The following is a 53,397-nucleotide window of genomic DNA, read 5'->3' as shown; positions in this document are numbered from 1 at the left end:
GGTCGCCTCGGTCGGCGGCAACCGCGCGGTGGAAGTTTCCGGCAACCAGAAACACGAGATCGGCGGCTCGGTAAACACCGTCGTCGGCGGCACGGGGCCGATGGCGATGATGGCCATGGCCGGCGTGCAGGCGCTCTCCGGTCAGACGGCGGGGTTACTTTCGCAGGCCGCCCAGATCGCCGGCGGCGGTGGCCCCGGTGTCGCGGCCTTCGCCACCACGCTTGCCTCATCCGCACTCGGCTTCCTCGGTGCCGGCGGTCTTTCCTCGCGTGAGGGGGTCGTTTCCGGCCCGAGCCCGCGTGCGGATGCGGGTACGGCGCTTGCTGGCTCCGGCTCGGGCGTCGGTTCCGATGCTTCGGGATTGTTTCCGCTGCCGGGCATCATGAACACGATCGTCAGTTCGTTTCAGTCTACATCTGTCGGGGTGGCGAAAACCGAGCAGGTTGGGGTCAGCAAGGTCACGAATGTCGGCCAGACGTCGCTGGAAAATGTTGGGAAATTCAAAAAAACAATCGTCGGCGAGGAGTTTGTCATCGAGTGCGGCGCTTCGAAATTCATCATGAGAAAAGACGGCACCGTCATTATTCTCGGCACGAACTTTAACTTTACCGCATCCGGCCCGACACAGATCAATGGCGTGGTCGTTGACTTGAACAAACCCGGTGGCGGTTTTTCAGACGCCGCGCCGACATCGGCGGACTCATCAGCAAAAGGTTGATCTGAAATGTCCGTCGATAACAGGACGCCATTTCCCGCCCTTGCTTTCCGACAATACAACTTGCTCGGGGAGCTGATGGGAGTCGTGGTTGCAAGGGGTACTTTCAAGCTGACAAATGGAGGGCCTCTCCAACTCTCGGACAAGCAATCGCCCCTCGTCATGTCAGATATCTATGACGGTGACCCGCATCAATCACCTCAGATGGCATGCACCGATCTTGCGCCATTCAAGCCCGGAACCGACGTGACATTTATAGGCGCGACATTTTCACCGGGTGGAGAGCCTTCATCCTCGTGGACTTGCGGTTTACGGGTAGGCTCTATCGAGAAGCGTCTCCGCGTTCACGGTCCACGTTTCTGGCGGGCAAAAACGCGCAAGACTTGGCGTGGTTTGATGGATCGGGCGCATGAGGATGCCCTGGATGGTTGGGAACTCACAGAAGGCCAACCGGTACCTCACGTCCCGTTGGACTGGCGGCTGGCATTTGGAGGACGGCTGGGCCATGAGGCTATAGAGGCAAATCCTGTCGGCATAGGCCTCGTAGACGAGTCGCGGTTCAGGGAACGATCCGAATGGCCCGCTCCGCAGATTGAAGACGAAAACCTGCCAATTCGCGCGGTAAGCGACAGGCCGACGCCTGCAGGTCTTGCTCCGATTTCACCCTTCTGGCTGGATCGCGCCGATCTCGCAGGAACCTATGATGACGAATGGTTGGAGAAGCGGCATCCCCTGCTTCCGACGGATTTCAATTTCTCGTTTTGGCAGGCTGCACCGAAAGACCAGGTTGCCGAGCCTTGGTTGACGGGGAACGAAGCATTTGAACTTCACAGACTCTTGCCGCAGTTTGAAACTCTGGAAGGGTTTTTACCTGACATCTCGCTGCGGGTGGAGCTCGACCAGGGACGGGGCGTTCAGTGGTCCCCTCTTGTTCTCGACGGTGTCCACTTCGACATGAGGCCCGGAATTGGCCGAGTATTTCTCACGTGGCGGATAGGATTTCCTTGGCCCGAACGGCGCGGTGTTCCGATACTGTCAATCGCCGACAGGCACGCGGAGACGATGGCATGAGCGATGATGTCACCGTTCTTGAGCCAATTACTGTTTACGGCTCAGATCCTTCGCCGAACATCGCCTTGGCGAAAGAACTGAACCTGCCGCAGACCACCCTCTTCCACGAACCCGACCGCGCCGCAGGGTACGTAGATTACAAAAGCAGCCTTGATGCGGAGGAGCAGCGCGCATATTTCAATGACCCCGAAGAGGGAGACGAATATCATCCGCCGCCAACGACCGCGGATCCGAGCCCGCCGGAATTTATTCCAGATGATGCTTCAGCGTTGGCTGTATGCCTGTCCCCAGATGTTTGCAAATCGCCGGACAAACCGGTTCCTTACATGTGCTGGGGCAAAGGAGATGACAAGAACAACTATTCGCCCGATGTGCGCTCAAACGGCCTCGTCATAAAGCGCCAGAATTCGCAGTTCCGTTGCTCGTATGGCGATGAGCCCGGCGTAGGCCTTGGTGTAAAGTCAGGAACCGTCGGCAATATCGTTGAACCTGTCACTTCGTCCACTATCGTAAGGGCGAACGGAATACCTGTTCAACGGCACACAGATCGCTGCACGCTCAACAACGGAAATTGCCCAGGCGAATACGTCAACGTCAAATCGACCGAGACAAGTACGCCGCCAGACGCGAATGATGCGCAGGATAAGGCGTGGTATGAACAAGCGTTGGACTGGACCGGCCAAAAGCTTGATGAAGCTGGAAAGGCGATCAGCGAATTCGATGAAAACAATGGGAGGATTGTTACTCGAACGGTAGGTGGTCTGCAGGCGGTTGGCGGTGCTGCAGAGGCAGTTGCCGGCGCTGCCCTTGCCGGGGTTGGAGGCGCGGCAACCGGCACGGGTGTCGGTGCAGCACCGGGTATCCCGGCCATGATCGGCGGTGGCCTTCTTGTTGCTAACGGCTATGACAATTTCCAGGCTGGCCTGCGTCAGGCGTGGACGGGTGAAGCGACTTCAACCGCCATTGCAAGCGCCTCCGGCGATGTCGCTAGGCTTGCCGGTGCATCCGAACAGACTGCACAACAGGTCGAAAACACCGTCGGAATGGTCCAAGGTGTTGCGGGTGGTACCGGAGCTGTTGCTGCAGGCATGAAAGTCGCAGGCAGAACTGCCGCAACGGCTGAGGCTGGTGCTCTGGCGAGAAGTCAGACACAGACAGCTGGCCGAACGGCGGTGGAGACAGGTGAGCAAGGTGCAAGAAGTACTCGGCGCATAAGCCTTCGCAGGCAGTATCTGGGCAATACTCCTTCCAAAACCTCACGCACCGGCAACGAGGTTCGTGAACGGATGCGTGAAGAAGGCCTGTTGCGGACGAACCGTAGGGGGCAGGATGAATTTCTTGACGAAAACAATGTCTGGAGACCGGTCGATTCACCTCAAACGCATATGGGGCACCACCCGGTTGACGCTGTCGACTATTGGAATTCTACGGGACGCTTCCATGGCGCCCGATCACAAGAAGTGCGAGATTGGATGTTGAACTCTGACAATTATCGGTTTGAATGGGGGCCATCAAACTCGAGTCGAGGGGGGCAAACTCGCTCCCGTTACCTGCCGCCTGCCAACTGAGGAAAAAAATGACTAGAAAGCCTGAAATAGAAGCAAGCCTGAAGGCACAGATTGACAAATTGCTGGATTTATCTGGTCAGAAATTTCAGGCCGGAGATTTGGCGGGATCTGTCGAACTGGGGCTCCAGGCTTGGGCGTTGATACCTGAACCTAAAGAAAAATGGGACTATTACCCGCAGAGCCTATCAGCAGGCTTTGTCCAAGACTATGTCGATCTGGGAGATAAGGACAACGCCTCCAATTGGATCGAAGTCATGGCGAAAATGTATGACGATCCAAATCATGAGGACCACCTTGTTCTTATGACGGAAGGGGAAGCAATGTACAAACTCGGCGATAGAGAGCGAGCGTACTACGTATTTGGTAGAATATTCGAAATATATGGGCAGAAAGGATTCGCAGGGGATCAAAAACAGTACCTGGATTTCTACCTCAAACGGAAAGAAGGCCGTGAATAATAACGAGCAGGAACTCCCCGACGATATCTACCGTGAAGTAGTCCGCCTCTCATCCATAGGTGACGAGTTCGATGAGCGCGGTTTGCCGGTGGAGGCGATAACTTCGTGGCGGCAAGCTCTCGCTCTTTTGCCAACTCCGAAGCGGATATGGGATGCATCGGTATGGTTGAACGCTTCTATTGGTGATGCATTCCTACAGGTTGGTGACTGGGAAAACGCTTGTCGTGCCTTTCGGGAGGCGGAAAATAGTGGGAACGGCTTCTCCAATGCATTTGTCCAATTCGGACTCGGAGTTTCCTTTTTCGAGCTAGGCGATACTTTTGCGGCGAAAGAACATCTTTTGCGCGCATACATGCTGGAAGGCTACGATCTATTTGCGGATGCGGACCCCAAATATTTATCGCTCTTGAAAAAAGAGAAGCTAATATAAATCCGAGTTAATTCTCGTTTTGTTCGTAGTTTTTGCCGGGGACGATCGGTTGCATGTCTTTGACTATGATCATTGTGATTTCGGTCATTTCTCATAGTCTTGACCGGAGCCATGTGGCGGTTTGGAAGAGACCGTGAAATGGCTTCGCCGGTTTGATTTAGCGGAGCCTGTTTCTGCGTTTGCCAGCGGAAGTTCCGCTTCTAGTCGCCTGGCCCGAAAGAAACGCACCGACATCCTCTTCCCGAAGCGGCGGCGCATAGATGTAGCCCTGCACCAGCGTGGCGCCGAGGCCTTCGAGTGCGGTAAGCTCAGCTGGTGTTTCCACCCCTTCCACCACGCATTCCAGTTCCATGTCGCGGCTGAGGGTGAGAAGGGATTTCACGATTTTGTAGCTGGCCGGTTTTTCGTGCAGGTCCGTGACGAAGCTGCGGTCGATCTTGATCTTGGTCAGCGGCAATGCATGCAGTCGCGTCAGGCTGGAATAGCCGGTGCCGAAATCGTCCAGCGATATGCCGCAGCCGAGGCGGCGCAGCATTTCGACCGATTGCCTCACCTGTTCGAAATCATGGGCAAAAGCCGTCTCGGTAATTTCAAGGTCCAGCCGGCATGCATCGAAGTTGCTGTTTTCGATAATGCCGAGAAGGGAAAGTACGCCCTCATGGGAATTGAGGTCCTGGGCCGAAAGGTTGAACGACAGGCGCAGGGAGGGTTCCCATGTGGCGGCGGAGGCGAGCGCCATCTTGAGAAGCGGTCGTGTCAGCGAACCGACGATGCCGGCCCGTTCCGCGATGGGGAAAAACTGGCAAGGCGGCACATGTCCGAGAACCGGGCTGTGCCAGCGCGCCAGCGCTTCAAACCCTGCCGTTCTTCCGTCGCGTATATCGACGATCGGCTGAAACACGACCGAAAGCTCGTTTTCCATATCCCTCTGTCTGAGCAAGTGCTCGACGCGGGCTTCGATATTGATCTGCTTTTCGTGCTCCGCATCGAACAGAACGGCATCGCCTCGCCGGGTTTTCTTGGCGTGGTAAAGGGCATAATCCGCCCTGTCGAATAGCTGTTCAAGCGTTGAGGCGAGGTGCGGAAACACGGCAATTCCCATGGATGCGGAAACATGCACGGTGCCCTCCGGCATATGGTAAGGCGCCCTCAACTGCTCGGAGATTGCATTGGCATTCGCGACGAGTTGCGCGTCATCGGGTATGATCGGGGCGACGATGGCGAATTCGTCCCCGCCGAGCCGAAAGGCCCTGCTGGCTTTCAGATTGGCGGTGAGGCGTTTGCTGACATTGACCAGCAGCCTGTCTCCTACGGAGTGTCCGTAAAGATCGTTGACCGGCTTGAATCCGTCCAGATCGATGACACCCAGCGCCAGCCGGGTTCCGTTGGCTCTGGCTTTTTGGAGTTCGGCTTCAAGGTGGGCGAAAAAGGCGCGACGGTTGGGCAGTTCCGTCAGGCTGTCGATATTGGCTAGCAGCAGGTTTTCGTTGCTGAGCGCTTCCGTGCGCTGTTGTGAAATGACCATGCGCTCGAAATTGCGGTAGTTGGTCAGCAAAATGGACATCATGCCGGTGCAGACCAGCAGCACATTGATGGCAATGGCAACAAAGGTCGGTTGCTGCGAGGCCAGAAAGAAGGCGATGAAGGCGCCATTGACGATGAGCGTCACCGTGAAGGCGGCCGAGCGCACATACATCAGACAGAAAATGCAGGAAATGACAGTGATCGCCATATAGAAGGCGACGTGGGATTGCATATAGGCATCCCCATAGGGCACCAGAAGGAAAGACCAGAGCGTAAATGCCATGGCGATGCCGGCAGCGAGGCGGTTCGTGCGCCGAAGGGCTGCATGCGCCACCCGCGGTTCGGGATCCAAGCCGCGCGTCCTCCACCAGAAGGCGATCCTGAGCGTGCAGCCGAGCGTGAACAGGGTGGGAACTCCAACGGTGAGCCAAAGCGGCGCCAATTGCATATGCGTTACTGCAAGCGCCCATGTGCTTGAAAGCAGGATGAAATACATCATCGGCATCTGTCGGCTGAAAGCGCGATACTGTGCTTTCAGCAGATCAGGATTGTCGGACCGGACGGACATGAAATCATGCAGTTTTTGCGTGGTGGTCAGTATTTTCATTCATGGCTCTTCAAGTACAGAACGACATTTGTAACATAATTCCTGTTACGTCATTGGAAATACACAGGGTTAACCGACAGACAATTGCATCAACCGCAAGATGCAGGCGCTTCGCTTCGCAACATTCCACTGTTTTCAGTATTTTATGTTTCCGGGTGGGGGATTTTTGATTGGAAATAAGTCCTTTGCTTCAAACTGCCTGTTTCTGCGAAGCTGTTCACTTGGCATGGGCGGCCCGCCCACTCCCAATGTTCATCAGCACCTTTTCAACGCCCCTTGAAAAGTTTGAACGCGCGTGCAATATGAACGCGTGTTCAAACTTTGAGAAATGGTTCTTGCGCATGGATTCGATCCACTATCCCGATACATTGGCAGCGCGTGCCGAATTGTGCCGCAGCGTCATTCTTTCCGCCGGGGAGCTGGTGCTGAAAGGTTTTCAGGGCGAGGCGACGCGCAGCTTTTCGATGAAGGGGCCGCAGGATTTTCTGACAGTGACGGATGCTGCCTCCGAAGCGCATATTCGCGGCGCGATCGCGGCCGCTTTCCCGGAAGACAGTTTTTTCGGGGAAGAGGGCGGGGGCGAGATCGGTGACCGCGTCTGGGTCGTGGATCCCATCGACGGCACCGCCAATTTTGCCCGTGGCATTCCGCATTTCTGCATCTCCATCGCCTATGTCGAAAACGGGCAGACCGAAATCGGGGCGATCTATAATCCCGCCCTTGGCGAGCTTTATTTCGCCCGCCGCGGCGAGGGAGCGACGCGCAACGGGCAACCGATCCGGACTGCGGAAACGGAGCGCTTCGATGCCGCTTCCATCGAGATGGGGTGGTCCACCCGTATCGCGAATGCGACCTATCTCGATGTCGTCAGGAACCTGCTCGATATGGGCGCCAATGTCCGCCGCGCCGGCTCCGGCGCGCTGGCGCTTGCCTATGTGGCTGACGGCCGTTCCGATGGCTATCTCGAATTACACATGAATTCATGGGATTGTCTTGCGGGGCTGCTACTCGTCAGCGAAGCTGGCGGCGATGTGTGCCCTTTTCTGGAGATCGGCAGTCTCAGGGATGGCGGGCCGGTGCTGGCCGCAGCAGCCGGTGTTGCCAAAGGCGTCAGCCAGGCATCGAATATAGCGCTGGCCGCCCGGCAGCTGTCGGATCGTCCGCGGGCGGTATCGGCGTGATTTAAGGCGGAGGCCCTTTCGCAGAGGGGGCCTCGTGCTTCATGCATGTGGAGGAATGAAATGGATGGACCCGTTTATGCCCGGCCCCTGCCGTGCTTCCGACTGGATCGACAGGGTCGAGGGCAGATGGTCGAGGGCAGAAAGACCGCTCAACCATGCTGACACGCGCGCTTCCCTCCGTTGCCGTCATCGCCGACGCGCATTTCCATGACACGGCAGCCGATTTCGGATTTCCCGGCATCGAAATCGATGGTCAGCGCATCACCATGCGCAGCTGGTCGGATACCCGTGAATCCACCCGGGTTTTCAACGAGAGCGCCGATGCATTGCATGCGGCGCTGGAGGAGGTGCGGCAGCGCGGCATTCGCCATGTGGTGCTGCTTGGCGACTATACCGATGATGGCCAGCGGGTGACGACTGAAACGCTGAAGAACATCCTGCAACGCCACAGCGACGCCCACGGCACAGCCTTCTACGCATTGCCCGGAAACCACGATATTTTCGGACCCCGCGGCCGGCATCATACCAAGGAGTTTCTGACGGAGAACGGCAAATGCCTTTCCGTTTCAAGCGATGCGCGGCGGGCCGGTGAGCGCGTCGTCGTAAGCGACGGGATGTATTGCGAAGGCTATCCTGCAGGCCTTGGCCCGATGGCGGCTTTCGGTTATTTCCGCCAGCCGGATTATCTGCATTGGGAAACCCCTTTCGGTGTTTCCGATGCGCCGGAGGACCGGTTGTACGCGGTGCGCTCACCCGATGGGCGCAATGTCTACCGCCTGATGGATGCCTCCTATCTGGTCGAACCGGAACCGGGCTTGTGGCTGCTGATGATCGACGCCAATATTTTCGAGCCGCTCGATGGTGCGTTCGAAGCGGGCGAGGAGGCGGCTTTCATCGACAGCACCTCCGGTGGATGGAATGCGCTTTTGCGCTGCAAGCCCTTCCTCATCGACTGGATCGCCGATGTGCGCCGCAGGGCGGAGCTGCATGGCAAGACATTGCTCGGCTTTTCCCACTATCCGGCGCTCGATCCCTTCGATGGCGCAAGCGGTGCGGAAGGCGCCCTGTTCGGCGAAACCAATGTCGTGCGCCGCACGCCGCGCAAGGCGGTGGAGGATGCGCTGTTACAGGCCGGGCTTGCCGTCCATTTCAGCGGGCACCTGCACGTGGAAGGCGTGACCCGGCGCGGGGAAGGCGAAAACTCGCTCACCAATATCGCCGTGCCGTCGCTCGTCGCCTTTCCGCCTGCCTTCAAGGTCGTCCACCCGTCGCGGCAGGAAATCCTTGTCGAGACGGTGGAGATGGCTGCCCTGCCGGTCAATGGTCGTATTTCCGATGGTTATGCACAGGAGACAGCACTGGCGGGCGAGGCGAACGACCCGGCTTTTGCCGCCGGCAATTACGGTGAATTTCTGCTGGGCCACAAGCGGGCGCTGATCAGGCACCGTTATTTCCCCAGGGAATGGCCGTCCGAGGTCGTCACGGCAATCGCCGATAAAAGCGTTCGGGAGGTTCTCGATCTGCTAGGAGGGGAAGGCCTTTCCTCGTCTGATGCTACTGTCCTGTCCTTGGACCTGCCGATGTTCGAGCTGATTGCCGACTGGTATTGCCTGCGCCAGGGCGCAGGCCTGGCGCTGCCGCACATCGCGCCGCAACGGCTTTCCCTTTACCGAACGCTGGCGGAGCGCTTCGGCCGGGAGCCGGATCGTCACGATGGTTCGGTCGAAAGCTTTCTCGAAATCTTCTTCGGAGCTCTCGGCCTGTTTCTCGAGCGTGCCGAAGGCAGTCCGCGCGATCTGAAGCTTGGGCTTGTACCGCAGCGTGAACGCGTTGCGGTTTGATGTGAAGATTTTTGCCCGGAAAGACATTTGGTCTAGCGCGCGGTGATGCGCTCGACCATGGACACGGGTACGATCTGAAGCCGGGTTTCCGGCTCATCGCTATCGAGCGCGGTCAAAACCTTCTCTGTCAATGCGTCGAAAGACTGGGCAACGGTCGTCAGCTGGTAGCTTTTCCAGCCGGCCTGCGGAATATCGTCGAAACCGACAATCGAGATATCTTCCGGCACCCGGCGGCCCATTTCCAGCCGGGCGGCGTCCATGAAACCAAGTGCCAGCAGATCAGTGACACAGAAGGCGCCATCAATGGTCCTGTCCGCGAGCAGTTCTCGACCGGCCTGATAGCCACTGTCATAGCTGGTGGGGCCGCCGCACCATGGAACCACCTGGATACCCTCCATGGTCATGCGCTCGGTGAAAGCGTTGACGCGGCGCAACTGTGCGGGCGTCCGGCTGCCGCTGGAGACAACCGCAACCTTTCTGCACCTGGCTGCCACAAGCCGCATGGCGGCCAGGTTGGCGCCGTGGGAATCGTCGCTCAGCACCATATTCGTATCGGTGCGGTCCAGATGCTGGTTGATGAGGATGAGACGCACGCCGTTGGCGATGCATTCGTCGATAATAGAGGCCGGAGGTTCACCGGAAAGAACGATGATAGCCTGCGCGCGGAATTCGAAGAGACGCTCGATGAGTGGTGCAATGTCCTTGCGCGCATCTGCGGCATTCAGAAGCAGGCATTGCAGGCCGCGACGCAGAAGGCCGATGCTGAGGAGATCGAGTTGCTTTGAAATGAAGGGAGAACCGAGGTTGGCGCCGACGACCCCGATGAGGTTGGAACGGTCATTGTTGAGGCCCTGCGCCAGCCGGTTGACGCGGTAGCCGAGTTCCTGTGCCGCTTTCAGTACCTTGCGCCGGACGGCCTTGGATACGCTGCCGCCGGGAGTGAAGGTGCGTGAAACGGCGGAGCGTGAGACACCCGCCTTTTTCGCCACTTCTTCGGCTGTCACGAACCCTCGCGCCATTCAATCCCCCGTTGCCAATCCACATGTCTGATAGCACAGGTCAGATTGCAGCGACTATTCCAATCGAAATATTTCAGCTTCTGTGGTCGCGGTCAGTTTTGCGGCCCAAGCGCGCTTGCCGAAGCCTCGGCACGCGCGGCTGCCTGTTTTGCTTCCCGCTCGGCGCGGGAGGCCGCTTCCGGGTTGCTCGAACCGTCATAACCTCCCATGGCGCGTTCCCCGATGGCGATGCGGACATCCTTGAGTTGGACGATGACAAGACCGGCGAGGATGGCCGCGCCGATAAGGAATGCTGTTTCCCGTTTATGGTCATTCGACTCCACGCTTCGTGTTTGCCGGCGGAGGAAACAGCCGGCAAAACCGCCGCTCAGCGGGTCAGGAGGCCGACGCCTGTTTCCGCATCGAACAAATGCATATCGGACGGGTCGATGTCGAGGCCGATCGTTTCACCGGCCTTGACTGCGCTGCGTCCCTGCACCGCGATGACCAGTTCGGTGGCGGTTCCTGTCGTGAGGAAGGTCGCCGAACCGGTTGTTTCCACCGCGGAAACCGGCAGCGCCAATGTCGCTCCGGCTGCTGCGACCGGCCGGATATGTTCCGGCCTGATGCCGACAATCACATCTTTGCCGGGCGGCAGAGACGCCGGATTCCCAATCGATTGCTGCGGCTCGCCTTCGCCGAAGCTGAGCTGAAGGGACGCGCCATCCGGGCTGACGGTCGCCGGAATGAAATTCATGGCCGGCGAGCCGATGAAGCCCGCAACGAAACGATTGACCGGGCGGTCGTATAGTTCCAGCGGCGTGCCCTGCTGCTCAATCACGCCATCGCGCATGACGACGACATGGTCGGCCATGGTCATCGCTTCGATCTGGTCATGGGTGACATAGACCGAGGTTGCATGCAGGCGATCGTGTAGCGCGCGAATTTCCTTGCGCATGTGGACGCGCAGCGCCGCATCGAGATTGGAAAGCGGCTCATCGAACAGAAACGCCTGCGGGTTGCGGATGATCGCCCGGCTCATGGCCACGCGCTGGCGCTGGCCGCCGGAGAGTTCGCGCGGATAGCGCTTCATCAGCTTTGAAAGTCCTGTCGTGGCGGCAACTTCTTCCGCCGCCTTGCGGGCCTCGGCCTTGGCGACGCCGCGCATCCGCAGCGAATAGGTGAGGTTCTCCTCCACGGTCATATGCGGGTAGAGCGCATAGGACTGGAACACCATGGCCACGTCGCGCTTGCGCGGCGGCACACCGTTCATGAGTGTGCCTGCAATGCGCATGTCGCCGGCCGATATGGTTTCCAGCCCGGCGAGCGAGCGCAGAAGTGTGGATTTGCCGCAGCCCGACGGGCCGACAAGCGCGACGAAAGTGCCCTTCTCGATGGAAAGGTCGATGTTCTTCAGCGCATGAAAGGCGCCGTAATATTTGTTGACGCCGGAAAGTTCGATCTGAAGAGTCATTTGAGCGCTCCTGAGGTCAGGCCGGATACGATGCGGCGCTGCAAGAGAATGAAAAGGGCAAGAATGGGCGTCACATACATGGTCGCATAGGCCATGATGTTGTTCCATTCGCTGGTGTTGGGGCCCATGAAGGAATTGAGCCCGACGCTCGCCGGCTGCAAATCGGCCGCCTGTATCATCGATTTCGAATAGACGAACTCGCCGAAGGCCTGCATGAAGATGAGGATGGCGCTGACGAGAATGCCGTTTCTGGCAAGCGGCAGCACGATGTTGAAAAAGGCGCCAACCCGGGAATTGCCATCAACAAGTGCGGCCTCTTCCAGCTCCTGCGGCACTGCCATGAAGGTGGCGCGCACAAGCACCACGAAGAAGGGCATGCTTTTCGCCGCAATGGCGAGGATGACCGACAAGCGCGGATAATCCAGAAGCCCAAATTGCGAGAAACCGACGAAGATCGGCGTGATCATCAAAGATGCCGGCAGAACCTGCAGCATAAGGATGAGGAACAGGCCGATATCCACCCAGACATTGCGATACCGCGCCAGGACATAGGCACAGCCGACGCCGAGAATGGTGATCAGCAGCACCGCGCTGGAGGCGATCAGCACCGAATTCCACAGGTAGCGCCCCATATTGCGGCTGTTCCAGACATAGGCATAGGTCTGCCATTGCGGATCACTGGGCCAGAAGGAGGGCGGATTGGCGAACATTTCCGAGCCGCTCTTGAGCGAGGTCAGATACATCCAGTAAAGCGGGAAGAGGTAGATGATGGCGAGTACGATGGCGATGGCCAGCATCAGGCGGTTGCGGGTCGTGATGCTCATCCGCGCACCTCATGCCGAGTGGAACGCACATAAACGATGGAAGCCAGCATGACGAACACGATCATGATGACGGAGATCGTGGCGCCCTTGCCGAAATCATATTGCCGGAAGGACAGATCCCAGGCCCAATATTGCGCCACGTTGGAGCTGTTATTCGGCCCGCCATCGGTAATGGCGGCGAAAAGATCGAATTGCTGCAGCGTGAAAATCAGCCCGAGCGAGACGATGGCGCCGATGGTGGAGCGCATCATCGGCAGGGTGATGGTGTAGAAGCGCTGCCAGGCGTTCGCCCCGTCCAGTTCCGCGGCCTCGTACAGGTCGCCGGGAATGGAGGCGAGGCCGACGGAAAGCAGGATCATGTTGAAGGAAGTGCCGAGCCAGATATTGGCAATGACGACGGCCCAGAGCGAAAAATTCGCATCGGAGCGCCAGAAGATATTGCCCGATATCAGGCCGCTTTCCCGCAGGAAGAAATTCAACACGCCGAAATCGCCCGAGAGGATCCAGTTCCAGATCGCGCCCACCACGAGGCCGGGCATGACCCAGGACACGAGAAAAAGGCCGCGCATCCAGGTTGCGCCGGGAAAATTGACCCAGAAGAACAGCGCCAGACCGAAGCCGATGGCGAATTGCCCGGCAATCGAGGCCACGACAAAGGTGACCGTGTTGAAAAGGATCGGCAATGTTTCCGGTTGCCGGAACAGGTCGATATAATTCTTGAAGCCGACGAAGGGGCGCACGAAGGTGCCCAGGCTGAACATGTCGACTTCCTGAAAGCTCATGACGATGTTGTAGATGAGCGGCAGCCCCGCCATGACGAACAGGAAGCCCAAAGGAAAGGCGACAAGGACGATATCGAAACCGCGACCGTCACTGAGGCTGGAAAACAGTTTTTTCATGAAACATCCTCGCAAGCTCCAGTCGGGGCCGCCGCCGCTTGTCGCGGCAGGCAGCCCCACCGGGAGGAACCCCTTGGGTGGAGGCCGGAGAAAGCCGGCCGCCCGCCCGGATCAGCCTTCGACCAGCTTTATCTTTTCAGCGGCCTGGTCGAGCGCGGCTTTCGGCGTCATCTGACCCGAAAGCGCGCCCTGAATGGCATCCTGAATAGCCTTGGAAATCTTCGGCCATTCGGGCGAGGGGCCGCGCGGCTGCGCATATTTCAGCTGTTCCACGAAGGTCTTCAGCGCCTCATCCTTCAACGCATTGCCGGTCGGCGGAACGGGAATATCCGAGCGCGCCGGCAACTGGCCGAAGTTCTTGAACATGTCCTTGTCCTTTGAGGCGAAGAACTCGATTGCCTTGAAGGCTTCTTCCGGATGTTTCGTCTTGGAGAAGATCGCCCAGTTATAGTCGCCCATGGCCGAAGACCGCGGAGCGTCGGGCGTGGGCACCGGCAGCAAAGCGACACCCCAGTCGAACTTGGCGTCCTTCAGCATGCGGTCGATTTCCCAAGGGCCGGAAATGACCATGGCGGCGTTGCCGGCGTTGAAGGTGGCGGTGGAGTCCCACTGGCTGCGCGTCAGCGTATCGGGCGATGCCAGCTTTTCATCCAGCATCAGCTTCCACGTTTCGAGCGCTTTGACGGCGCCCTCGGTATTGATGTTCTTGTAGGTCGCGCCCGCCATCTGCGCCCAGGGCAGGAACTGGAAGGTGCCTTCCTCATTCGCCTTGGCGCTGAAGCTGATACCATAGATGTTCTTCGAGGGGTCGGTCAGCTTGCGGGCAGCATCCACCAGCTCATCCCAGGTCTGCGGCGGTTTTGCCGCGTCCAGCCCAGCGGCCTTGAACAGGTCCTTGTTGTAATAAAGCGCGATCGTGTTCGTGGCCTTCGGCACGCCGAAATATTTGCCGTCCCACATCACCGATTTCAGCGGTCCCGGAAAATAATTCTCCGTCTTGATGACATCCGACTTCGCAATCATGTCCGTCACGTCGAGAAAGGCCCCGCGTGCGGCGAACATGGCGTGGTTGGGGTTGTCGATGGCGATGATGTCGGGCGCGTTGCCGGTGGAATAGGCGCGCATGGATTCGCTCACCACATCATCGAACTGCAATTGCCGGTATTCGATCTTGATGCCGTTATTGAGCGCGTTGAACTCCTTGATGAGGTTCGGTGCCGGCTGGATATCGCGATCCAGCGACCACAGCGTCAACGTCACATCTTCTGCCTGCGCCGCAATAGCGCCGGCGGACACGCCCGCCAGCAGAAATGCGCCGGCCATCATGCATTTCGCGATACCCATAATCTCCTCCTCTTGGTTATCGTCTCTGCAATTTTCAAAAACCTTCTCCCAAAAGGCTTCCGTTATGCGGGGTCGACGACGAAATCGCCGCCGCGGCATTTTTTCAGATAATTCAGGCCATGCACCTGTCCCGTCATTTCCAGCGCATCGCGGTAGACAGGGTCATGCCAGCCTTCGATGTCGATGGAGCCGGACCAGCCGGCGAGGCGTAGTTCGGAAATAATGTCCGTCCAGTTGCTGTCGCCGAAACCCGGCGTACGCATGAAGACGAATTTTTCCTTGCCGAAAATGCCGTGCTCGCGAATGACATCCCAGCGGATGGTCGCGTCCTTGCCGTGAACGTGGAAAATCTTGTCCGCCCATTTGCGGATCTGCGGCAGCGGATCGATGAGATAGACCATCTGGTGGCAGGGTTCCCATTCGATGCCGATATTGTCATCCGGCGTTTCGTTGAACATCATCTCCCAGGCATCGGGATTGTGCGCGATGTTCCAGTCACCGGTCTGCCAGTTGCCGTCCATGGCGCAGTTTTCAAAGGCGATCTTCACGCCCTTGTCGGCGGCGCGCTTGGCAAGCTCGCTCCAGATTTCTTTGTACCGCGGCAGGCTTTCCGGCAGCGGCCTGCCACGAAGCCTGCCGGTGAAACCTGCAACGCAGGTCGCGCCGAAATGGTGAGCATTGTCGATGCAGTCTTTCCAGCCTTGCAGTGTCTCAAGGTCAATGTCCGTCTCCTCCAGCGGATTGCCGAACATGCCGAGCGTACTGACGGTGATGTCGCGGTCGCCAATCGCGTCAAGGCAGCGCTTGCCGAGTTCGGCAAGGTCCTGACCGTTGGTGGTCTGCCAGAAGAACGGCTCGAAGCTTTCAAAGCCGAGATCGGCGATCTGGCCGATGCGTTCGGCCGCCTGTCCCTTGGTGGCGCTGACCATGGTGCCGATGCGGATGGATGTTGCCGGATTGCTCACGTCTTTCAGTCCTTATGCTGCAATGGAAACACGCTGGCCGAGGCGGGCGCTTTCAATCGCGCCGATCACCATGGCAAGGCTGTTGATGTTGTCGAAGGAGGCTGTTTCCGGCATCTCACCCGTGCGGATGGAATGAAGGAACGAGAGAATGACGCTGGCATGGCCACGCGTATCCTTCTCGGAAACGGCATCGGAAACGTTTACGGTTTTAAATCCACGCAAAAGTCCCTGCTCGTCACCGGCCACGGAGGCGGAGAAATTGTCTTCACCGTCCCAGAGGATCATGCCCTTCGAGCCGATCAGCCGCCAGCGCGCCTCCCAACTGGTCCGCTCGCCTTCGGCGCACCAGGAACCGCGATAGGTGAAGACGACATCATTCGAAAACTCGAAAATGGCATTGGCGCTCGCCCCATGGGCATACCATGAGCCGGCCGGGTTCTTTTCCACGCAAAAGACGGAGAGGGGTTTTTCATTGGCGACGAAACGGGCCGCATCGAAGGTGTGGATCGCCATGTCGAGAAGCAGGACGTTCTTCATTTCTTCACGGAAGCCGCCGAAATGCGGCCCAAGAAAGAAATCGCAATGGATGGCCGTCAAATCGCCGATGGCGCCGTCTTCCAGCGCGCGGCGCAGCCGCCGGATACCCGCCACAAACCGCCGGTTTTGCACTACGGCATGAATTTTGCCGGCTTTTTTTGCCAGTTCCACCAGCCTGGCGGCTTCCTCCATCGAGGCGGCAAGCGGCTTTTCGCTCAGCACATGGCACCCCGCCTCGAGACCGGCTTCAACCACGGCAAAGCGCGCCTGCGGGATGACGATATCAAAAAGGATGTCGGCTTTCGTTTTAGCGAGAACCTCGCGCAGATCGGTGCCGATGACCGCATCCGTGAGGGCGAATTCTTCGGCAAGCGCGCGGGCTGTGTTCTCGTTCAGGTCGACCAGACCGGCGATCCTGATCGCGCCGGCGATTTCCGGCGTGGATTGAATGGCGCGTAACCAGCCCTTGGCCATTGCTCCGCATCCGCATAAAACGGCATTAAATGTCATCTCATCTCCCCGGGGCTCTTTTGCAAACTCCTCTTTGCGCAGAGCGTCGTAAACGTTTACGAGACTATGCCAATGGTGTTAGATATGTCAAGACCGTTAAGGGACGCGTTGACTGCGCGCCGGGCCTGGGAGGGGAATGAATGAAAGGAATTCGTCAGCTTGCCGATTATCTGGAGATATCGATAGGCACTGTTTCCCGTGCCCTGAACGGTAAGCCGGATGTGAACGAAGAAACGCGGCGGCGTGTTCTCGAAGCGGCGGAAAAGCTGGGTTATGTCGCCAACCAGTCCGGCCGCAGCCTCAGGCAGGGAACCACCAATGTCATCGGCCTGATGACCGGCAGCGACGCGCAGACCGTGGAGAACTCCGACAACTTCTTCCTGGGCGTGACGGACGGTCTGCAAAGCGTGTTTTCCGGGCATAATCTCGATCTCATCGTTCTGCCCTGCCCGGGGGAAGAGGATCCGGATGAATATCTAAAGCGCATGGTGGCGCGCCGCATGGTGGATGCGATGATCATTTCCGCGACGCGGCGGATAGACAAACGTGTGGATTTCCTGAAGCAGACCCGCCTGCCTTTCGTGGCGCTCGGCCGGACCGCTTCCAGCGACACCCACGCCTGGATCGACCTCGATTTCGAGGGCGTTGCGAAAAACGCGGTCGACCGCCTTGCCGCTGCCGGGCATCGTTCGATTGCGGTGGCGGTGCCCGACAGCGACATCAATCTCGGTTATGTTTTTCTGGAAGGATACAGGCGCGCGCTGGAAGACAATGGCATGGCTTACGATTCCTCACTGGTCATCCGCGCGAAATCCAGCGAGCAGGGCGGTTATCACGCCGCCAGCGAATGGCTGCAGATGCGGCCCCGGCCAACGGCGATCGTGCTGATCTACGAACTGATGGCGGTCGGTCTTTATCGCCGGCTTGCTGAAGTGGGCCTGAAACCGGGGCGCGATCTCGCTGTCATCGGCTTCCGCGATGGCCCGCGTGGCCAGTTTCTGGAACCACGGCTGACGAGTTTCCGCATGTCCCTGCATGATCTCGGCGTGACTGTGGCCCAGACGCTGTTATCGACCATGCCGGCCTACGCGCCGTTTTATCCCGATCAGGCCCGCCATTGCGTTTGGCCCATGCTTCTGGTGGCCGGCGAGAGTGACCCCGCCCCATAAGACAGCAGGGTGGCGCGACGGGCTGAGAACTCCGCGTCATAATGGCGGCGCACTTCGTAAAGCGCGACGGCATATGGGAAAAACTCGTGCGCAATTCGTTGCTCGGCGCGATTTCCTTCAGCCGGATGGAAAGCTGTGCGGCTTGCTTGCGAATGCCGCGCCTACCACAATGCGCGCGCCTTCATCGTCGCTGGCGGGTTCAGAAATCCGTTTGATCCTTATATCGGACACCGATGGCCTCATTCTCTGGTAAGTATTTGATATGTAGACATTTTTGCGACTTCTCGCCGGAAACCATCATGTCTTTGCGTTGGCCGAAGGCCGGTGACAGCCTGCAATGCTGCAATCAGACCCGGCCCGCTTCTTCGATGAACCGGCGCACCAGCGGCAGATGCCGTCTTTCGGCAAGGCAGATCGCATATTCGTCGATGAGTTCGTTGGCGTCGCGCAGCGGCACGAAGGAAAGGCGCGCATCGTGGCCGAACTCCAGATCGGCCACCACGCCGCATCCGACGCCGTTGGCGATAGCTTCGCGCACGCCCTCGCGTGAGGAAATCTCGATTGCCGGCTGGATAGAAATGCCGTGATCGGCGAGGTTCTTTTCGAAGATTTCGCGGGTGCGCGATCCCCGCTCGCGCATGACGAAGGATAAGCCCTCCAGTTCGGTCATGAAGACGCCCTCACGTTCCGCCAGCGGGTGGGCGGCGGGCACGCACAGGCCAAGCCGCATGCTGAGAAATTTGACGCCGTAAAGACGCGGATCGTCCGGAGTGCGGGCGGTGATGGCGACGTCAGCGCGGTAGTCGATGATCTGTTCCACCACGCGTGCCGAATTATCGACAGAAAGGGAGAAGGTGAGTTGCGGCCGCTCGGCCTTCAGCCGCGAAAGGATCGGCAGCGGCAAGACGGGACCGTCCGCCGCGACCCGCAAATGCCCGCCGGCAAAACCCGTATCGCCGCGCAGGAAGGCCTTGGCCTCGTTCTCGGCCTGAAACAGGCGTGCGGTAATTTCGAACAGGCGCTCACCCTGCGGGCTGAGGCTCACCCCGCGCGGTTTTCGTTCCAGAAGGTTGACGCCGCTGACAGCTTCCAGCTCCCGCACATGGGCCGAAAGGGTCGATTGGCTGATCGCCATGTCGCGCGCGGCCTGAGAAAAGCCGCCCGATTGCGCGACGATGTGGAAGGCCTTCAGCTGCGTGGTCGACATGGGATCCTGTTCTGCCGCCGGCCGACACGAAAGGCGCCGGTGCGATTGGATTATCGGCGAAAAAGCTGACAATTCCATGACGTTAGCGGGACAACTTCATTAACCCTGCGACAAAACCGATGGGCGATATCGGAAATCGCTATGGCGTGTTTACGATTTGTTAGGAATTCGTCATCGGGGCGTTAGTTCCGGTCTCTAGTCGTGCCGTCATGGCCCATCGGCCACTCCATTTCTTGTAAAAATTTTTTGTAAAGGCCAAAGAGATGACGACCACCCAAAACGCGATCGCCAATCCCATCGAAACCTCTTCCGACTGGCTGCTGACCATTCCGCGCCTTTCGCAAAATCAGGGCATTCTCGTTGCGCCGAACGGTACCGGCATGGCGACCTCCTACAGCCTCGTCTACGACGTTTATTTCCCGAAAAACGGCTCCACCGGCTGGATGCCCTTTTTGCAGACCGACCTGACCAACCTCAGCGACGGCGATATTTTCGGCAAGGCGAGCGGCGACAGCTATGGCGTCGGCATCAGCGGCAATTATCGCGGTGCGGCGAAACTGGACGCCTGGAACCGCATCGGCCTGACGATCGAAACGGACGCCAATGGCGCGGTTTCGATGAATAAATACATCAACGGCGAATTCGTCGCCAACCAGAAGATCAATGGCGGCGCGAGCCGCTTCGCCATCGACATGGCCAAGGGCTTCCTGATCTTTTCCGATGAGAACGGTGAAACCTCACCCGGCTATCTCAGCAATTTCCTGTTCCTCAAACAGGCTCTGACAAGTGAGGAAATGTCCTATCTTGGCGAGGCCAAGGCCTCCGGCATTTTGCCGGTCGAGATGAAGTCTGCGGCCGAAAAGGTCGGCGTCCTCGAAGTCGGCTTTGCCCAGGGTTCGGCCGCGCCGGTCATGGGTTCCGGCAAAGTCACCGGCAACGGTACGGCACTCGAATTCCTGACTCCGGCCCAGGCCGGCATTCTCGCCATTGGTGAAAAACCCGTCGTCGATCCGGTCGCCGTCGTCAAGACGTCCGCCATCAAGGACATGATGGTGACGCCCGAAGCGGACAATGTGACGATTGATCTGTCGCAGCACTTCTCCGGTGAAAAGCTTACCTTCACCGTGCAGAACAGCGAAAACAAGGTCGTCAATGCGGTGCTCGTCGATAACAAGCTGACGCTCGACTTCGCCGAGCTCGGGCACTCCGATGTCCGTGTCACTGCAACGGACGCCGCCGGCAAAAGCATCGCCGATGACTTCCGCGTGCGCGTGGCCGGTCCGAATGCCTATACGATCGCCGTTTTCCCCGACACACAGGACTACACCTCGAACGACGGCATCAAGCATCTGTTCGGCGAAATGACGCAGTGGCTGGTCGACAATCGTCAGAGCCATAACATCGTCTTCATGAGCCATGTGGGCGATATCACCCAGAACAACCAGCCTTCCGAATGGGATATTGCCGAAGCTGCGCTACGCAAGCTCGATGGCAAACTTCCCTACGCATTGCTTCCCGGCAATCACGACCAGGCGGCATACGGCAACGCCGCAAATCATTCCTCCGACCAGCTGGACGCTCGTTTTTCGGCGGAAAAGCAGGCGGCGACCAATGCCGGCGTCTTCGGAGGTGCTTACGACCAGGAAAAGACGGCTGCGCGCAACACCTATAGTACTTTTACGGCACCCGATGGCACGAAATGGTTGTCAATCTCGCTGGAATTCGGCCCGCGCGACGACGTGATCCGCTGGGCGGGTGACGTCATCGAGAAGTTCCCCGATCATCGTGTCATGCTCGCCACTCATTCGCTGACAAGCTACGCAACACGTCAGGACAATCTGGCCCTGCCGCTTTATGACGAGGGTGCGGGCTACGATTACGGCATGCGCACAGACCAGCGCGGCGCAAATGACGGCGAATATGTTGCCCGTGCCCTTCTTGCACGTTATCCCAACATCGTTATGACCTTCTCCGGCCATATTTTCGGCGACGGTGCGGAAACGGACATCACCTATAACCAGTACGGCGAACCGGTCTTCCAGTTTCTGGTCAACTACCAGAACGGCGTGTCGCGTGAAATCACCGGAAACGGCGTCGAGTCGCGTGGCAATAATGGCGGCAACGGTGCAATCCGCTTGATCACCATCGATCCGGACAACAATCGCATCACCACTGAAACCTACTTCACGGCCTTTGACGATTACCTCGATGGTTACCGAACGAAGCCGGAACTCGATCGCGATGGTCTCACCGGTTATTATCGCGGCCATCAGGAAGTGTTCGAGAACATCTATGTCGGGCAGGGGAAGGCCCGCGCCATGGCCGATGCCGGTGACGATATCGTCGCCAGCGCCGAAAGCGGCGCGTCATTCGCCAATGTCGCTCTTTCAGCCGCAAAATCGCTGCGTTCGCAGGACATCCGGAGTTTCGTCTGGACAGACAGCAACGGTGATGTCGTCGCTGAAGGAAAGGAAGCGATCGCCGATCTTTCGCTTGGCAAACATAAGCTGACCCTGACCACGACGGACGTAGACGGCGTCAAGACCAGCGATAAACTCGATGTACTGGTTCGTGGCGACCGCACGCTGCTGGTTGAAAATTTCAACGACGGCAAGGCGGATGGTTGGGCGACCGACTTTGGCGCGACCGACGGCAACACCGGAAATTTCCTGCTGAAGGGCACGGTGTTTTCGCGCTCTACAACGGGCGACGGCCTTGCTGCGCCTGAAGCTGCCCTTTTCGACCAGAGCGATGCAAACAATAACAAGCTGGTTTATGTCGGCGCTCAATCCTCCGGCTGGAGCGATTACGTCTTCGAGGCGACGCTGACGCAACTCGATAACGACGCGATCGGTGTCTATTTCTATTATAGCGATGCGCAGAATTATTACCGCTTTACGATGGATGGCGAGACTAACCGTCGTCAACTGGTCAAGGTTTCGAATGGTGTCGAGACGCTTCTTGCCTCGGTGAATGAAGGTTCGCCTTACAATATGGATATTCCGTTGACCGTTGCCATCGTTGGTGGCGCGATCAATGTTTTCGTGGGAGACAAGAACGTTTTCGGCGGACCGGTGGTGGATGCGACGTCGCCGCTTTCCGGCGGTACGATCGGTCTATATTCAAGCGGCCAACGCGCATCGGTTTTCGATGATATTGTCGTAACGAAGGTCGGCACCACCGCGAAAGCGGGTATCGATCAGCGGGTCTATGACTTTGACGGTGATGGCAAGGCGTCCGTCAGGCTCGATGCCTCAAGTTCGTTTGCGGCAGGGCAATTGAACGATTTCGTCTGGACAGACCTTGAGGGCAACGTCGTTGCGACGGGCAAGAAAGTTGATGTCGATCTGAATGTCGGCATCAACAGGCTGCTTCTGAAGGTTACCGATGCTAAAGGCTCGGTTTCGACGGACCGGATTGACGTGACAGTGGTCGACAAGACGAAGATCCTCGTTGCCGAGGACTTCTCGACAGCCGAAGCGATGGCGCGGTTCAAGATCGTCGATGAAGGCGAATTCGGTGGCATCGGTGCGGACGGCAAGTCGTCGGAGTGGCTGATTTCCGATGGCAAGCTTCTCCAGACGACGGGACTTATGAGCCGCGAACTGACGTGGAGCGGTGCAACCAATTCCGACAAGTACAAGCGCGGATGGAGCCCGATGGGCGACGGCGTCAACGTGCTGCGTCTCGGAACCTATGCCCTGTTCAACGATCCGGCGGCGCTGGCGTGGACGGATTATGCCATCGAGGCGAATTTCCAGACGCCGGACAAGGATGGTCTCGGCTTCCTGTTCCGTTACAAGGACAGCAAGAACTACTACAAGCTCGAACTCGACGCTGACGGTATTCTCGATCGCAACCCCGGCAACGGTGCTGGCAGTATTTTTAATCTCGTGCGCATGAAAAACGGGATCGAAGAAATTCTGGCGCAGGTGCCGGGCAAATATGAACAGGGGCAGGAGATGAAGCTGCGCGTCGAGGTTATCGGCGACAAGATCACAGCCTTCCTCAATGACGAAGCGCTGTTTGCTTATCCGATCGGTGATCGTGGGCTCGCTGCCGGTACATTCGGCCTCTATTCCTGGGGTAATGCCGGCCTGACCTTCGACAATTTGACCGTGGTCGATCTCAAATCCGGTCTCGAAGCGCACCGGATCGTCGGAACCAGCGGTGCGGACATGCTCGTGGGTACTGCAGCCGCGGACACCATCCTTGGCCTCGACGGTAATGATGAGCTGCAGGGTTTTGGCGGCGATGACCGGCTGGATGGCGGCGCGGGTGACGATGCGCTTTCGGGCGGTGAGGGCAATGACGCCCTTTCCGGCGGCGCCGGCAATGACGAGCTGTGGGGCGATGATGGCGACGACATGATCGCCGGCGGTCTCGGCGACGATTTCATCGAAGGCGGCCGGGGCAATGACCTGTTGATCGGCGGCGACGGATCGGACCGCTATCGTTATGGGCGTGGCGACGGGTCTGATGTCATCGTGGAGACGGCATCGGCAACCGGTTCGGTTGACCGCCTTTCTCTCTATGACATCGCCCGCAGCGAAGCGGTTCTGCGAAAATACGGCCAGTCCGTTGTGGTCGAACTGGCCGATGGTGAGACGCTGACGCTGAGCAACCAACTGGCCGACGGAGGCATTGAGAGGCTGTCTTTCGCCGATGGCAAGGTTTTGAACCGCGACGATATCGTCAAGGCTCTCGTCAATCGTGGCCCAGTCGCGGCGGATGACGGGCTTGCGGCGGTAAACGAAGACGCGCCGTCCTTCGTCATCTCCTTCGCCACGCTGCTTGGCAATGATCGCGACGCTGATCTCGACGACCTGACGGTCACTGGCGTCTCGGCCCCGGTCGGCGGCACGGCGGTGCTGGAGGAAACCGGCATTCGCTTCACTCTCTCGGCCGATTTTAATGGCGAGGCGGCTTTCCGCTACACCATTACCGATGGCCGCGGCGGCGTAAGCGCAGCGACAGCTTCCTTCACCGTCAAGCCGGTCAACGATGCGCCGGTGGTCTCGTCGGTCAATGTCGAAACGGACGAAGACACGGCCGTCAGCGGCAGGATCGTTGCGACCGATGCCGACGGTGACACGCTCTCCTTCGCGCTGAAGGCCGATGCCACTAACGGCGTCGCCCGGATCGACGCGGAAACCGGCGCCTGGACCTATACGCCGAATGCAAACGTCAACGGAACCGGCAGTTTTACCGTCGTCGTCTCCGACGGAAAGGGAGCCGCGACCGAGAGTACTGTTACCGTCGCCATCAAGGCGGTCAACGACGCTCCGGTCGCGGTTGCCGACTTGATTGCCATCGGGGAAAAGGACAAGGGCGTCTTTGATCTCGTTGCCAACGATACGGATATCGAGGGTGACCGTCTGGCGCTGGTCGGTTTTGCGGTGACGGCGGTTGCCGGTCTCTCCCTGACGAACGAGCAGGCTGCTGCTGCCTTCTCGGTGGTGGACGGCAAGCTGGTGGTCGATCCCTCCTCCGCCTTTGCAAGGCTGGAAGACGATCAGCAGGCGACTGTCACGCTCACCTATACCGTGCGTGATGCCAATGGCGGTGAATCGACGGGCACGACCACCGTCACTGTCGATGGTTATACCGAATACAACATCGTCGAAGGCAGCGATGGCGCCGATGTGCTGATCGGGACAAGCCGTAAGGACATGATCGAAGGCGGCGCTGGTGATGACCGGCTGTCGGCTGGCTCCGGCAACGACATGGTGGATGCCGGCTCCGGCAACGACCGTGTGATTGCCGGCGAGGGCAACGACGTGGTCGACGGTGGCCCCGGCAATGACGTGTTGATGGGCGGTGCCGGCAATGACGTGCTTTATGGCGGCGACGGTAACGACGAGATCAGCGGCGGTTCCGGTGACGACACGCTGAGCGGCGGGGCAGGCAACGATGTCCTGACCGGCGGCAGCGGTGCGGATACCTTCGTCTTCGCGGCCGGCAGCGGTCAGGACGTGGTGACGGATTTCCAGGCCGGCGTTGACGGCAAGGATGTCGTCCAGCTCTCGAAGGATGTCTTTGCCGATTACCAGACGCTGATCGCCTCCGGCGCCTTTACCGACGGTGTGAACGGTGCCGAGATCGCCTTCAAGGACGGCTCGACCATCACCTTCGACGGCGTCAAGACCGAGCAGTTCGTCATCGACGACTTCCGCTTCGCCTGACCCGCAAAGGGCGCATTCTCCGGGATGCGCCCTTTTTCGTTCGCGGGCGGTTGTCACCGGCATGTCATCGCCGGGAGCTGTCGCCACGATCTCAACGGATAGTAAAATGCGTCATCGTTCCGCCAATAATAATGTTCGCCAGATCAAGGGCGTTTTCGCCGGCTGCGCCGGCGCTTTCATCGGCATCGGCCTGATGAGCGCTCTGGTCAATATTCTATATCTCACCGGCTCGCTGTTCATGATGGAGGTCTATGACCGCGTCCTGCCGAGCCGCAGCCTGCCGACGCTTGTGGCGCTGTTCGCAATCGTTGTGGTGCTTTATGCGTTTCAGGGCCTGTTCGATGCGGTGCGCGGGCGTCTGCTTGTGCGCATCGCCGATCGGCTCGATCAGCTTTTGTCCTCACGGGTTTACGATGCGGTGATCGGCCTGCAATTGCGCATGCCGGTGAGCGGTCGCCAGGCGCAGCCGCTTCGCGATCTCGACACGATCCGTTCTTTCCTGTCGGGAAGCGGGCCAACCGCGCTGTTCGATCTGCCCTGGCTGCCTTTCTACATTGCCATCTGTTTCGCTTTTCATTTCTGGCTAGGCGTCACGGCGCTTACCGGCGCTGTCATTCTCACCGTGTTCACGCTGATGACGGAGCTGGTCTCCAAGCGTCCCGTCGAAGAGGCTGCGCAACATGTTTCCAGGCGCAACAGACTGATCGAAGCCACCCGGCGCAACGCCGATATCATCGCCGTCATGGGCATGGGCGCGCCGCTGCGGGATCGCTGGCAGGCGGATAATCGCGCTTATGTGCGCGAGCAGCGCTCCGCAAGCGATATCGCTTCCGGCTTCGGCGTAGCGAGCAAGGTGCTGCGCATGGTTCTGCAATCCGGCATTCTGGCTGTCGGGGCCTGGCTGGTCATCAACGAGCAGGCGACGCCCGGCATCATCATCGCCGGCTCCATCTTGTCAGCGCGGGCGCTTGCGCCGGTCGATCTCGCCATCGCCAACTGGAAAGGTTTCATCGCGGCCCGGCAAAGCCGCCGCCGGCTTGAAAAAACTTTGGCGCTGCTGCCCGAGACAGGAATGCGCATGGACCTGCCCGCGCCGCAGGCGCTCCTGTCGGTCGAGCGCGTCAGCGCCATTCCGCCGGAGATGGCGGAGCCGGTGCTGCAGGATATCGCCTTCACGCTTTCGGCCGGCAGCGGCCTTGGCGTGATCGGGGCGAGCGGTTCCGGCAAGAGTTCGCTGGCGCGCTTGCTTGTTGGCCTGTGGCGGCCGCTCAAAGGCTCCATCCGGCTGGACGGCGCGACGCTGGAGCAATGGCCTGCCGAGGCGCTGGCGCGCCACATCGGTTATATGCCGCAGGCGATCGAATTGCTGGACGGCACCATTGCCGAAAACATCGCTTCCTTCGACCGGCAGGCGAGTTCGGACAAGATCATCGCGGCGGCGCGCGCGGCGCGCATTCACGATCTCGTCGTCAGCCTGCCAGATGGTTATTCCACCGAAGTCGGCGAGACGGGGCGGCAATTATCGGCGGGGCAAAAACAGAGGATCGCCCTTGCGCGGGCACTTTATGGCGACCCCTTCCTCGTCGTGCTCGACGAGCCGAATTCCAACCTCGATTCCGAAGGTGAGGATGCGCTGACGGCGGCGATTCTCGGCGTTCGCGAACGCGGCGGGGTGGCCGTCATCATCGCCCACCGCCCGAGCGCGCTTCTGGCCGTGGACAAGGTGCTGATGCTCGCCGATGGCCGCCAGCAGGCTTTCGGTCCGAAGGAAGAGGTTCTCGCCAAGGTGCTGCGGCCGGTCGGCGGCGCGGCGGGCGCCCTCAAGGTCGTGCAGGCCGTGGAAACAGGAAAGGCATGAAGATGGACGAATGGCAGACACTCAAACGCTCGATCCGCAGCCACCTTCTCGTTGGCGGGCTCGGCTTTCTCACGCTGACGGGCCTGCTTGGCGGCTGGGCGGTGGGCACCGAGATCGTCGGCGCGGTCATCGCGCAGGGTTCGCTGGTGGTGGAAACCAGCCTGAAAAAGGTCCAGCATCCGGTCGGCGGCGTTGTCAGCGAATTGATGGTGCGCGATGGCGACCGGGTGAAGGCCGGCGACATCGTCATGCGCATCGATGCGACGATGACGCGGGCCAACCTCGCCATCATCGTCAAAAGCCTCGATCAATTCACCGCCCGCAAGGCGCGGCTAGAGAGCGAGCGTGACCGGGCGGGCAAGGTTGTGTTTCCGAAGGCTTTGCTCGACCGGAGCAACGACACCGATATCGTCGCGATGCTGGATGCCGAACAGCGTCTTTTCGAAACCCGCAGTGCCGTTCGTGAAAGTAAGAAGCGTCAGCTCGAACAGCGCGTGCGCCAGCTTCGCGACGAGATCGCCGGAATGGAAGCCGAGCGTGCGGCGAATTTTCGCGAACAGGGCATGGTCGATGAGGAATTGATCCGTTTTCGATCCCTGCATGAAAGGGGCCTGATGGAAAAAAGCCGCCTTAGCACGCTGGAGCGTCAGGCCACGGATATTGATGGCGATATCGGCCGGCTGATGGCGGGTATTGCCGGGGTCGAGGCGAAGATCAGCGAAACCGCGCTGCAAATCCTTCAGATCGATGAACAATGGTCGGAGGAGGTCGGTTCCGATCTGCGTGAGATGGACGCCCGCATCGGTGAATATGTCGAACGGCGGGTGGCGGCAGAAGACCAGCTGAAACGTGTCGATATTCTCGCGCCACAGGATGGCGTGGTGCATCAACTTGCCGTGCACACTGTCGGCGGTGTCATCGCACCGGGCGAACAGATCATGATGATCGTGCCGGAGGTGGACAAGCTGGTGGTGGAGGCCAAGGTCGCGCCGCAGGATATCGACCAGATCTATTATGGCCAGGCGACAAACCTGCGTTTTTCCGCCTTCAATCAGAAAACGACACCGGAAATCACCGGCACGGTGGAGCGCATTTCGGCTGACGTGACGGTGGATCAGCGCACGGGCGCCAGCTATTACCTCGTGCGTGTCGCCACCTCGCAGGAGCAGATAAAGCGGCTGGGTGAATTCCACCTGATGCCGGGCATGCCGGTGGAAGCCTTCATCACGACAGGAGAAAGAAGCGTCCTTTCCTATTTCCTCAAACCGCTGATGGATCAGGCCAGCCGCTCCTTCCGCGCGGTTTGAGATTTTCATATTCCGGCCTGCCGGTTGCCAAGGCCCGCCCTGTGTTTCAGGGCGGGCCGAAACAGCTGTTGCGGTGGGCCGGAACTGCCTAAAAAACGCCGCTCCGATTGCCGCAAAAGAAAATGCCGTGCGTCTTCACGCACGGCATTTTCTTTATCGAACCGGACCGCGACTTTCCGCGGCCCGGAGTCTTTGCGGGAGATCAGCCGATCTTCACATTGTCATCGCGCTTGATGGCGATGATCGTCGAACGCGGCAGCTTGCCTTCGCCATCCGGGAAGGGGGCGTCGGGATGCTGGATGCCGACGAAGTGGGTGCGCTTATCGCCGGACCATGTCTGGCCGGTGACTTCGGAACCCTTCGGGGCGGTGAGGAAGCGCTCGATGCGGCCGGTGGCCGGGTCGCCCGCCAGCATCTGGTTGTTGCCCTGGCCGGCGAAGGCGCCTTCGTTGCTGTCCTCTCCGTCGGTCTGGATCCAGAGCAGGCCGGTGCTATCGAACATCATGCCGTCAGGCGAATTGAACATATTGCCTTCGTTGATATTCGAAGAACCCGCATAGGCGTCCTTGTGGACGGTGGGGTTGCCGGCCATGCAAAACAGGTCCCACTTGAACTTGCCGTCCGCATGGTCGTCATTTTCCGGATACCAGCGCACGATCTGGCCGTATTCGTTCTTTTCGCGCGGGTTGGCGGCGTTGATCGCCATGGCGTCGCCGCCGGCGTTTGCGCGCAGCTTGCCGTCCTTCATTTCGCCGCGGCGGCTGTTGTTGGTCAGCGCGCAATAGGCTTCGATGGCGACCGGGTTGATGGCGACCCATTCCGGGCGGTCCATGGTCGTCGCGCCCACCTTGGAAGCGGCCTGCCGGGTGAAGACGCAGATTTCGTCGATCTTCATGCCAGTGGTTTCAGGTGTCAGGGCGAGCCATTCGCCGGCGCCGTCGTCAGAGAACTTGGCGACGTAAAGCGTGCCTTCGTCAAGCAGCTTGGAGGTGTCGCCGCCGGGCACGTAGATGCCGTTGGAGACAAATTTGTAGAGGAATTCGCCACGCTCGTCGTCACCCATGTAAACGACGACACGGCCGTCGCGGGCGATGACCACGGCGGCGTTTTCGTGCTTGACGCGGCCAAGCGCGGTGCGCTTGATCGGGGTGGAGGAGGCGTCCGAAGGATCGATCTCGACCACGTAACCGGCGCGGCGCGGTTCGTTGGGGTTCTTCGCAACGTCGAAACGCTCGTCGAACTTCTCATAGGCATAGCGCGTCTCGGCGACGATGCCGTAACGCTTGTAATCGTCAGGCAGCTTGAAGGCGGCGTCGGTGGTGCCGAAATAGCCGTTAAAGTTTTCTTCGCAGGTGAGGTAGGTGCCCCAGGGCGTGCGGCCGGCGCCGCAATTGTTGAAGGTTCCGAGACAGTCGACACCATCAGGGTCGGCGGCGGTCTTGACGAGATCGGAGCCTGCGGCCGGGCCGGAAAGCTTCATCGGCGTATTGTGGTGGATACGGCGGTTGAAGGGGCTGTCGAGAACGATCTTCCAGCCGTCCTCATCTTCCGCGACTTCCATGACGGTGACGCCCTGCATGTTCTGCAGGATTTTCACATCGTCGGCCGTCTTCGGGTTGCCCTTGTCAGTGTGCGGCAGGTTGGTTTCCGGGTTCACATATTCATGGTTGACGGCGATCAGCTGGTGGCTGCCGACGACGAAGAGTTCCATGCCGTCGGTGTTTTCGCCAAAGACCTTGTCGGAGTTTTCAACGCTGACGCCCTTGGTGGGGTCGAGATCGGGAACGTTGGAGAACAGCGGCTGGCCCCATTTCGCCAACGGCTTCCAGTTATAACCTTCCGGGACATGGATGGTGTGGTCGGTGGCGGCGGCAACCGGCTTGAAGGGGAAACGGCCGACGGCGGCTTCCTGTGCTTCGGCCGAGGTGCTGCTCATCAGGTTGCCGAGCGTGCCCATGGCGGCCGCGGCCGAACCGAAGGCAAGCACGCCGCCGAGAAAGCCGCGGCGGGAAATCGCGGTTTCGACCACGCGGTCGAAATCGGTTTCGGCCGGCGGCGGGTTCTGCAGTTCGTCCCATTCGTCCCAGGACAATTTGCTCGTATCGATGTCGGTCATAGTCTGTCTCCACCGTTGCTTGTTTGGAATCATTCCAGCAAGGTGCCTACCGTCCCAATATTTCATGCGGATGACGGAAAGGGCAGTATCGGCGGTCATTTTCCCTGTGCCAGGGCGGCTTTTTCGTCAGCGCCCGATCAGGATGCGGGTGACGAGAAAGCCGTCGAAGCGGCAGAAACGGAAGGGAATCTCCGTTCCCCTGCGCCATTTGCCGCCAATGTCTGCGGTCAGCCGCAGCGAGGCCGAGCCGTTGTCGTCGAAGCCGGATAATTCCGCCGCCTCGAAAAAGAAAAACCGTTTCACTGTTGGATAAAGCGCCTTAAACAGGCTCTCCTTTGCCGAGAAAATCAGGCCGGTCATGAAGGGGTCGATGGTGTTGCCGAGGCTGTGGCGTTCACGAGCGGTTAGGGCCTGTGTGGCGATATCGCGGGCTTCCTCCTCGCTCAGGAGCTTTTCAATATCGATGCCGATGCCGCAGAACCGCTCGCAAGAGCCGGCAATCGCAATCGCGCGTTCATGGCTGTGGGAAATCGCGCCGATCACGCCTTCGGGCCAGAGGGGCGCGCGGTCCTTACCCATACCGGGAAAGGTGGAACGGCCGGTGAGGTGGCGGATGGCTTCTGCCGCGCATCTGCGCCCGGCGATGAACTCCGCCTTGCGTTTTGGCGTTGCACGCAAAAGCTGCGGCGGCAAGGGAGGGACCTTGCCGCCGCAGCCTTCATCGGCGTTGTAACGAAGGGTGAGGCAATGGCAATCGCAGCTGTCGTCCGGCCAAGGCCAGATGGCCTCCGGTGGATCGCCGGAGAAGGCTTTGCGATGAAACGCCGTTGCGACGGCCATATTTTTCACCTTCAATCCAACGGCTCGAATTTAAGCCGCAAGCGTTGCGCCGCCATCGACGACGATCTGCTGCATCGTCACATGACCGGCCTGATCGGAGGCGAGGAACAGCACCGTATCGGCGATATCGTCCGGCCTTGCGATCTTGCCGAGCGGAATGCCGAGCTTGAACTGTTCGGGCAGGCCGGCGACCAGCCGGTCCTTGCCGGCGGGGTCGCTCAGCATACCGGCAAGCATCGGCGTATCGGTGGAGCCCGGTGAAACGACATTGCAGCGCACGCCATAGGGCGCAAGCTCAAGGGCGGCGCAATGGCTGAGGCTGACCAGCGCCGCCTTGGAAGCGCAATAGGCCATCATGCCGATGCGCGGCACGACGGCGGCATTGGAGCCGATGTTGACGATCGCGCCGCGCCTCTGCCGCTTGAAGGTGCTGCTCCATTGCCGCAGCATATAGAACGGCCCGGCCGCGTTGACGTCCATGCAGGCTTTCCAGTCCGCTGGCGTAAGGCTTTCGCTGTCACCGAGCCGCAATATGCCGGCGGCATTGACCAGAATATCGAGCCCGCCCCATTCGCTTTCGATTGCCTTGCAGGTCGTCTCCACTGCTTCCGCTTGGGTGATGTCGAGTGCGATCTGGCGGAAGGGGGACTCCACTGTGTCGGCCAGAAGGTCGAGGCCTATGACCTCGGCCCCTTCCTCGATGAAGCGTTCGGCGATACGGCGGCCGATGCCCCGGGCCGCGCCCGTCACCAGCACACGCCGCCCGGTAAATCTCTGTTGCGTCATCTTGTCCGTCCGCTCAGGCTGCGAGCCGCTTCTGGTCGATCAGCGCCCACCAGGCGGAGAGTGTCGGTACACGCGCAAGCTCATCGAAGCCGACCGTGACACCGCGTTCCTTCAGCTCGCCGGCGAGCTTCATCACCTGCAGGGAATCGAGGCCGTAGAAAATGAGGTTCTCGTCGGGGTCGATATCGCTTTCATCCTCCACCATTTGCAGGACACGGGCTTTCAGCCACTCGCGGGTGCCGGTGGCTTCGCCCGCGCCGACAAGGCTTGCGGTGTCGATCACCACGCCGCAGCGCGTCGCCACATATTGCAGTGCCATGCGGTGCTCGGCTTCGGAAAAATCGGCGACGCCGTCACCGATCATGAAGGGCTGAATATCCTTCATGAAGGCTTCCACCGCCGTCATCATGCAGCCGATATGGGCGTAAACGCCGCCGACGATGATCTGGTCGCGGCCCCAGCCTTTCATCCGCTCCGCAAGGTCGGAACGTTGGAAGGCGCTGTAACGCCATTTGGTCAGCACCACGTCGTCAGGTGTCGGCGCAAGTTTGTCCACCACCTTCTGCAATTCGGGATCGACGACCGTAAGCCCCGGTCCCCACATGTCATTCAGCAGCGCACGGTCGCCGGGCGGCTGGTTATGCGGCTGGGCGGTATAGATGACCGGCACGCCGTTCTGAACGGCCCATGCCTTCACCTTGGCGAGATTGTCGATGAGGGTGGTCATCAACTTGCCGTCGGCTTCGTAGAACCGCAGGAAATAACGCTGCATGTCGTGGATGAGAAGCACGGCGCGTTTCGCATCGGGCTGCCATTTTGTCTTGTTGGCCGGAAAGCTTGCGGCGACCGGCATCGGATAGTCGGAAATGGTGGGGATCGTCATGATGACCTCGGTTTCTTGCTGCGCCGGCTCGGGCGGCGCGTAATCTTTGGAATGGGGACGCTCTTTTGAACGTCCCTTTCGATTGGTGCTGCTTGTCAGGCGCTGATGGCGACGGGGACTGTCAGCAGGTCGCGCAGGCGCTTCTTGTCGATCTTGCCGACGGCGGTGAGCGGCATGGCCTCGATGAAGCGCACCCGGTCCGGCAGTTTGTAATCCGCAACGCCGAGACCGGCGAGATGCTGGCGGATAGCTGGCGCCTTGAGCGCGGGATTACGCGACACGACGAAGACGCAACTCTTTTCTCCGAGAAGCTCGTCCTGCATCGCCACCAGTGCGGCGTGGGTGATATCGGGATGCCGCAGGATCAGGTTTTCCACCTCCTCCGAAGCGACTTTTTCGCCGCCGCGATTGATCTGATCCTTCACCCGGCCAACGACCCTGAGATAACCTTCGGGCGTGCGCTGCACGACGTCGCCGGAATAATAGAAGCCATCCTTATCGAAGACCCGGGCGCTGTGGTCGGGCGCGCGGTAATAGCCCCGGAACGTATAGGGACCACGGGTCGCCAGCATGCCGGCTTCACCTTCCGGCACGTCGTTGCCGTCCTCGTCGACGATGCGGATCTCGTCGTCCGGGCTGATCGGCCTGCCTTGCGTGGTGAAGACGATATGGTCGGGATCACCGAAGCGAGTGTAGTTCACCAGACCTTCCGCCATGCCGAACACCTGCTGCAGGTCGCAGCCCAAGACCTCAGGCACCTGGCGGGCGAGCGCTTCGGCGAAGCTTGCGCCGCCGACCTGTAGAAGCTTGAGCGACTTCAGCTTTTCGCGATGGGCGGGAGCTGCCTGCAGCCACAGGGCCACCGCCGGCGGCACAAGCGGCACGATATCGACGCCGTGTTTTTCGATGAGGTCGAAGCAGGCAAGCGGCTCGGGATTGGCGGCCATGACCACGGCACCGCCGGCGTGGAACACGCCGAGCGCGCCGGGCGAGCTCATCGGGTAATTATGCGCCACCGGAATGGCGCAGAGGAAACGGGTCTGCGGTGAAAGTTCGCAAATCTCCGCGCTGGCCCGGACGCTGTAGTCATAGTCGTTATGCGTCCGGGGGATCAGTTTCGGCGTTCCGGTGCTGCCGCCGGAAAGCTGGAACAGCGCCACCTCATCGGCGGCGGAAGGGGCGTAAGCCGGAGGATTTTCCGCCGGGGCGGCCAGCTTCTGCTCCAGGCTGCGCTGCGGATCGGTTTCGCCGAGCAGCAGGGTCACGGCAAGCTTTGGAGAGACCGCCTTCAGCGCCTCCACAAATGTGTCATCGACGAAAAGCTCGTGGCCGCGCGAGGCGATCATCAGCTTCGGCGCGATCTGCTCCGCATAGGAGGTCATTTCCAGCCGGCGATGGCTGAAAAGCGCATTGACGGGGGCAGCGCCGATTTTGATGAGCGCGAAAAAGACGAGATAGAACTCGGCTATGTTCGGCAATTGCACCAGCGCCGTATCCCCCCTGCCGATGCCTGCGGCGGAGAGATGTCCAGCCAGATTGGAGGATTGCCTGTCGAGATCGGCATAGCTGAAGCGACGGTCGCCGCAGATCAGCGCCGTCGCATCCGGCCGGCGCTGCACCTGTTCAGCGAGAATGCCGCTCAGCGGCCGGTCGATCCAGTAGCCGCGTTCGCGGTATCGGCGAACGAAATCCTCGGGCCAGCGTTCAAATTCGATTGTCATGGTTTGTCCCTGGAAAAATTAGGCAGAAAGACCGCAGGCGTTCAGCATGGTCTTGAGCTTGGTCTGCACCTCGGCCCATTCTGATTCGGGCTCGGAGGCCTCCACGATGCCGGCGCCGGCGAAGAGCCGCACGGTTTCTCGCTGCACGGTGCCGCAACGGATGGTCACCACCCATTCGCCATTGCCTTCAGAATCCGTCCAGCCGACCATGCCGGTGAAGAGGCCGCGCTCGAAAGGCTCGACGAAGCGGATGAGGCGATGGGCGCGCTCGGTGGGGAAACCGCAGACGGCTGGCGTCGGGTGCAGCAGGCAGGCCAGCTGCAGCGCATTGGTTACCGGATCGGCGAGACGGCCTTCGATGCGGGTCGAAAGATGCCAGAGCGCCGCCGTGCTGATGAGGGAGGGTTTCTCTGGAACATCGAGTTCGGCGCAGACCGGCGAAAGCAGCGAGCGGATATCCTCAATGACGAGGCTATGTTCGTAATGATCCTTTTCAGAAGCCGACAGCCGATCCGCATTGGCCTTGTCCGCTGCCGGATCGACCATGCGTTTTGCCGATCCCGCCAGCGGGTTCGAGATGATGTTCTCGCCCTGCTTGCGGATCAGGAGTTCCGGGCTGACGCCGATCAGGTCGCCGCCATCGGGTAGCGGGATGCGGAACTGGTAACCTTCGCGGTTCTGTTTGGCCAGACTCGCCAGCAATCTTTCGACATTGACCTCGGAGGCGAAAGTCAGTTCACGCATGACGGAAAGCACCGCCTTGCGGACTTCGGAATGGCGGAAATTGACGATGGCATGTTCGACGGCGCGCTTGAAACCGCTCTCGTCCGGCAGGCTGTTCTGGCCGACAAGGGCAGGCATGGCCGAATCGGCGACGATCGGTTCCGCATCCTTGGAGTTCCATTCATAGTTGTATGGAATATACAGGCATGAAGGTTCGCTGACATCGAAGGGGATCGCGCCGATGGCGATGGGGTTCTGCTCGCCCTCCCGCTGCGCACGCTCAAAGGCGCCGGCCAGTGCCTGCTGCAGTGGGCTGGTAATGTCTTCGCCGCCGCGGGCGGGAATCGCTATCTTTTCGCGAATGCCCTTGGCGCGCAATTGCCCGCTGCCGGAAGTAAACAGAAATTCTCTATTAAATTCAGTAATTTCGTCGGATTCGACGTCATTCGTCCTGAGTGCTCCCGTTTTCATGGGATGCCTCCTGTGCGAGTGGTTGACGATGGCTTATACTTGAGTATGCTAATCATGTTTTGTCAACCGGTTCAAATTCACATGCTAAATTTAACCCCCATGCAGGTGGCCTATTGGGTCGGCCGCGAGGCGGATGGAATACTCGGGAAAGTTACGCCGCATCTCTACCTCGAATTCGACGGGCAGGCGGTGGATGTGGAAAAACTGGCCGTTGCCGTGGAAAGGCTCTGCCGGCGTCATCCCATGCTGAGCCTCAGGATCGATGCTGAAGGCCATCAGTCCGTCGATCCTGCCGCCCGGCCGCTCCGTCTCGATGTGGAGGACATGGCCGCGCTCGATTCGGAGGCGCTGGCACGCCGTCTTGAGGCGAAGCGCGAGGACTGGAGCCATCGCCGGGCCGATCTTCGCGTTGCCGCACCGGCGGCGATCTCGCTCAGCCTGTTGCCGGAAGGCCGTTGCCGTCTGCATGTGGACACGGACATGCTGGCCATCGATCCGGCCAGCATGCGGATCGTGATGGAAGACCTTGCCCGCTTTTACGAGACGGCGTCAGGCGCATACGAAACCCGGACTTTCGAATCAGTGAGCCCGTCGTTTTTCGACTGGGCGGAACGTCTCATGTCCGATCCGGACTTGAGGCGCTTGCGCGAAAGGGACCGCCTGTGGTGGCGGCAACGGCTTGCCGATGTTCCGGACGCGCCGCCGCTGCCGTTTCTGTCCGATGCCCCCCCGCGCGCCGTTCACACGGACCGGCTCGCCACGCTGCTTTCAGCGGCCGAGCGTAGCAGCCTGGAGCGGACAGCGCGGCGTTTTTCCGTGACGACATCGACCCTTCTGCTCGGTGTTTTCGCAATGGCGCTGTCGCAGGCGGTGGGGGCGGAAAAATTCCGGCTTTCCGTGCCGGGTTTCTGGCGCGCGCCGCTGGTGGAAAGGGTCGATGAGATCGTCGGCGAATTTTCCAACGTGCTCGTGCTCGGCGTCAATATCAGGCCTGAAGAAACGCTCGAGGCGCTGCTTGGCAGGCTGTTCGATGAGATGAACGGGCTTCTCGCACATCAGTCCTATCCGGGCGTCAGCGTCATGCGCGATCTCTCCCGTCAGCGGGGTGGTTTGCAGACCTCGCCGGTGGTTTTCACCGCGGGGGTCGATCTTCCGGGGGGGGATCTGTTTTCGGAACGGGTCGGGCGGGTGTTCGGTCCGATGGTCCACACCGTCTCGCAGGGGCCGGGGGTAGCGCTGGATGCGCAGGTGGCGGCGGTGGATGGCGGCTTGCTGATCAACTGGGATGTGCGGCTCGATGCGTTGCCGGAAAGCTGGCTGCGCGCTTTGTTCGAAACCTATGTCGCTCTTCTCCGCCGGCTCGCCGAAACCCCCGATCTCGCTTGTGAAAGCGTGGAGCGATTTGTCGCACGGCAGTCGGAAGCGATGGCCAAGGCAAAAGGAAAACCCATGGAACGTCCTCTCTCTCCGCTGCAACAGGCCTATCTGCTCGGGCGCGGCACCCATCTGCCGCTGAGCGGCGTTGCGATGCAGGAGTTTCGCGAATATCGCGGCGATATCGACCCGGAACTGCTGCGGTCGCGGCTTGCCGCGATGGTCGGCAGACATGAAAGCCTGCGCACCCGCATCGACGAGCGACGCCTGGTCCAGATCGTCTCCGACGAAGCGAAGATCAATCTCGATCTCGTCGATCTTTCAGCCCTGTCTCTTCCGCAAGCCGAGGCAAGGATCGACGCGGTGCGACGGGACTTCTCCCATGCACATTTTGATCTCGCCGCCTCTCCATGGCAGGTCACTGTGTTTCTTATGCCGGATGCAGGACCGACGGGGCATAAGATCGTGGTATTTCTGCGTTTCGACGCGCTTATCCTTGACGGGCGGGCCATTGCGAGCCTCGCGGCGGAACTCTTCGATGGTGTCGTGCCGCCGGAATCCCCCGCTACGATCGGAACGCCGAAGGAGGATATCTCGGCGGCCCGCGTCAGGGATGCCGCCTATTGGGTTGAAAAGTTGAAAGATGCCGAGGTGCCCTCGCAACTGCCGTGGAAAGCACCGCTCGAAACCATTCCCACCTCGCGTTACAGCCGCCAGAGCGTGATCGTGGAAAAACAGCACTTCACCGCCTTTTCACGCATCGGTGCGAAAGAGCGGCTGTTCAAGAATTCGGCGCTGACGGCTGTCATCCTCGATGTGCTCTCGCTCTGGCTCAACGAAGGTGCGCTCGTCGTCGGCATTCCCGTCGCGCCGCAGGTGGAGGGTGCCTTCGCCAACCGCTCCAGCTTCATCGCCGTCCAATGGGATGCGGCCAAGAACAGGTTTGCGGAGCGGGCGGCGGGTCTCCAGACGGATGTGCTGGAAGGGCTGAACCATCTCGCCTTTTCGGGTATCGATCTCAATCGTGTGCTTCTCAATGCCAATCCGGGCGGGCTCGCCTTGCCGGTGGTGATTACCAACGGTCTGACCTGGCCGACGCTTTCATCCGGCTCGACGATGCAATGGACCGGCGGGCTTACGCAGACACCGCAGGTGGCGCTGGATTTCCGCTTTTCGCAGAATCCGCAGGGCGATCTCGTGCTCGATATGGACTATGCCGAGCAGGCGATCGATGCGGCGACGGTGGCGGATATTCTCGCGGCAATCGAGCGCGCGATTGCCGGGATCGCCAATAGCGGCGCTTTCTCCGTCAATGCACGCGACATTGTCGAGCTGTCTCACTATCGGCTGAACGGCGACGAAGAAAACTTCGTCTGCCCGCCATTTCTGGAACGGCTCGCCGGCCATCTTTTCGAGGGCGACCCGTCGTGCACGGCGCTCGTCAGCGGCAGGCGGCGCATCGCTTATGGCGAACTCGGTCAGATGGTGGCAGGGGCGATGGCGGGCCTTAAGGCGCGCGGCATCGGGCGTGGCGATGTCGTTGCTGTGTGCCTTCCACGCAGCCCGGACCATACGGCTATCACGCTCGCCGCAGCGCTGATGGGTGCGGTCTGGGTGCCTGTCGATGCCGGCTCGCCGGAAGATCGCCTGCGCTATCTGCTGACCAATTGCCGCCCGGCGATCATCGTCGCCCGCAGCGTTCCGCAGGGTTTCGACGCCGTCGATCCGGCGGAGCTTATGTCCGCGCCCGCACCGGCTGGCGCACCCGTTACAATGGCGGAGGTGGCGGCGCTTTCCCAAAGCGAGGAGCCCGCCTATTATCTCTACACGTCGGGCACGACTGGCAAACCTAAATGCGTCGTGCTTTCCAACCGCGCAACGGCAAATGTCATCGGCAGCACGCTTGCGGAATGGGCGGTGACGGACAGCGATGTGTTCATCTCCGTCACGCCGCTGCATCACGACATGTCCGTCTTCGATGTTTTCGGCGCGCTCGTCGCAGGGGCGACGCTGGTGTTGCCGGAACCGGGCGAGGAAAAGGATGCGGTGCGCTGGAACGAGCTGGTGGCCGAACATGGCGTCACGCTCTGGTGCTCGGTGCCGGCCATCCTCGAAATGCTTCTCTCCTGCCGCCGTGGTGACCAGCTCTCATCGCTGCGGCTCGTGGCGCAGGGTGGCGATTACATCAAGCCGATGATCATCGAAGAGCTTCGCAGGCTGAAGCCCGACCTGCGGCTGATATCGCTCGGTGGACCGACGGAAACGACGATCTGGAGCATCTGGCACGAGATCGTTGCGGAAGATGTGGCGGCCGTGCCCTATGGCCACCCTCTGCCCGCCAATCGATATTTCGTCCTCAACGATCAGGGCGGCCATTGCCCGGCCGGTGTCGTCGGCCGCATCCATACGGCCGGCGTGAATGTGGCAATCGGCTATCTCGAAGATGGCGCGATTTCCCAGACGGATTTCGTGACGGTTGCCGATCCGGAAGGAAACCCCGTGCGGGCCTTCCGCACCGGAGACCGGGGCCGTTACCGGCCGGATGGCAAGATCATGTTTGCCAGCCGCGTCAATGGTTACGTCAAGGTGCGCGGCGTGCGCGTTTCTTTGCCGGATGTGGAAAACGAGCTTATCCGCCATCCTTCCATCCAGCGGGTTCTGGTGGTGGATTACGGCGTCGAACAGAAGGGCGAGGCGGCTATCGGCGTGCTTTACGTCGTTGCACCGGGCCTTGAACTCTCGACCGCCGATCTGCGCAATTTTGCACGGAGCCATCTGCCGGAATCGCATGTGCCCGGCCGGTTTCTCAAGGTCGACGATCTGCCGCTTTCGGCCAATGGCAAGCCGGATCGCCGTCGCGCCCGTGAATTGCTGAACGGTGCTATGGAGCCGGCAAAAATCTCCGCCCCTGCGGCTCCTGCCGTCGATCAAGGCGACCGCCGGGTGCTGGATATCTATCTCGGCGTGCTGGGTAAAAAACCGGCGAATGTGGATGCGAACAGCGACCTGTTGGCGCTCGGTCTTCTGCCTTCGCATCTGAAAATCGTCTCGGCTGAAATCCGCACTGCCTTCGGCGTGGACTTGACACCGCAGCAGCTTTTGCGGTGCCGCAACGCCAGACAGGTGACTTCGCTGCTGGCCGCCCGGGCGGTGTGAACCCAATCATTTCGGGTGGCACTTCGCGCCCGATAACGGAAATTGTGCAAGGAAAAACAGATGGCGCATATCGATCCTGCCGGCGGCTGGCTTCCACTGACGCAGCCGCAACTCGATTTCTGGGAGGAGTTTTCCTTCCATCCCGACGAGCCGGTTTCCACCGTCGCCCATTACATCGATCTTTCCGGTGCGGTGAATGAAAGCGCGCTCCTCCAGGCGATCAAACGCACCGTGCGCGAATCCGAAGTCCTGTCGATCCGTTTCCGCATCGGCGACGATGGCGAGACGCCACAGCAACGCTGTGATCCAAGCCATGCCCCGGTGGTGGAGCTCGTCGATCTCCGTGGCGATTCCGCTCCTCTGGAAGAGGCGCTGCGGCGCATGAACGCGGATGTGGAAGCAAGGCTCGATCTCAGAACCGACAGGCTTTCGGCGCAGCTACTCTACCGTATCGCCGATGACCGCTATCTCTGGTACATCCGCGCCCATCATATTGTTGTTGATGGTTATGGCCTGACGTTGGTCGAACAGCGTTGCGGCCAGCTTTACGGGCACTATTGTGGCAAGGGCGAAGCGGGTCCGGATTTCCACCCCTTCGGCGATTTCCTTGCCGAAGAGGAAGCTTACAAGCAAAGCCGGCGTTTTGAAAAGGACCGCGATTTCTGGGCGGCCTATCTTGCCGCACCCGCCGATCTGCCGGTGCTGGACAAGGATTGCGAGGACTATGGCGGCGGCGGCCTGCATACGGATGCGGCCTTGCCGCAGGGGTTCAGCACACGGTTGCAACAGGTGGCGGGCGCAATGGAGATCGGCTGGCCGGACCTTCTGGTGCTGCTTTCCGGACTTTATCTCCACCGTGTTCTGCCGCGGCCGGACTGCGATGTGCTGACCTTGTGGTTGCCTTTCATGAGCCGCTGGGGCAGCGTCGGCGCGCATATGCCGGCCATGCTCGTCAATATTTTGCCCTTCCATCTCACCATCGAACCGGGGGAGAGCCTCGGCGCATTTTTGACGCGCAACGCCGCCAATCTGCGAAAGCAGCGCCTGCATGGCCGCTACCGCATCGAGCAGATCGCCGCCGACCGCGAAATCCCGAAGGGTCGGCGCTTCTTCTTCTCGCCGCTCATCAATGTCCTGCCCTTCAGTGCGCCGGTCTTTGCCGGGCTTACCGTTATCAGGCACATCCTTGCCAATGGTCCCGGCGACGGGTTCAACCTGACCTTCCGTGGCGAGGATGACGGCAGCGAGTTGAACCTGCATATCGATGCGGATTCAGCGCTGACGCAAGCGGAGGATTTCGCCCGCTACCGCGAGGAGTTGCCATTGTTCCTCGATGCCATGCTGCGCGAGGAGGCGCTGACGCTTGCGGCGGCTCAGGTGTCCACGGCATTGCGTCTGGCGGTTTGAGGGCAGACAACGGACTTTGTCAACAATCTGAACCCGGCTCTGCGACGCAAAGCCGGGTTTTCGTTGCCCCAAGTCCAGCTCAGGCGAGTGTCGTCAACACACGGTTCGAAGCGCCGTTTTCAGCGAAACGGCCAAAGATGCGGCTGGTGGTGTGGCGCAGCCGCTCGACATCGTCAGGGCCGTAGCGGTCCGAACGGTAGCTCATCAAGACGCGAATGGAACGCTCGCCGCCGATCGTCTCTTCCATCACCTCGAATTGCAGCCCCAGCATGGATTCATGCTTGTCGGGGTCGATCTGGCGGAACTCCACCGGCTTGCCATCCGGCCCGGCAAGGGTGCCGTTCAGCTTGTTCTTGGCGTGAATCTGGATGAAGACCTCGAACAGATGGTCGCGGCCGGGTGTCATGCCCAGTGCCTCCTCGACGAGATCGATCGGGATTTCGCTATGCTCCAGCGAGCCGTTGATGGTGTTCTTCACCGAAGAAATCAGGTCGCCGACGGTCATGGTCTCGCCGAAACGCACGCGATGGGCGACAACCGTGGTGAAATAGCCGATCGTATCGAAATAGCCGCTATCGGTGCGGCCCGAAGCCGAGGTGCCGACCACGAGATCGCTCAGCCCGCCGAGATGGCGCAGCGATGCGGCGATGGCGGCATAGACCACGTTGAACAGCGAGGCGCTGTTCTGCTTGGCAATGGCGTAAAGCCCGTCGCTAACATGTTTTTCCAGCTTGAACTCGATCCAGCCGCCTGCCGGTGCTTCGTCCTGCGATGCCGCGTGCGGCGTGCCGCCCTGTCCGGTGAGGGTAAGGCCTTTTGGCGCATCCCGCAGCATATCGGTCCAATAGGCAAGGTGGCCAGCATTGACGCCTGACGCGACCTGTTTTCTCGCAAATTCATGGAAAGGTGCCGGCTTGGTGGCAAAGATCGGAGCCTTGCCCGCCGCCCTTGCCCGGTAGGCCTCGGTCAGCTCGTCCATCATCAGGTTCACAGACCATTCGTCGAGCACGATGTGATGGAAGAGGAAGGAAAGCACCTGGCGGCCGGTCTGCGCATCGCGCAGGAAACGCAGCCGCATCGGCAGTTCGCGCGCAAGATCGAAGCGCCAGCCGGCTTCCGCGTGCCGGTCCACACCTTGGCTTTCTTCGCTGGTCCAGAACCATTTGTAACCGGGCAGGTCGTGCATCGGCACGATCTTCTGCAGAACTGTATCTTCTTCGACGTAGAAATGGGTCCGCAGGCCGGGATGGCGCTCGATAATGTCGAGGAAGGCGCATTCGAAGGCATTCTCATCCACGGGATCGAGGAAATCGAGCGCGAAGGGAATGTTGAAGATTTCGCCGAAACCGAAGGCGGCATAGGCCTTCCAGAGCGACATCTGCGCCAGCGAAAGCGGTGCGGTGAGCGAGCCACTCGCCGTTGCCTGCGCCTGCGCGGGTGCTGCGGTTTCGAGCCGGGTCGCCTGTCTTGCGAGAGAGGCGGCGGTCGGGTAGCTGAACAGGTCGTTGAAGCGCAGTTCGATGCCGTGATTGCTCAGAAGACGTCCGATGATGCGCGTCGCAATCAGCGAATGGCCGCCGAAATCGAAGAAATCGTCATCCGGCCCCATCTCGGGCGAGACGAGCGCTTCACGGAATTCCGCAAGGATCGTTGCGACGGTGTCGTCGTCGTTCTCACCGGAAGCAGCGGGCGAAAGGGTCGCCTGCTGCGGTGTCGCCGCGGCGTTTTGAGGGACGATGCCGGAAAAATCCGCCCCGCCTTCGAGATGGCTGACGAAACGCTCCAGCAGGAAGGCCGTCGCATGCGGCGACGTCTCCCTGCCGCCTGTCAATTCGAGGCGGATATCGCCGGCGGCTGTCGGACCGGCGGCAAGCGTCAGGCCGAGACCGGATTGCAGGGAGGGCAGGGGCAGGTGCTCAAACTGGAGCCCATGCTCCGATGTGGCCTGAACGGGTGTCGCAAGCGCGTGCAGCGTGAAGGTGGCAGTTCCGCCTTCATTGTCGTTTCGCTGCTCCAGACCGGACAGCACGGCTTTTTCAGCTTGTTCGGGTGATTGGTCGCGCGAGACAGCTACCCGTGCCGCAGCCTCGGCTGACATCGGCATTGAAGTGCCGACGCCGGGCTGCAGGCGCAGGGTCACTGTCTCGGGACCGCCGGTTTTTGCCAGGAAAAGGGCAAAACGCGATCCGGCGCGGGCCAGAAGCGCGTTCGTCGCCGTGGAGCTGTTGAGGCCGAGCTGGGTGGCGGGAAGATCGACGCCGTGGCTGTGGCTCACCGGCCTGTCGATCCCGTTTTGCCGCAGCGCCACGACGGTCGAGCCGGAGGCCGGACGTTGCAGCCAGTGGAGCGGAAGCGGGTCGACGCTGTCACTTTCGACCGCGCGCGGCGAAAGCGGCTTAGGCGCTTCCCCGGCGTAGGCGGCGGAAATACCTTCCAGCAGGATTTGCGGCGAGAGGACTTCGCCGAGCAGGCCGTGGACCAGAAAAGCCAGCAGGATTTCTCCCTCGCTTAAAAGCACGACGGCCTGAAACGGCGGATCGGTTTCGGCATCGAAGGGCCTTGCCTGCAGGTCGTGCAGCAAGGTCAGGGCCTCGCCCGCCGATGGAACATGCAGCAGTTGCACGATGGATGCGGACGGGGCTTCGATGCTCTTCGCCAGAGTGCCGTCCTCGCCGAAGGCAAAGCGTGCACGAAGCTCGGGCCAGACCTCGCAAACCGTCTTCAGCGCCGAGGTCAGACGCAGCAGATCGCACTCTTCACCGATGCGATAGGCGAGAAGGGCGCGGAAGACCTGATCGGGATCCTGAAACTGCTCGAACCAGACCCGTTCTTCGTATTGGCTCGGCGGGGCTGCATCCCCCCTGTCGAAACTCTCTTCGATGCGACGTGCGAGCATACGCGTATTGTCTGCTGCCATGGTCCTCTCCTTGGAATATACGGGAATCGCGCTCCGGCGCGAAACGTGCTGTGTCGTGGGATCAGCGTCCCGCGCGCGACCGTTCGATGAGCGCCTGCCATGCGGCAAGCGTGGGCCGCCGGGTCAGATCCTCATAATCGAGCCGTGTTCCGGCAAGCTGTGAAAGCGGCGACATCAGCCGCATGAGGGCAAGCGAATGAAGCCCGCGACCGAACAGGTTGTCCTCCGGTTCGATGTCGCGCACCTCATCGTCGAGAACCCTGGCGATAAGGGCCTTGAGTTCCGTCATCATCGTTTCCGCCTCCGGCATGGCGTCCGCCGCGATTACCGGTTCATTCATCGAAATGATCGTGAACGCCGCTGGCGCCGCGCCGCCAGTAACCGGAAGCGCGGGTCCATTTTGGGTTGGCGCCGAATTCTTCAACCAGAAGGGCGCGAACCTCCTTAGCAGCCTTCGATTCGCAGGCGACCCAGCTGAAGAAATCGCCCTTCGGCAGGTCGAGCTTGCGCAGAGCGCCCACCAGCGCGTCGTGGTCGGTTCCGTTCTCCGTCTTCTGTGTCACCCAGACGATAGACGCATCCGCCTTCGTCGTGAGCTCCAGCCGGTCGGCATCCGTCTCGACCTCGATCAGCGCCACGACGCGGGTGCCTTCAGGCATTTCCTCCAGCCGCCGCGCCAGCGCCGGAAGGCCGGTATCGTCGGCGATCAGCAGGTGCCAGTCGTAGGTGAAGGGAACGGTGAAAGAGCCGCGCGGACCGGCGATCCACGCTTTGTCACCCGCTTTGGCGGCTTTCGCCCAATTGCTGGCGGGGCCGTCGTGATGGGTGGCGAAATCGATGGCGAGTTCGCCTTTTTCGGCATCGAAGCTGCGCGGCGTGTAGTCACGCGCCAGTGGGCGCGGCGCGCCTTGCGGGAACTCAATGCCGTTCGGGCCGATCACCGGCAGGCTCGGTTCGGTTTCACCGGGCTGGGGGAAGAACATCTTGACGTGGTCGTCAAAACCGAGGCTCACAAAGCCCTCCAGTTCCGGCCCGGTCAGGACGATGCGGACCATGGACCGGCTGAGCTTTTCGACGCGCGCGACATTGAGTGCGCGCAGCGCGACGGCGTGGCGATGGCGTTTTGGCGTGCGGTCCGGTGCTGCGGAACCTATCGTTTCTGGCATGCTCATGCTCTTGTCTTTCCTGGGATATTGCCGATGGGGTCGGCGGTTTCGCTGTCCCGGGTCGGCGGGCCGGACGATCGCGCGTTGGAATTTTCCGGCGAGCGATCCGGCCTTGTTGCGTCAAGATACGCGAACCATAACAGGCGGTTTCCGCTGTCGCAATATAACTTTCTCTAGAAACTCAAGTTTATATCACTCCAGGTTTTTGCTGAATTGCCGCTGGCCGATCAGCGGCGGCTGGCCCAGCTTTCCACTTCATCCAATGTGTGCAGGGCGCTCGGAATGGAAGGCGTCGTGACCCTGGTGGAATCGAGGAAAACGATCCTTTTCTCGCGTGCGGGTTTTACGAAACGCTCCCAGCCGGGAATGATCTTTTCAAGGGCGGCGCGCGTTCCGGCCTCACCGCGGGCGGGGCTGGTATAGCTGTTCATCACCACCAGCAGGTCGGGATTGAGCTTGCCGAAGGCATCGGCGCTGAGCGGCATCATCAGGGTCGAGCCCATTCCGCCCGAAGAGGCGGCGTTGTCGATCTTCAGGCGGGTATATCCCAGATCCTCCAGCGCCTGCACCGCGCCGGACATGTCACCCACCGCATTGATCTGGTCGGTCAGCAGGATCGCGAGATAGGTCTTGCCCTTGATATCGTCGCCCAGCGTCTTTTTGACCGTGGCAAGCTTCGTGTCATAGGTCTTCCGGCGCTCTGCAAAGACATCGCTTCGCCCGACCAGACCCGCAAGATCCTCCTCCACGCTGAAGCCATAGGCTTTGCCGGCGCTTGCCTTTTGCAGATAGACGGGTGCGACGGTGGAAAGCTGTTCGGCCTTGCCGCCATCCATTTCCGTGGCGACGATCAGGTCCGGTTGCAGCGCCCGCAGCTTCTCGAGATCGATCTGGCCGACAGCGCCGAAACCCTTCGGTTTCGTGCGGCCTTCACCGAGAACGGTGTCGACGAAATCGACGGCGGTGGCGAATTTGCCGTCGCTGTTGCGGCCATAGGCGCCAACCACATTGGCGCCGAGATCCATCAGCGGCACGCCGAGCAGCGGCTCGTGCATGACGACGATACGCTGCGGCTTTTCCGGAACGGAGACGGTGCGGCCGGCGGCATCGGTCACGCTGCGCTCGGCGGCGAGACTCGTTCCGGCGGCCAGAAGTGCGGCGATGAGGATGGCAATTCGCATGGCATTCCCTTTATTTAATGTCTTCAGTGGCTATCGGTTCTGCGCAGCGCCTGTAGGCGCAGCGTGAGGATGAAAAGCGGCACGCCGATCAGCGTCAGCGCAAGGCCGATCGGCATTGGTGTATCGGCGACAAGCCCGCGCGACAGCGTATCGGCGGTGACGACCAGAATGCCGCCGGTCAGCCCCGACAGGAAAAGCCTGGCGCGGCCGACGGCGGGCGAAACGAAAGTGGCGAGATGCGGGGCGATGACACCGAGAAAGGTCAGCGGGCCAACCGCTGTAACGGAGGAAGCGCTGAGGATCACCGCAAAAACAATGACGAGCGGACGCGAGTGCCTGACCGTTTCCCCGAGTGCCATGGCCATTTCATTTCCGAGATCGAAGACGGCAAGTGCGCGCCCGATGAGGAAAATGCCGGCAAGGCTTGCGGCAAAGAGCGGCGCGAAAACGGTGATGGTCGGCCAGCTTGCCTGAAACAGCGAACCCGCCATCCAGTCGGCCAGCGACAGCGAGGTTTCCGCCGGCGTATAGAGCAGAAGCACCGAGGAGACGGAGGAGAGCGCCGATTCAATTGCAATGCCCATCAGCAATATGGCAAGGCCGCTTGAGCGTTCCCGCCCGACGAGCGCGATGAGAAGGAAGGCGACAGCCAGACCGCCCCCGACCGCCGCAAGCGCCACCAGCGTCTTGGGGGCCGTCGGCACCAGCACCAGAAGCAGCATGATGGTGGTCATCGACCCCTGGCTCAGACCGAACAGGCCGGGATCGGCGAGCGGATTGCGGGCGACGGATTGCAGCATCGCGCCCGCCAGCGCCACGCTCCAGCCGGCCATGAAACCGATGAGGATCCGCGGCAGCCGCACCGTCCACAGCGCATAGGCCTGATCGTCGCCGAGACGCCCGCCTACCAATCCGCGCAGGAGATCGGCGAGGCCCGTTTCGGTATTGCCGAGGCTGACGGACAGGGCGGCCAGCGCCAGTGCCAGCACCATCAGCGCAAGGCCGGCTTTCAGATTGCCGATGCCGATCTGCAAGCCGCCCGGCAGCCTGAGCACGGCTTTGCCGTCGGTGGCGAAATGCCGTTTCATGACAGCCCCCTTGCCGAAGGCGACAGATAGAAGCGCTTGACGATGACGATGAAGACGAGGCCGCCGAGCAGGTCCATGAACAGCCCGGTATTGACCACATAGGGTGCAAAAAGGGTTTGCGCGCCAAGATCGGCCAGCACGCAGAGGCCCGCGCCGACAAGCGCGGAGGCCGGCAGGGCAAGCGTGAAATTCACGCCGACCAGCGGCCGGATCATATGTGGCACGATGAGACCGACGAAACCGATGGGGCCGCAGATCGCCACCGCCGAACCCGAGGCCAGCATGGTGGCGAAGAGCGCGACCCGGGAAATGCGCGTGACATTCACACCGGCGGAAGCGGCCTTTTCGGTGCCCAGCAGAACCAGCGTCAGTGGCCGGGCGATCGCCCACAACATGACGAGCGCAATCGCACCGATCCACCAGAAATCAGTGAGCCGCTCGGCATAGACGTGGTTGATATTGCCGCCTACCCAGCTGAGGAACTCGGCACGGCGTGTGGGGTTGGAAAGAAGAAGGGCGTTGGTCACGCCGATCAGCAGCATGGAAACCAGCGCGCCGGAAAGGATGAGCGACAGGCCGCGCGGATCGTTTGCCCGCCCGGCGAGACGCGCGACGACGAAGCAGGCGGCAAAACCGAAGCCAGCGCCAACAAGCGCCGCAAGGCCCTGTATTTCCGGAGAGACATCGAACACCAGCGCGCCGGCAATCACAAAGAGCGTCGCGCCGGCATTCAGTCCCAAGGTAGAGGGCGAGGCGAGGGGATTGCGTGCAAGCCCCTGCAGCACACAGCCGCTGACGGCCGTCGTCGCCCCCACATAGATCGCAATCAACGAGCGTGGGATCTGCTGATAGAGAAGCACCGACTGCTCATAGGTATCGGCCTCGCCGCGCCAGAGCGTCGCCACGATTTCGGCCGGCGGCATGTCGCCAGACATGACCAGCAGATTGATGGCGAGGATGGCGGCCAGCAGCAGCGCGGCGGCGAAAATCAGCGTTATTTTCGGGGTCATGCCGGAATGGCCTGTTCCTGCCGCTCCAGCCGGGGCACGCAGATGAGCCGCCCCTGCCGGGAGAAGATATCGGCTTCGAGATCGAAGACCTCGGCGACATTTTCGGGCGTGACCGTTCTTTCCACCGGCCCCGACGCCACAACCCGCCCGGCTTTCAGCATGATGACATCGTCGGCGAAAGTGGCGGCGAGGTTGAGATCGTGCAGCACGACGATGACGGTCTTGCCATGCCTGTCCGACAGTTCGCGCACGAGGCCGAGAACGGCATATTGATATTTCATGTCGAGATGATTGACCGGCTCGTCCATCAGGATCACGTCCGTATCCTGCGCCAGCACCATGGCGATGAAGGCGCGCTGGCGCTGGCCGCCGGACAGCGTGTTGACCTGCGCTTTCGCCTTGTCTTCCAGCCCGACGGTCTTCAGCGCCTCGGCAAAAAGCGCGCGGTCGCGTTCGGTCGGTCCGCCCGCAAGCCCGTAACGGGCGTAACCGGCAAGCTCGATCAGCTCACCGAGCGTCATATAGTCAGGGCAATGGCACTCCTGCGGCAGATAGGCGACGCGCCGCGCCAGTTTCCGGCGTCCGATCTCGCCGATCGAGCGCTCGCCAAGTCTTATTGCCCCCGACGACAAAGGCACGAAACCCATGATGGTCTTCAACAGCGTCGACTTGCCGCAGCCATTGGGGCCGACCAGCGCGGTGACGCGGCCTGCTCTGAAACGGGCGGAAAGCCCCCGCAGGACGGAAACATGTCCATAGCTGGCGTGAAGGTCCGTGGCGTCAAGCACCGGATACAACTCCTGTTATTCATGCGCCCATGCGTCGAGACGCCGCACGGTCGTTATAAGTATTTGAATTTCAATATCGAACCCGTGGAAAAAGCATTTCTTCCCGGCGGGCGCGACGGTGTGGTCTTGAAGCGACACTAAACTATAGTAAAACTCTCCACAAATCGAAATTTGCCGATTCAACGCGCGGATTTCCTGCCGGTTATTTCAGTCGAGGTGCATCATGTCAGTCACAGCCAAGCTTCATGTCGGCATGTCGCTGGCCCCAACATGGCTCAGCGGCGAAGCCTGGCGGCGCGCGGACAGCGATATAAGCGGGGTGTTTTCCAGCGATTATTTTGTGGATCTGGCGCAGCGCGCGGAAGCCGCGCATGTGGATTTCGTGTTTCGGCCGGATACGCTTTTTCTGCGCACCGAGGGGCTGGAGACCGGCGGCGGATTTGCCAGCATGGACCCGACCATGCTTCTTGCGGCCATTGCACGGGAAACCAGCCATGTCGGGTTGTTGTCCACCGTTTCGACCACATTTCTGCCGCCCTATGTGGTCGCCCGCCAGATCCAGTCGCTGAACTGGCTGAGCAATGGCAGGGCGGGGTGGAATATCGTCACGGCGCTTGACGGGCACGAAAATTTCGGTCTGACAGAGATGCCTTCGCCGCAGGAGCGTTACGAGCGCGCCGCCGAATTCACGCAGGTGGTGAAAGCGCTATGGGCGAGTTTTCCGAACGAAGCTCTCAAACTCGACCGGGAAAGCGGGCGGTTCGCCGATTCTTCGCTGGTGCATCCGGTGGCGCATGAGGGCAGGCATTTCAGCGTCAAAGGCCCGCTCAACCTGCCGGCCCATGCCAGCCGTATTCCGCTCGTGCAGGCGGGCGCCTCTCCCCAGGGCCGCGATTTCGCTTCGTCGGTGGCCGATGCTGTCTTTGCCTCCACACCGGACATGCAGGCGGCCATCGAACTCAGGGCGGATTTGCGGCGGCGTGCCGAGGGCCACGGCCGCAACCCCGACGGGGTGAAGATGATGCCGGGCCTCAGCCTCTATCTGGCGGAGACCGGCAGGGAGGCGCTGGAACTCTTTACGGAGACCCACGCCCGCGCCAACCGCTCCCGCGCCTTTGCCTCCATTCGCGATATGACGGGTCTTGATCTCACGGACTGGCCGCTCACGCGGATCGTTACCGCCTCCGACCTGCCGCCGCCGCCCGAGACACCGCGAAGCCGCACCCATGCCGGCCTGCTGCGCCGGCTGATCGAGCGGGAGACGCTGAGTGTTGCGGAATTATTGCGGCGTCCGGAAGTGATGGGGTCGGGCCATTGGCAGATCATCGGCACCGTTGAAGATGCCTTTGAGGCCATCCGTGAATGGGCGGCTGCCGGGGCGATCGACGGTTTCGTCGCGGTGCCCGGAGGTTCGGTGGCGTCCATGCGGCTGGTGCTGGAGCGGCTGTTGCCGAAGCTCGCCGATGCCGGGCTTTTCCGCACGGCCTATTCCGGCCGCACCTTTGCGGAACATCTGGCCGAATAGGCTTACGCGCCGCCGGATTCGGCCGTCGCCTGTCCGGCGGCTTCGATCAGCCGGGAAAAATGCCGTTCGGTCTCAGCGGTTGCGACAAAGGATACGGTGGTGACGACACAACAGAGTTCGCCCTGTGCGTCGAAAACCGGCGCGGCCTTGCCTGTCAGGGCGGAGAACAGATGTTCATTGAGTTCCGCGCCACCCGCTTCACGGATGGTTTCCAGAATGCCGGCATCGGGACGGGAGCCGCGAAAAGCGGCCGGTTGCAACCTGCGCACGGCGGCGATCCTGTCCGGCGGCAGGTAGGCCTGGAAAACCAGCCCGCAGGCGCTGTTGTCGAGCGGCAGAACATCGCCGAGCGCCACGGTGCTGATGGAAAAGCTAGCGCTTCTCGCCCATCGCACCACGGTCGGGCCGCGTTCGGTCCAGATTGCCACGCCGCAGCTGGCGCCGATCCTGGAGGCAAGCGCATTCATCTGGCGGCCGGCGGTTTCGACCGGATTGATTCGCCTGAGCGCGCTGATGCCTATTCCGAGCGCCGCGGGTCCGAGATCGTAACTACCGCTTGCGGGATCCTGTATCACTAGTCCTTCCCGCACGAGGCTCTGCATATAGCGATGCGCGGTGGAGCGGCCGGTGCCGGCGCGTTTGGCCAGTTCGCCCAGGGCAAGCGCCGTATCCGATCTGGCAAGCAGATTGAGAAAACGCGCCGCGATCGACACTGACTGAATGAGGGCCGAGCGCTTTTCGCCCTCGTTTTCCGGCAGATTGTCCGTATCGTCATCCATGGCGTTCAAGCCCGTTCCCCCGTTTTGTTGAGCATGCCTAACGCATCGGGGCGGAAATCGGAATCGATTTCTGCGGACGGAATTATGCTGTTCCCTTTCGAAACGCTGCGGGTGCACAAGCGGCGGCGGGTAAACTTTGTTGTAAATATGGCACATCCCGTTACGGAAGCCTTTTTTGTCCGCAATACAGAACGCATTCTCTATTGCGAAACGGATAACGCTTCCGTTACTTGAATATGACTTTAATACTCATGTTTATTAGGGGTTTGTGATGGGGTTCAGTTCTAACGGTCGTTTGATGAGCGGGGTCAGCGCTCTGACGCTGGCGACATTATTTGTGACGCCGGTTCTCGGTCAGGATCAGCAGGCTGATGCGGTGGGCACCACCGTCTTGAAGCCGATCGTGGTGACCGGTGAAAAAGTGGCGCGCGACATGAAGAACACGGCGTCGTCCGTCTCTGTCAAATCCGCCGAGGAAATCAGAAAAGAAAAGACCGGCGACCCGACCGTATCGGAAGCGATCAAGGATATTCCGAACGTCGTCTACACCGACAATGTCAGCGCCCCGATCATTCGCGGTCTGGATACGCAGGGCCCGAATACGGGCGCGACGGCATTTTTCGCCGGCACCGTGCCACGCGCCACCATCAATGTGGACGGCCACTATCTCGGTTATAACGAATTCATCTATGGCGCGACTTCCATCTGGGACGTTGAAAGCATCGAAGTTTTCCGCGGCCCGCAGACCACCTCGCAGGGCGCCAACGCCATTGCCGGCGCGATCGTCGTCAACA

Annotated in this window: 38 protein-coding genes and 1 pseudogene (1 of these 39 running past the window's edge); 15 read left to right on the top strand and 24 right to left on the bottom strand. The window is 60.5% G+C overall.

Going from position 1 to position 53,397, the window contains the following annotated elements; genetic code table 11:
* The 5 genes and pseudogenes from BS627_RS15845 to BS627_RS15825 form a co-directional block, all read left to right on the top strand.
* Nucleotides 1-718, top strand: a pseudogene (locus tag BS627_RS15845) (type VI secretion system tip protein VgrG); the annotation flags it as partial.
* 6 nt (nt 719-724) lie between these two features.
* A complete protein-coding gene (locus BS627_RS15840) occupies nt 725-1,786 on the top strand; it encodes a DUF2169 family type VI secretion system accessory protein (RefSeq protein WP_077984129.1) in 1,062 nt (353 codons plus the stop codon).
* Nucleotides 1,783-3,354, top strand: coding sequence for a PAAR-like domain-containing protein (locus BS627_RS15835; RefSeq protein WP_077984128.1), 1,572 nt, complete (start codon nt 1,783-1,785; stop codon nt 3,352-3,354). Before BS627_RS15840 ends, BS627_RS15835 begins: the two co-directional genes overlap by 4 nt.
* Nucleotides 3,355-3,362: 8 nt before the next feature.
* Nucleotides 3,363-3,812 carry a hypothetical protein gene (locus BS627_RS15830; protein ID WP_165691271.1) on the top strand — a complete coding sequence of 150 codons (450 nt, stop codon included), beginning with the start codon at nt 3,363-3,365 and terminating at the stop codon, nt 3,810-3,812.
* The gene (locus BS627_RS15825) at nt 3,805-4,242 is read left to right on the top strand and encodes a tetratricopeptide repeat protein (RefSeq protein ID WP_077984127.1); all 438 of its coding nucleotides are present in this window, start codon (nt 3,805-3,807) and stop codon (nt 4,240-4,242) included. The genes BS627_RS15830 and BS627_RS15825 overlap by 8 nt, the downstream gene beginning before the upstream one ends.
* Before the next feature lie 157 nt (nt 4,243-4,399).
* Here BS627_RS15825 and BS627_RS15820 read toward each other — a convergent pair whose 3' ends face one another.
* Nucleotides 4,400-6,373, bottom strand: coding sequence for a putative bifunctional diguanylate cyclase/phosphodiesterase (locus tag BS627_RS15820; protein WP_165691270.1), 1,974 nt, complete (start codon nt 6,371-6,373; stop codon nt 4,400-4,402).
* A 341-nt stretch (nt 6,374-6,714) separates the two neighbouring features.
* Here BS627_RS15820 and BS627_RS15815 point away from each other — a divergent pair, with 341 nt between their 5' ends.
* Nucleotides 6,715-7,554: an inositol monophosphatase family protein gene (locus BS627_RS15815; RefSeq protein ID WP_077984150.1), complete on the top strand. Its 840-nt coding sequence runs from the start codon at nt 6,715-6,717 to the stop codon at nt 7,552-7,554.
* A gap of 155 nt (nt 7,555-7,709) precedes the next feature.
* Nucleotides 7,710-9,395, top strand: a complete 1,686-nt coding sequence (locus BS627_RS15810; RefSeq protein ID WP_077984126.1) for a metallophosphoesterase family protein — start codon at nt 7,710-7,712, stop codon at nt 9,393-9,395.
* Between the two features lie 32 nt (nt 9,396-9,427).
* Here the strand turns inward: BS627_RS15810 and BS627_RS15805 are convergent, their stop codons facing one another.
* The 8 genes from BS627_RS15805 to BS627_RS15770 form a co-directional block, all read right to left on the bottom strand.
* Complete coding sequence (locus BS627_RS15805; protein ID WP_077984125.1) at nt 9,428-10,414, bottom strand: LacI family DNA-binding transcriptional regulator; 987 nt, start codon at nt 10,412-10,414, stop codon at nt 9,428-9,430.
* Nucleotides 10,415-10,506: 92 nt separating this feature from the next.
* Entirely contained in the window at nt 10,507-10,737 is a 231-nt protein-coding gene (locus BS627_RS15800) for a hypothetical protein (protein WP_077984124.1), read from the bottom strand.
* A 44-nt stretch (nt 10,738-10,781) separates the two neighbouring features.
* Nucleotides 10,782-11,867 (bottom strand): ABC transporter ATP-binding protein, encoded by a 1,086-nt coding sequence (locus tag BS627_RS15795; protein WP_077984123.1) that lies wholly within the window; start codon nt 11,865-11,867, stop codon nt 10,782-10,784.
* Nucleotides 11,864-12,691, bottom strand: a complete 828-nt coding sequence (locus tag BS627_RS15790) for a carbohydrate ABC transporter permease (RefSeq protein WP_077984122.1) — start codon at nt 12,689-12,691, stop codon at nt 11,864-11,866. Before BS627_RS15790 ends, BS627_RS15795 begins: the two co-directional genes overlap by 4 nt.
* Nucleotides 12,688-13,590, bottom strand: coding sequence for a carbohydrate ABC transporter permease (locus BS627_RS15785; RefSeq protein ID WP_077984121.1), 903 nt, complete (start codon nt 13,588-13,590; stop codon nt 12,688-12,690). Before BS627_RS15785 ends, BS627_RS15790 begins: the two co-directional genes overlap by 4 nt.
* A gap of 111 nt (nt 13,591-13,701) precedes the next feature.
* Complete coding sequence (locus BS627_RS15780; protein WP_077984120.1) at nt 13,702-14,934, bottom strand: ABC transporter substrate-binding protein; 1,233 nt, start codon at nt 14,932-14,934, stop codon at nt 13,702-13,704.
* A 62-nt stretch (nt 14,935-14,996) separates the two neighbouring features.
* Nucleotides 14,997-15,899, bottom strand: coding sequence for a sugar phosphate isomerase/epimerase family protein (locus BS627_RS15775; protein ID WP_077984119.1), 903 nt, complete (start codon nt 15,897-15,899; stop codon nt 14,997-14,999).
* A gap of 12 nt (nt 15,900-15,911) precedes the next feature.
* Complete coding sequence (locus BS627_RS15770; RefSeq protein ID WP_077984118.1) at nt 15,912-16,946, bottom strand: Gfo/Idh/MocA family protein; 1,035 nt, start codon at nt 16,944-16,946, stop codon at nt 15,912-15,914.
* A 140-nt stretch (nt 16,947-17,086) separates the two neighbouring features.
* On the opposite strand from BS627_RS15770, the gene BS627_RS15765 reads away from it, so the two are divergent.
* Nucleotides 17,087-18,115, top strand: a complete 1,029-nt coding sequence (locus tag BS627_RS15765; RefSeq protein ID WP_077984117.1) for a LacI family DNA-binding transcriptional regulator — start codon at nt 17,087-17,089, stop codon at nt 18,113-18,115.
* 346 nt (nt 18,116-18,461) lie between these two features.
* Here the strand turns inward: BS627_RS15765 and BS627_RS15755 are convergent, their stop codons facing one another.
* Nucleotides 18,462-19,322, bottom strand: a complete 861-nt coding sequence (locus tag BS627_RS15755; protein ID WP_077984116.1) for a LysR substrate-binding domain-containing protein — start codon at nt 19,320-19,322, stop codon at nt 18,462-18,464.
* A gap of 263 nt (nt 19,323-19,585) precedes the next feature.
* Between BS627_RS15755 and BS627_RS24960 the strand changes: the two genes are divergently transcribed.
* The 3 genes from BS627_RS24960 (at nt 19,586) to BS627_RS15740 (ending at nt 28,672) form a co-directional block, all read left to right on the top strand.
* The gene (locus BS627_RS24960) at nt 19,586-25,507 is read left to right on the top strand and encodes an Ig-like domain-containing protein (protein WP_165691269.1); all 5,922 of its coding nucleotides are present in this window, start codon (nt 19,586-19,588) and stop codon (nt 25,505-25,507) included.
* Nucleotides 25,508-25,613: 106 nt separating this feature from the next.
* Nucleotides 25,614-27,365: a type I secretion system permease/ATPase gene (locus tag BS627_RS15745; RefSeq protein WP_077984115.1), complete on the top strand. Its 1,752-nt coding sequence runs from the start codon at nt 25,614-25,616 to the stop codon at nt 27,363-27,365.
* Nucleotides 27,366-27,367: 2 nt separating this feature from the next.
* On the top strand, nt 27,368-28,672 hold the full coding sequence (locus BS627_RS15740) for an HlyD family type I secretion periplasmic adaptor subunit (protein WP_077984114.1): 1,305 nt from the start codon (nt 27,368-27,370) through the stop codon (nt 28,670-28,672).
* Nucleotides 28,673-28,874: 202 nt separating this feature from the next.
* Here the strand turns inward: BS627_RS15740 and BS627_RS15735 are convergent, their stop codons facing one another.
* From BS627_RS15735 to BS627_RS15710, 6 genes are all read right to left on the bottom strand, one after another.
* Nucleotides 28,875-30,788 (bottom strand): PhoX family protein, encoded by a 1,914-nt coding sequence (locus BS627_RS15735; RefSeq protein WP_077984113.1) that lies wholly within the window; start codon nt 30,786-30,788, stop codon nt 28,875-28,877.
* A gap of 126 nt (nt 30,789-30,914) precedes the next feature.
* A complete protein-coding gene (locus tag BS627_RS15730; RefSeq protein ID WP_077984148.1) occupies nt 30,915-31,628 on the bottom strand; it encodes a 4'-phosphopantetheinyl transferase family protein in 714 nt (237 codons plus the stop codon).
* Nucleotides 31,629-31,658: 30 nt separating this feature from the next.
* Complete coding sequence (gene dhbA, locus BS627_RS15725; protein WP_077984112.1) at nt 31,659-32,414, bottom strand: 2,3-dihydro-2,3-dihydroxybenzoate dehydrogenase; 756 nt, start codon at nt 32,412-32,414, stop codon at nt 31,659-31,661.
* 13 nt (nt 32,415-32,427) lie between these two features.
* Nucleotides 32,428-33,297 (bottom strand): isochorismatase, encoded by an 870-nt coding sequence (locus tag BS627_RS15720; RefSeq protein ID WP_077984111.1) that lies wholly within the window; start codon nt 33,295-33,297, stop codon nt 32,428-32,430.
* Between the two features lie 95 nt (nt 33,298-33,392).
* Nucleotides 33,393-35,018, bottom strand: coding sequence for a (2,3-dihydroxybenzoyl)adenylate synthase (locus BS627_RS15715; protein ID WP_077984110.1), 1,626 nt, complete (start codon nt 35,016-35,018; stop codon nt 33,393-33,395).
* Nucleotides 35,019-35,036: 18 nt separating this feature from the next.
* A complete protein-coding gene (locus BS627_RS15710) occupies nt 35,037-36,212 on the bottom strand; it encodes an isochorismate synthase (RefSeq protein ID WP_077984109.1) in 1,176 nt (391 codons plus the stop codon).
* Nucleotides 36,213-36,293: 81 nt separating this feature from the next.
* Here BS627_RS15710 and BS627_RS15705 point away from each other — a divergent pair, with 81 nt between their 5' ends.
* Complete coding sequence (locus BS627_RS15705) at nt 36,294-40,742, top strand: amino acid adenylation domain-containing protein (RefSeq protein WP_077984108.1); 4,449 nt, start codon at nt 36,294-36,296, stop codon at nt 40,740-40,742.
* A gap of 60 nt (nt 40,743-40,802) precedes the next feature.
* Nucleotides 40,803-42,149: a condensation domain-containing protein gene (locus tag BS627_RS15700; protein WP_077984107.1), complete on the top strand. Its 1,347-nt coding sequence runs from the start codon at nt 40,803-40,805 to the stop codon at nt 42,147-42,149.
* Nucleotides 42,150-42,228: 79 nt separating this feature from the next.
* Here the strand turns inward: BS627_RS15700 and BS627_RS15695 are convergent, their stop codons facing one another.
* The 7 genes from BS627_RS15695 to BS627_RS15665 form a co-directional block, all read right to left on the bottom strand.
* The gene (locus tag BS627_RS15695) at nt 42,229-45,066 is read right to left on the bottom strand and encodes a condensation domain-containing protein (RefSeq protein WP_077984106.1); all 2,838 of its coding nucleotides are present in this window, start codon (nt 45,064-45,066) and stop codon (nt 42,229-42,231) included.
* Between the two features lie 61 nt (nt 45,067-45,127).
* On the bottom strand, nt 45,128-45,406 hold the full coding sequence (locus BS627_RS15690) for a phosphopantetheine-binding protein (protein WP_077984105.1): 279 nt from the start codon (nt 45,404-45,406) through the stop codon (nt 45,128-45,130).
* Complete coding sequence (locus tag BS627_RS15685; protein ID WP_077984104.1) at nt 45,399-46,238, bottom strand: siderophore-interacting protein; 840 nt, start codon at nt 46,236-46,238, stop codon at nt 45,399-45,401. Before BS627_RS15685 ends, BS627_RS15690 begins: the two co-directional genes overlap by 8 nt.
* A gap of 221 nt (nt 46,239-46,459) precedes the next feature.
* Nucleotides 46,460-47,413 carry an ABC transporter substrate-binding protein gene (locus BS627_RS15680; protein ID WP_077984103.1) on the bottom strand — a complete coding sequence of 318 codons (954 nt, stop codon included), beginning with the start codon at nt 47,411-47,413 and terminating at the stop codon, nt 46,460-46,462.
* Nucleotides 47,414-47,436: 23 nt separating this feature from the next.
* Nucleotides 47,437-48,501, bottom strand: a complete 1,065-nt coding sequence (locus BS627_RS15675) for a FecCD family ABC transporter permease (protein WP_077984102.1) — start codon at nt 48,499-48,501, stop codon at nt 47,437-47,439.
* Nucleotides 48,498-49,511: a FecCD family ABC transporter permease gene (locus BS627_RS15670; RefSeq protein ID WP_077984101.1), complete on the bottom strand. Its 1,014-nt coding sequence runs from the start codon at nt 49,509-49,511 to the stop codon at nt 48,498-48,500. The genes BS627_RS15675 and BS627_RS15670 overlap by 4 nt, the downstream gene beginning before the upstream one ends.
* Entirely contained in the window at nt 49,508-50,308 is an 801-nt protein-coding gene (locus tag BS627_RS15665; protein WP_077984100.1) for an ABC transporter ATP-binding protein, read from the bottom strand. The genes BS627_RS15670 and BS627_RS15665 overlap by 4 nt, the downstream gene beginning before the upstream one ends.
* Nucleotides 50,309-50,522: 214 nt before the next feature.
* On the opposite strand from BS627_RS15665, the gene BS627_RS15660 reads away from it, so the two are divergent.
* Complete coding sequence (locus BS627_RS15660) at nt 50,523-51,824, top strand: NtaA/DmoA family FMN-dependent monooxygenase (protein WP_077984099.1); 1,302 nt, start codon at nt 50,523-50,525, stop codon at nt 51,822-51,824.
* Nucleotides 51,825-51,826: 2 nt separating this feature from the next.
* Here the strand turns inward: BS627_RS15660 and BS627_RS15655 are convergent, their stop codons facing one another.
* Nucleotides 51,827-52,603 (bottom strand): IclR family transcriptional regulator, encoded by a 777-nt coding sequence (locus BS627_RS15655; protein WP_077984098.1) that lies wholly within the window; start codon nt 52,601-52,603, stop codon nt 51,827-51,829.
* Between the two features lie 271 nt (nt 52,604-52,874).
* On the opposite strand from BS627_RS15655, the gene BS627_RS15650 reads away from it, so the two are divergent.
* Nucleotides 52,875-53,397, top strand: the beginning of a protein-coding gene (locus BS627_RS15650) for a TonB-dependent receptor (protein ID WP_077984097.1). It continues 1,577 nt past the right edge of the window; only the first 523 of its 2,100 coding nucleotides appear in the window; it begins with the start codon at nt 52,875-52,877; its stop codon lies beyond the right edge, outside the window.

This window comes from Agrobacterium salinitolerans, assembly GCF_002008225.1.
Classification (GTDB): Bacteria; Pseudomonadota; Alphaproteobacteria; order Rhizobiales; family Rhizobiaceae; genus Agrobacterium; species Agrobacterium salinitolerans.
This window is presented reverse-complemented; position numbering and strand designations above follow the sequence as displayed.

Coding starts and splice junctions, on each gene's coding strand:
- BS627_RS15840 (WP_077984129.1), top strand. CDS start 725: ATGTCCGTCGATAACAGGACGCCATTTCCCGCCCTTGCTTTCCGACAA.
- BS627_RS15835 (WP_077984128.1), top strand. CDS start 1,783: ATGAGCGATGATGTCACCGTTCTTGAGCCAATTACTGTTTACGGCTCA.
- BS627_RS15830 (WP_165691271.1), top strand. CDS start 3,363: ATGACTAGAAAGCCTGAAATAGAAGCAAGCCTGAAGGCACAGATTGAC.
- BS627_RS15820 (WP_165691270.1), bottom strand. CDS start 6,373: ATGAAAATACTGACCACCACGCAAAAACTGCATGATTTCATGTCCGTC.
- BS627_RS15815 (WP_077984150.1), top strand. CDS start 6,715: ATGGATTCGATCCACTATCCCGATACATTGGCAGCGCGTGCCGAATTG.
- BS627_RS15810 (WP_077984126.1), top strand. CDS start 7,710: ATGCTGACACGCGCGCTTCCCTCCGTTGCCGTCATCGCCGACGCGCAT.
- BS627_RS15805 (WP_077984125.1), bottom strand. CDS start 10,414: ATGGCGCGAGGGTTCGTGACAGCCGAAGAAGTGGCGAAAAAGGCGGGT.
- BS627_RS15795 (WP_077984123.1), bottom strand. CDS start 11,867: ATGACTCTTCAGATCGAACTTTCCGGCGTCAACAAATATTACGGCGCC.
- BS627_RS15790 (WP_077984122.1), bottom strand. CDS start 12,691: ATGAGCATCACGACCCGCAACCGCCTGATGCTGGCCATCGCCATCGTA.
- BS627_RS15785 (WP_077984121.1), bottom strand. CDS start 13,590: ATGAAAAAACTGTTTTCCAGCCTCAGTGACGGTCGCGGTTTCGATATC.
- BS627_RS15780 (WP_077984120.1), bottom strand. CDS start 14,934: ATGGGTATCGCGAAATGCATGATGGCCGGCGCATTTCTGCTGGCGGGC.
- BS627_RS15770 (WP_077984118.1), bottom strand. CDS start 16,946: ATGACATTTAATGCCGTTTTATGCGGATGCGGAGCAATGGCCAAGGGC.
- BS627_RS15765 (WP_077984117.1), top strand. CDS start 17,087: ATGAAAGGAATTCGTCAGCTTGCCGATTATCTGGAGATATCGATAGGC.
- BS627_RS15755 (WP_077984116.1), bottom strand. CDS start 19,322: ATGTCGACCACGCAGCTGAAGGCCTTCCACATCGTCGCGCAATCGGGC.
- BS627_RS24960 (WP_165691269.1), top strand. CDS start 19,586: ATGACGACCACCCAAAACGCGATCGCCAATCCCATCGAAACCTCTTCC.
- BS627_RS15745 (WP_077984115.1), top strand. CDS start 25,614: ATGCGTCATCGTTCCGCCAATAATAATGTTCGCCAGATCAAGGGCGTT.
- BS627_RS15740 (WP_077984114.1), top strand. CDS start 27,368: ATGGACGAATGGCAGACACTCAAACGCTCGATCCGCAGCCACCTTCTC.
- BS627_RS15735 (WP_077984113.1), bottom strand. CDS start 30,788: ATGACCGACATCGATACGAGCAAATTGTCCTGGGACGAATGGGACGAA.
- BS627_RS15730 (WP_077984148.1), bottom strand. CDS start 31,628: ATGGCCGTCGCAACGGCGTTTCATCGCAAAGCCTTCTCCGGCGATCCA.
- dhbA (WP_077984112.1), bottom strand. CDS start 32,414: ATGACGCAACAGAGATTTACCGGGCGGCGTGTGCTGGTGACGGGCGCG.
- BS627_RS15720 (WP_077984111.1), bottom strand. CDS start 33,297: ATGACGATCCCCACCATTTCCGACTATCCGATGCCGGTCGCCGCAAGC.
- BS627_RS15715 (WP_077984110.1), bottom strand. CDS start 35,018: ATGACAATCGAATTTGAACGCTGGCCCGAGGATTTCGTTCGCCGATAC.
- BS627_RS15710 (WP_077984109.1), bottom strand. CDS start 36,212: ATGAAAACGGGAGCACTCAGGACGAATGACGTCGAATCCGACGAAATT.
- BS627_RS15705 (WP_077984108.1), top strand. CDS start 36,294: ATGCTAAATTTAACCCCCATGCAGGTGGCCTATTGGGTCGGCCGCGAG.
- BS627_RS15700 (WP_077984107.1), top strand. CDS start 40,803: ATGGCGCATATCGATCCTGCCGGCGGCTGGCTTCCACTGACGCAGCCG.
- BS627_RS15695 (WP_077984106.1), bottom strand. CDS start 45,066: ATGGCAGCAGACAATACGCGTATGCTCGCACGTCGCATCGAAGAGAGT.
- BS627_RS15690 (WP_077984105.1), bottom strand. CDS start 45,406: ATGAATGAACCGGTAATCGCGGCGGACGCCATGCCGGAGGCGGAAACG.
- BS627_RS15685 (WP_077984104.1), bottom strand. CDS start 46,238: ATGAGCATGCCAGAAACGATAGGTTCCGCAGCACCGGACCGCACGCCA.
- BS627_RS15680 (WP_077984103.1), bottom strand. CDS start 47,413: ATGCGAATTGCCATCCTCATCGCCGCACTTCTGGCCGCCGGAACGAGT.
- BS627_RS15675 (WP_077984102.1), bottom strand. CDS start 48,501: ATGAAACGGCATTTCGCCACCGACGGCAAAGCCGTGCTCAGGCTGCCG.
- BS627_RS15670 (WP_077984101.1), bottom strand. CDS start 49,511: ATGACCCCGAAAATAACGCTGATTTTCGCCGCCGCGCTGCTGCTGGCC.
- BS627_RS15660 (WP_077984099.1), top strand. CDS start 50,523: ATGTCAGTCACAGCCAAGCTTCATGTCGGCATGTCGCTGGCCCCAACA.
- BS627_RS15655 (WP_077984098.1), bottom strand. CDS start 52,603: ATGGATGACGATACGGACAATCTGCCGGAAAACGAGGGCGAAAAGCGC.